This window comes from Streptomyces liliiviolaceus (assembly GCF_018070025.1).
In the GTDB taxonomy this organism is placed as follows: domain Bacteria; phylum Actinomycetota; class Actinomycetes; order Streptomycetales; family Streptomycetaceae; genus Streptomyces; species Streptomyces liliiviolaceus.
Window position 1 is genome coordinate 4,407,304 of the sequence record NZ_JAGPYQ010000001.1, and the last position, 56,550, is coordinate 4,463,853.

At 68.7% G+C, this 56,550-nt stretch carries 54 protein-coding genes, 1 pseudogene and 2 CRISPR repeat arrays (1 of these 57 only partly in view); of the genes and pseudogenes, 24 read left to right on the forward strand and 31 right to left on the reverse strand.

Annotated features, from left to right (window positions below; translation table 11 throughout):
• Window positions 1-511 carry the 5' portion of a hypothetical protein gene (locus J8N05_RS19270; RefSeq protein WP_247706343.1) on the reverse strand. It extends 47 nt beyond the left edge of the window, so 511 of the gene's 558 nt are visible here — the first part of the coding sequence; the start codon lies at window positions 509-511; the stop codon falls past the left edge of the window.
• 224 nt (window positions 512-735) lie between these two features.
• On the opposite strand from J8N05_RS19270, the gene J8N05_RS47390 reads away from it, so the two are divergent.
• Window positions 736-1,116: a DUF6193 family natural product biosynthesis protein gene (locus J8N05_RS47390; RefSeq protein WP_247706733.1), complete on the forward strand. Its 381-nt coding sequence runs from the start codon at window positions 736-738 to the stop codon at window positions 1,114-1,116.
• 220 nt (window positions 1,117-1,336) lie between these two features.
• Complete coding sequence (locus J8N05_RS19275; RefSeq protein ID WP_210884413.1) at window positions 1,337-1,840, forward strand: Erv1/Alr family FAD-linked sulfhydryl oxidase; 504 nt, start codon at window positions 1,337-1,339, stop codon at window positions 1,838-1,840.
• Window positions 1,841-3,111: 1,271 nt separating this feature from the next.
• Here the strand turns inward: J8N05_RS19275 and J8N05_RS19280 are convergent.
• Window positions 3,112-4,356: a patatin-like phospholipase family protein gene (locus J8N05_RS19280; RefSeq protein WP_210884415.1), complete on the reverse strand. Its 1,245-nt coding sequence runs from the start codon at window positions 4,354-4,356 to the stop codon at window positions 3,112-3,114.
• Window positions 4,353-6,998, reverse strand: coding sequence for a hypothetical protein (locus tag J8N05_RS19285; RefSeq protein WP_210884417.1), 2,646 nt, complete (start codon window positions 6,996-6,998; stop codon window positions 4,353-4,355). Before J8N05_RS19285 ends, J8N05_RS19280 begins: the two co-directional genes overlap by 4 nt.
• A gap of 296 nt (window positions 6,999-7,294) precedes the next feature.
• On the opposite strand from J8N05_RS19285, the gene J8N05_RS19290 reads away from it, so the two are divergent.
• Window positions 7,295-7,690, forward strand: coding sequence for an Imm7 family immunity protein (locus J8N05_RS19290; protein WP_210884418.1), 396 nt, complete (start codon window positions 7,295-7,297; stop codon window positions 7,688-7,690).
• 348 nt (window positions 7,691-8,038) lie between these two features.
• Window positions 8,039-9,353: direct repeats of the CRISPR family, unit length 28 nt; unit sequence GGAGGATCCCCGCGGGCGCGGGGTCGAC.
• An 18-nt stretch (window positions 9,354-9,371) separates the two neighbouring features.
• Here the strand turns inward: J8N05_RS19290 and cas2e are convergent.
• The 9 genes from cas2e to J8N05_RS19335 all read right to left on the reverse strand — a co-directional run bounded on the left by cas2e (window position 9,372) and on the right by J8N05_RS19335 (window position 20,271).
• On the reverse strand, window positions 9,372-9,680 hold the full coding sequence (cas2e, locus tag J8N05_RS19295) for a type I-E CRISPR-associated endoribonuclease Cas2e (RefSeq protein WP_210884419.1): 309 nt from the start codon (window positions 9,678-9,680) through the stop codon (window positions 9,372-9,374).
• On the reverse strand, window positions 9,677-10,684 hold the full coding sequence (gene cas1e, locus J8N05_RS19300; protein WP_210884421.1) for a type I-E CRISPR-associated endonuclease Cas1e: 1,008 nt from the start codon (window positions 10,682-10,684) through the stop codon (window positions 9,677-9,679). Before cas1e ends, cas2e begins: the two co-directional genes overlap by 4 nt.
• Window positions 10,685-10,688: 4 nt before the next feature.
• A complete protein-coding gene (gene cas6e / locus J8N05_RS19305; protein WP_210890259.1) occupies window positions 10,689-11,441 on the reverse strand; it encodes a type I-E CRISPR-associated protein Cas6/Cse3/CasE in 753 nt (250 codons plus the stop codon).
• 5 nt (window positions 11,442-11,446) lie between these two features.
• Window positions 11,447-12,244, reverse strand: a complete 798-nt coding sequence (gene cas5e, locus J8N05_RS19310; protein ID WP_210884423.1) for a type I-E CRISPR-associated protein Cas5/CasD — start codon at window positions 12,242-12,244, stop codon at window positions 11,447-11,449.
• Window positions 12,241-13,395 carry a type I-E CRISPR-associated protein Cas7/Cse4/CasC gene (gene cas7e, locus J8N05_RS19315; RefSeq protein ID WP_210884442.1) on the reverse strand — a complete coding sequence of 385 codons (1,155 nt, stop codon included), beginning with the start codon at window positions 13,393-13,395 and terminating at the stop codon, window positions 12,241-12,243. The genes cas5e and cas7e overlap by 4 nt, the downstream gene beginning before the upstream one ends.
• A 118-nt stretch (window positions 13,396-13,513) precedes the next feature.
• The gene (gene casB, locus J8N05_RS19320; protein WP_210884443.1) at window positions 13,514-14,119 is read right to left on the reverse strand and encodes a type I-E CRISPR-associated protein Cse2/CasB; all 606 of its coding nucleotides are present in this window, start codon (window positions 14,117-14,119) and stop codon (window positions 13,514-13,516) included.
• A 101-nt stretch (window positions 14,120-14,220) separates the two neighbouring features.
• Window positions 14,221-15,927 carry a type I-E CRISPR-associated protein Cse1/CasA gene (gene casA, locus J8N05_RS19325; RefSeq protein WP_210884444.1) on the reverse strand — a complete coding sequence of 569 codons (1,707 nt, stop codon included), beginning with the start codon at window positions 15,925-15,927 and terminating at the stop codon, window positions 14,221-14,223.
• 269 nt (window positions 15,928-16,196) lie between these two features.
• On the reverse strand, window positions 16,197-19,067 hold the full coding sequence (cas3, locus tag J8N05_RS19330) for a CRISPR-associated helicase Cas3' (RefSeq protein ID WP_247706344.1): 2,871 nt from the start codon (window positions 19,065-19,067) through the stop codon (window positions 16,197-16,199).
• Between the two features lie 964 nt (window positions 19,068-20,031).
• Window positions 20,032-20,271 (reverse strand): hypothetical protein, encoded by a 240-nt coding sequence (locus J8N05_RS19335; RefSeq protein ID WP_210884450.1) that lies wholly within the window; start codon window positions 20,269-20,271, stop codon window positions 20,032-20,034.
• A 225-nt stretch (window positions 20,272-20,496) separates the two neighbouring features.
• Window positions 20,497-21,255: a CRISPR direct-repeat array (repeat unit 28 nt; unit sequence GGAGCATCCCCGCGGGCGCGGGGTCGAC).
• Between the two features lie 220 nt (window positions 21,256-21,475).
• On the opposite strand from J8N05_RS19335, the gene J8N05_RS19340 reads away from it, so the two are divergent.
• From J8N05_RS19340 to pip, 9 genes are all read left to right on the forward strand, one after another.
• Window positions 21,476-21,832: a hypothetical protein gene (locus tag J8N05_RS19340; RefSeq protein WP_210884451.1), complete on the forward strand. Its 357-nt coding sequence runs from the start codon at window positions 21,476-21,478 to the stop codon at window positions 21,830-21,832.
• Between the two features lie 47 nt (window positions 21,833-21,879).
• Entirely contained in the window at window positions 21,880-22,059 is a 180-nt protein-coding gene (locus J8N05_RS19345) for a hypothetical protein (RefSeq protein ID WP_210884452.1), read from the forward strand.
• A 189-nt stretch (window positions 22,060-22,248) separates the two neighbouring features.
• A complete protein-coding gene (locus J8N05_RS19350; protein WP_210884454.1) occupies window positions 22,249-22,581 on the forward strand; it encodes a hypothetical protein in 333 nt (110 codons plus the stop codon).
• Between the two features lie 1,101 nt (window positions 22,582-23,682).
• Window positions 23,683-24,351 carry an HNH endonuclease family protein gene (locus J8N05_RS19355; protein WP_210884460.1) on the forward strand — a complete coding sequence of 223 codons (669 nt, stop codon included), beginning with the start codon at window positions 23,683-23,685 and terminating at the stop codon, window positions 24,349-24,351.
• A 137-nt stretch (window positions 24,352-24,488) separates the two neighbouring features.
• A complete protein-coding gene (locus J8N05_RS19360; protein ID WP_247706345.1) occupies window positions 24,489-24,767 on the forward strand; it encodes a DUF6207 family protein in 279 nt (92 codons plus the stop codon).
• Window positions 24,768-25,226: 459 nt separating this feature from the next.
• Window positions 25,227-25,688 (forward strand): hypothetical protein, encoded by a 462-nt coding sequence (locus J8N05_RS19370; RefSeq protein ID WP_210884464.1) that lies wholly within the window; start codon window positions 25,227-25,229, stop codon window positions 25,686-25,688.
• A 52-nt stretch (window positions 25,689-25,740) separates the two neighbouring features.
• A complete protein-coding gene (locus tag J8N05_RS19375; RefSeq protein ID WP_247706346.1) occupies window positions 25,741-26,526 on the forward strand; it encodes a PIG-L deacetylase family protein in 786 nt (261 codons plus the stop codon).
• 129 nt (window positions 26,527-26,655) lie between these two features.
• On the forward strand, window positions 26,656-27,219 hold the full coding sequence (locus tag J8N05_RS19380; RefSeq protein ID WP_210884468.1) for a hypothetical protein: 564 nt from the start codon (window positions 26,656-26,658) through the stop codon (window positions 27,217-27,219).
• Between the two features lie 231 nt (window positions 27,220-27,450).
• Window positions 27,451-28,422 carry a prolyl aminopeptidase gene (gene pip / locus J8N05_RS19385; protein WP_210884470.1) on the forward strand — a complete coding sequence of 324 codons (972 nt, stop codon included), beginning with the start codon at window positions 27,451-27,453 and terminating at the stop codon, window positions 28,420-28,422.
• A 215-nt stretch (window positions 28,423-28,637) separates the two neighbouring features.
• On the opposite strand, the gene J8N05_RS19390 is transcribed toward pip, so the two are convergent.
• The 11 genes from J8N05_RS19390 to J8N05_RS19440 form a co-directional block, all read right to left on the reverse strand.
• Window positions 28,638-30,017, reverse strand: a complete 1,380-nt coding sequence (locus J8N05_RS19390; protein WP_210884477.1) for a hypothetical protein — start codon at window positions 30,015-30,017, stop codon at window positions 28,638-28,640.
• 285 nt (window positions 30,018-30,302) lie between these two features.
• On the reverse strand, window positions 30,303-30,497 hold the full coding sequence (locus J8N05_RS19395; RefSeq protein WP_210884478.1) for a hypothetical protein: 195 nt from the start codon (window positions 30,495-30,497) through the stop codon (window positions 30,303-30,305).
• The gene (locus J8N05_RS19400; RefSeq protein ID WP_210884480.1) at window positions 30,494-31,546 is read right to left on the reverse strand and encodes a hypothetical protein; all 1,053 of its coding nucleotides are present in this window, start codon (window positions 31,544-31,546) and stop codon (window positions 30,494-30,496) included. The genes J8N05_RS19395 and J8N05_RS19400 overlap by 4 nt, the downstream gene beginning before the upstream one ends.
• A 39-nt stretch (window positions 31,547-31,585) precedes the next feature.
• Window positions 31,586-32,569, reverse strand: coding sequence for a GNAT family N-acetyltransferase (locus J8N05_RS19405; protein ID WP_210884482.1), 984 nt, complete (start codon window positions 32,567-32,569; stop codon window positions 31,586-31,588).
• 2 nt (window positions 32,570-32,571) lie between these two features.
• Complete coding sequence (gene trpA, locus J8N05_RS19410) at window positions 32,572-33,423, reverse strand: tryptophan synthase subunit alpha (RefSeq protein ID WP_210884483.1); 852 nt, start codon at window positions 33,421-33,423, stop codon at window positions 32,572-32,574.
• Complete coding sequence (locus J8N05_RS19415) at window positions 33,420-34,706, reverse strand: hypothetical protein (protein ID WP_210884485.1); 1,287 nt, start codon at window positions 34,704-34,706, stop codon at window positions 33,420-33,422. The genes trpA and J8N05_RS19415 overlap by 4 nt, the downstream gene beginning before the upstream one ends.
• Before the next feature lie 65 nt (window positions 34,707-34,771).
• Window positions 34,772-36,040: an ATP-grasp domain-containing protein gene (locus tag J8N05_RS19420; RefSeq protein WP_210884488.1), complete on the reverse strand. Its 1,269-nt coding sequence runs from the start codon at window positions 36,038-36,040 to the stop codon at window positions 34,772-34,774.
• 35 nt (window positions 36,041-36,075) lie between these two features.
• Window positions 36,076-37,356, reverse strand: coding sequence for an MFS transporter (locus J8N05_RS19425; protein WP_210884490.1), 1,281 nt, complete (start codon window positions 37,354-37,356; stop codon window positions 36,076-36,078).
• A gap of 1,139 nt (window positions 37,357-38,495) precedes the next feature.
• Window positions 38,496-39,293, reverse strand: a complete 798-nt coding sequence (locus J8N05_RS19430; protein WP_210884492.1) for an SAM-dependent methyltransferase — start codon at window positions 39,291-39,293, stop codon at window positions 38,496-38,498.
• A 68-nt stretch (window positions 39,294-39,361) separates the two neighbouring features.
• On the reverse strand, window positions 39,362-39,592 hold the full coding sequence (locus J8N05_RS19435; RefSeq protein ID WP_210884493.1) for a DUF397 domain-containing protein: 231 nt from the start codon (window positions 39,590-39,592) through the stop codon (window positions 39,362-39,364).
• A complete protein-coding gene (locus J8N05_RS19440) occupies window positions 39,589-40,455 on the reverse strand; it encodes a helix-turn-helix domain-containing protein (RefSeq protein ID WP_210884494.1) in 867 nt (288 codons plus the stop codon). The genes J8N05_RS19435 and J8N05_RS19440 overlap by 4 nt, the downstream gene beginning before the upstream one ends.
• Window positions 40,456-40,798: 343 nt before the next feature.
• On the opposite strand from J8N05_RS19440, the gene J8N05_RS19445 reads away from it, so the two are divergent.
• The 3 genes from J8N05_RS19445 (at window position 40,799) to J8N05_RS19455 (ending at window position 43,331) form a co-directional block, all read left to right on the forward strand.
• Window positions 40,799-41,569 carry an MmyB family transcriptional regulator gene (locus J8N05_RS19445; protein ID WP_210884495.1) on the forward strand — a complete coding sequence of 257 codons (771 nt, stop codon included), beginning with the start codon at window positions 40,799-40,801 and terminating at the stop codon, window positions 41,567-41,569.
• Between the two features lie 119 nt (window positions 41,570-41,688).
• Complete coding sequence (locus J8N05_RS19450; protein WP_210884496.1) at window positions 41,689-42,735, forward strand: beta-ketoacyl-[acyl-carrier-protein] synthase family protein; 1,047 nt, start codon at window positions 41,689-41,691, stop codon at window positions 42,733-42,735.
• 260 nt (window positions 42,736-42,995) lie between these two features.
• Window positions 42,996-43,331: a hypothetical protein gene (locus J8N05_RS19455; protein ID WP_210884497.1), complete on the forward strand. Its 336-nt coding sequence runs from the start codon at window positions 42,996-42,998 to the stop codon at window positions 43,329-43,331.
• Here J8N05_RS19455 and J8N05_RS19460 read toward each other — a convergent pair.
• Window positions 43,328-44,137, reverse strand: a pseudogene (locus tag J8N05_RS19460) (IS5 family transposase). The gene J8N05_RS19455 and the pseudogene J8N05_RS19460 sit on opposite strands and share 4 nt — an antisense overlap.
• Window positions 44,138-44,325: 188 nt before the next feature.
• Between J8N05_RS19460 and J8N05_RS19465 the strand changes: the two are divergent.
• Together J8N05_RS19465 and J8N05_RS19470 are read left to right on the forward strand one after the other, a co-directional pair.
• Window positions 44,326-45,324, forward strand: coding sequence for an STM4015 family protein (locus tag J8N05_RS19465; RefSeq protein ID WP_210884498.1), 999 nt, complete (start codon window positions 44,326-44,328; stop codon window positions 45,322-45,324).
• Between the two features lie 718 nt (window positions 45,325-46,042).
• Complete coding sequence (locus J8N05_RS19470; protein ID WP_210884499.1) at window positions 46,043-46,411, forward strand: hypothetical protein; 369 nt, start codon at window positions 46,043-46,045, stop codon at window positions 46,409-46,411.
• Here J8N05_RS19470 and J8N05_RS19475 read toward each other — a convergent pair.
• Together J8N05_RS19475 and J8N05_RS19480 are read right to left on the reverse strand one after the other, a co-directional pair.
• Window positions 46,397-47,340, reverse strand: a protein-coding gene (locus tag J8N05_RS19475) for an IS5 family transposase (RefSeq protein WP_407699973.1) whose coding sequence is annotated in 2 segments (ribosomal slippage) — window positions 46,397-46,965 and window positions 46,965-47,340 — 945 coding nt in all. Because the reading frame shifts where the segments join, the coding sequence is not laid out codon by codon here. The two genes, J8N05_RS19470 and J8N05_RS19475, sit on opposite strands and share 15 nt — an antisense overlap.
• A 660-nt stretch (window positions 47,341-48,000) precedes the next feature.
• Window positions 48,001-48,750: a GAF and ANTAR domain-containing protein gene (locus J8N05_RS19480; protein WP_210884500.1), complete on the reverse strand. Its 750-nt coding sequence runs from the start codon at window positions 48,748-48,750 to the stop codon at window positions 48,001-48,003.
• Between the two features lie 383 nt (window positions 48,751-49,133).
• Here J8N05_RS19480 and J8N05_RS19485 point away from each other — a divergent pair, with 383 nt between their 5' ends.
• Window positions 49,134-49,934, forward strand: a complete 801-nt coding sequence (locus tag J8N05_RS19485; RefSeq protein WP_210884501.1) for an alpha/beta fold hydrolase — start codon at window positions 49,134-49,136, stop codon at window positions 49,932-49,934.
• Window positions 49,934-51,217, forward strand: coding sequence for a PP2C family protein-serine/threonine phosphatase (locus J8N05_RS19490; RefSeq protein ID WP_210884502.1), 1,284 nt, complete (start codon window positions 49,934-49,936; stop codon window positions 51,215-51,217). Before J8N05_RS19485 ends, J8N05_RS19490 begins: the two co-directional genes overlap by 1 nt.
• Window positions 51,218-51,353: 136 nt before the next feature.
• Here J8N05_RS19490 and J8N05_RS19495 read toward each other — a convergent pair whose 3' ends face one another.
• Entirely contained in the window at window positions 51,354-51,680 is a 327-nt protein-coding gene (locus J8N05_RS19495) for a DUF6221 family protein (RefSeq protein WP_210884503.1), read from the reverse strand.
• Window positions 51,681-52,085: 405 nt separating this feature from the next.
• Between J8N05_RS19495 and J8N05_RS19500 the strand changes: the two genes are divergently transcribed.
• On the forward strand, window positions 52,086-52,772 hold the full coding sequence (locus J8N05_RS19500; protein ID WP_210884504.1) for a HemK2/MTQ2 family protein methyltransferase: 687 nt from the start codon (window positions 52,086-52,088) through the stop codon (window positions 52,770-52,772).
• Here J8N05_RS19500 and J8N05_RS48145 read toward each other — a convergent pair.
• Window positions 52,750-52,962, reverse strand: coding sequence for an STAS domain-containing protein (locus J8N05_RS48145; RefSeq protein ID WP_407699918.1), 213 nt, complete (start codon window positions 52,960-52,962; stop codon window positions 52,750-52,752). The genes J8N05_RS19500 and J8N05_RS48145 overlap by 23 nt on opposite strands.
• Here J8N05_RS48145 and J8N05_RS19505 point away from each other — a divergent pair.
• On the forward strand, window positions 52,878-53,303 hold the full coding sequence (locus J8N05_RS19505; protein ID WP_210884505.1) for an ATP-binding protein: 426 nt from the start codon (window positions 52,878-52,880) through the stop codon (window positions 53,301-53,303). The two genes, J8N05_RS48145 and J8N05_RS19505, sit on opposite strands and share 85 nt — an antisense overlap.
• A gap of 145 nt (window positions 53,304-53,448) precedes the next feature.
• Here the strand turns inward: J8N05_RS19505 and J8N05_RS19510 are convergent, their stop codons facing one another.
• A complete protein-coding gene (locus J8N05_RS19510) occupies window positions 53,449-53,823 on the reverse strand; it encodes an STAS domain-containing protein (RefSeq protein ID WP_308286807.1) in 375 nt (124 codons plus the stop codon).
• Between the two features lie 292 nt (window positions 53,824-54,115).
• On the opposite strand from J8N05_RS19510, the gene J8N05_RS19515 reads away from it, so the two are divergent.
• The 3 genes from J8N05_RS19515 to J8N05_RS47935 all read left to right on the forward strand — a co-directional run bounded on the left by J8N05_RS19515 (window position 54,116) and on the right by J8N05_RS47935 (window position 55,379).
• On the forward strand, window positions 54,116-54,322 hold the full coding sequence (locus J8N05_RS19515; protein ID WP_210884508.1) for a hypothetical protein: 207 nt from the start codon (window positions 54,116-54,118) through the stop codon (window positions 54,320-54,322).
• Window positions 54,323-54,581: 259 nt separating this feature from the next.
• Window positions 54,582-54,758, forward strand: a complete 177-nt coding sequence (locus tag J8N05_RS47400) for a DUF6207 family protein (RefSeq protein WP_247706734.1) — start codon at window positions 54,582-54,584, stop codon at window positions 54,756-54,758.
• A 495-nt stretch (window positions 54,759-55,253) separates the two neighbouring features.
• The gene (locus tag J8N05_RS47935; protein ID WP_282108157.1) at window positions 55,254-55,379 is read left to right on the forward strand and encodes a hypothetical protein; all 126 of its coding nucleotides are present in this window, start codon (window positions 55,254-55,256) and stop codon (window positions 55,377-55,379) included.
• 58 nt (window positions 55,380-55,437) lie between these two features.
• Here the strand turns inward: J8N05_RS47935 and J8N05_RS19520 are convergent, their stop codons facing one another.
• Window positions 55,438-55,656 (reverse strand): hypothetical protein, encoded by a 219-nt coding sequence (locus tag J8N05_RS19520; protein WP_210884509.1) that lies wholly within the window; start codon window positions 55,654-55,656, stop codon window positions 55,438-55,440.
• Between the two features lie 415 nt (window positions 55,657-56,071).
• Window positions 56,072-56,263 carry a hypothetical protein gene (locus J8N05_RS19525; protein ID WP_210884510.1) on the reverse strand — a complete coding sequence of 64 codons (192 nt, stop codon included), beginning with the start codon at window positions 56,261-56,263 and terminating at the stop codon, window positions 56,072-56,074.
• Window positions 56,264-56,550: the final 287 nt, after the last annotated feature.

Below are 56,550 nucleotides of genomic sequence, written 5' to 3' on the forward strand. Positions count from 1 at the left end.
ACACGTCTCGGTCGAACCACTTCGTCATGTTCGGCTGCATGTCGGTGATGGCGTCCATCCGGGCGTTCCAGTCGTGCCCGGCCGGGCCGCGGTCACCGCACCCGCTGCAGCCGTCCTCGCCGTGGATGTGGCCGGCCATCCAGGCGTTGACCGCCACGTTGACGATGACCGCATACAGATCGCCGCCGCTCTGCGCCAGGGAATCCGGCACGCCGGCGAGGATCAGGGCCAGCTCGGGGTTACCGACCGGCGGCATCGGGGCCTGCCCGGCGCCTTTTTCGGTGCTGCTCTCCTGGTAGGACGACAGGCTCTGCGCGAGGTGGTCGGCCGTTGTGGCGGCGTCGAAGTAGCGCCAGGCAGAGCGCACCTGGATCCCGTGCCGCTCGGAGACGGTGGTGATCTGCTGCTCGATGGTGTCCGCCACAGTCGATGGCGAGAGGGTCACTTCGCGGCGGGCCAGTGCAGCGAGCGTCTGAGCAACAGCGTCCTTGAAACCTTTGGTGTTCCGCACGAACGCATCGTAGGGCTGCTGGTCGACCGACCTGGGTGCTTCGCCCGAACTGACCAGAGCGCTCGGGTTCCCTGGCCGGCGGTCTCTGGCGTGCTGCAAGCCGACACAAGTCGCCCTTGAGCGGGGCCGTGCGCTGCTCGCACCGCACACCGCGGGCCGGGCCGACAAGAGGTGAGAAGCGGTCCCCGGTGCCCGTCCTGTTCGTGCACGATGGGGTCGTGAGCATGAGTGCGGCGGGTTCTGCCGACGTCGAAGCAGGTTGGCAGGCAGTCCGTGACGACGGACGGGTGCGGACGGAGCTGCTGGAAGCGGCCTACGCGGAACCCTGCCTGCGGCAGCTTTTCCCCTGGACCGGGATGGGTGAACTTCACTTCAGCCGCTGCACCGGCGGGCGATGGACCTGGGACATCCCCTTCATCCAGCCTGCCGCCGGAGGGACCTACTGGGTCTCGGGCCCCCTTCGAACCCAGACGGTGGGTCCGGCCCTCACCGCCCAGGACGCCATCGTCATGGTGGTCCAACGCCTCCCCGCGGGGTGCGGTCCCGCTTTCCCTGGTACTCCCGAAGAACTCGCAGCTCACGAAGCCTCAGCACGGAAGCAGTAGACGAGCGACCAGTCGAAGAACTTTCCCATTGCGGGCCGTGCGCGTGAACAGGCGGGCCTCACTGCGACCAGACGCGGTCGCCCTGCGCTCACTCGCCGGTCAGAGAGGGATGATTGCCGTCGCTTTCCGGCTGTTTGCGGTCGGCGCCGGCGCGGAGCGCGCAGGGCGGGGATGCTCAGATCGGTACGCGTGTGTTCCGTCCGACGGGAACGAGCGAGCCGTGAACCTTGTCGACCACCGCCATGAGCGTGATATCGCCCGCGAGCTGGGAGGCCCGGCCCCCTACGACCCGGCCTGGCTGAACGGCCAGGGCCGTGCCCTGACCGTGGACGGCACTGCGGTGGCCCGGCTGTACGGGGCGGCCCGCGAGGGCTGCGACCACTGCCGCGAGGACTCGCTGGAAGAGCTGGGCCGGAATCCGGCCCAGGTGGCCGCGCTGGCCCTGTGGGCCTGCACGCGCGTGACGGACCTCTTCAACGGCCTGCCCGTGGAGATGCTGGAGAACGGCGACCCGGCCTTCCGTCGGCTGGCACAGGCCTACTCCGACAGCACCTTCCAACACGGCTCCGCGGTACGCGAGCTGACTGACCTGCACGAGGTCTGTCTGCGCCTGGACCCCAGCGCCCTGCAACCCGCCGCGGAACGGGCGCCGCAGGTGCTGCTCTCAGCCTTTGACCCGGCCCTGTTTGGCTCCCCGATCGGTGCCTACGCACCCGAGGATTGATGCGGGTGGCTGCGAAGCACTCAACGAGTGTCGTTTGTCGACGAGTTCGGATGTCATTCAATGCCTGCGGGCCTGCGAATGTAGGTGACTTTCGATGTCACGGGCGTGTCTCACGGCCGGGACATGACCCGACCGCTGGCGACCCTCGGACTCACGTGATCATTACCGGCCGAGCGCGAGAACGACAGAATCCTGCCTTAGCTCAGCAGGGGTCTACTTGTTCATATTTGACCTTACTGTTCGGGTCCAGAATTACACCAGAGGGCTCATCATCGCGATAAACATAGTACTCGTCGACGCCTTCGATCGGCTCAAGTCTTTTCGACGTGCGCACCCACGCAACCCCATTGCCGTCAATAAATAGCAGAGCATTGGAGATCATTGGCGCTCCAGAAGGAATATCCCTACGCAGCGGGTTTCCATGCCTATCCCACGCCTGACCGCCCGAAAGATTGGCGCTCCGTAGCGCAAACTGCGAACAAGGCGGCACGGCTCCCAAATGCGCCAAAATATGTATCCTGGGGACAGGCGCAAACCCGTCCGGGGGCATCTCGGATGGGAGTGCCACATCGACCTGCATCCTGACGTCTGATATTGGGTCCGGAGATCGGTTCATAACGATTACAGTTTGGCTCCAAGGGCCGCCATATCCGTCCCCTAGATAAAAAGTAACCTTAGACGCCTGCTCGCGTTCTCTCGCACGTGCGTCTTCACGGGACTGGGAAAGCTGGTCCTCCGAAACCAAGGCGCCGTAGTAGGTGGCAATTCCGGTGAAAATAATACCTCCAACGGCTGCTGCTGCCGCGATGACTGTCCCAAGCTGGACCCACCAATTCAGGCTGCGCCACCCTCTGGGCTCGGGCCCTTGAGCCCTCGCTCGCGGCCGGACACTGTCCGGGCGCGAGCGTTGCCGCGCCACCCTAAGCCTCACTTGTCGCCCTGGGTCAGTCCCCACTACTCTTCCCCCTTCGATGACGGGCGCGTGGCCCGCGTCCCCTTCTCCCATGTGCACCCAGCAAGTCCCCTCTGGGGGTTTTTGATTTCAAGGGGTCACATTAACTTTTCTCAATTCCCGTCCATCACAGCCCCCTCGCGGCCCTTGTTGCCGCCATCACAGCGATTCTGGTTAGTCACACAAAACAAATGCCGATTCAGTCAGGTCCCAAACTTCCGCTACCAATTGATCAATCCAGACATAGGGGCGAGGAGGGGTGGCCGACAGGACGCGGCGGTCTATAAATGCGCGCGGGTAACGGACGGCGGGGTGAGGGTCACGGGCAGGCCCTCGACGCCTCCCGGTTCTTCTCGATGAGCAGGTCGTCCGCCAGGTCCTCGTCCTCGGGCTTCAGTTCGACACTGAAGTAGTGGTGAACGGCCCGGTAGGCCCTCCTCACCGCGCGTTCCCGCTCCGCGCGCGGGGGCGTGAAGTTCACGAGGTCGAGGCCCTCGGTCTCCAGCACGATCGTCCGGTTCGCGTAGGGGGCCAGGACCTGCGACTCACCGGTGCCGAACAGTCCCAGCTGGGTCAACCGCCCCAACAGGCCGCCGAGATCGCGGACGCGGACGGGCGGGTCGATCGACAGGCGCAGCGCCAGCGTGCGCGGACGGGGCGGTCCGGCCGGGACCGCGGCGCTGGCCATGTCCGGCGGGCTGAGCGGCTCGGGCCGGCTGTCGAACTCGCGGAACGGCAGGTTGTTCCAGAGCCCACCGTCCACGTACGTGCCGCACGGCGGCCAGTCTCGGCGCATGTCCTGCACGACGTAGGGCTTGTAGATAAACGGCAGGCTCATCGAGATCCGCACGGCGTCGGACACCGGGAAGTCCGGCGTGTACTTGGCGGAGAACAGCTCGGTGCGACCGGTCGACAGGTTGGAGCCGGTCATGAGGAGTTCCTTGCCGAAGGCCTTGCGGTGCTCCCGGAAGGTGACCGAAGCAGACTTCGGGCGGTGTCCGACGCCTCGCATCCGCGTCACCAGCAACGTCTCCCAGGCGCGTCGCGCCGCCATCCCTGAGAACAGGCCCATGTCCCGGCCGAGAAAGGCGAGGTAGACCGGCCAGTTCTCGGCGAGGATCTTGAACGGCTGTTTGTCGCGCTTGCTCTCCAGGTCGAGGAGGTCCTTGGGAGCCGCCACCGCGAGCACCGCCATCAGCAGGAGCCGCAGCGGCGTCCCGGCGGCGGAGAGCGCCGTCCGCACCGCCTTCTCCTTCGTGGTCCACTCCGGGTACACGGCCACCCCGGGTGTGTCCGCCACCGGCCGCATCCGGGGCTCAGGTGGATCGAAGAACGCGTCGAAGTCCGTGGCACCCATGTACGTGGCGATCTGCTCGCTGTCCATGCCCGTGGACAGCATGAGCGCGGTGATGGCTCCTGCCGAGGCCCCGGCGAATCCCCTGACCTGCGGCATCACGTGCAGGTCCTCCAGGGCCCGGACGGCGCCGAGATACGCGTGCCCCTTGCCGCCGCCCCCCTCCATGGCCAGGTACCGGATGTCCTCGCGGCGCAGCGCGCCCTTCACGACGTAACCGGCTTCGGTGGCGGAGGGAACGTGGCCTCCGCGTTCGTCTTCGGCAGCACCGGGTCCGGATCGAGCCACACGAGCGTGGTCGGGAGCCGCACCTCCCATACGTCGCCGACCGGCACCCCCTCGTCCGGCGCCCCGGTCTGCGCCTGGATCTCCTTGGCCACCGATACGTACTCGGAGCTTTCGGGCGCGGGCGCTGCACCGCCGCCCCACGGCTTCCCGGTCCCCAGGAAGTAGAGCACCTGACGGTCCCGCCCCGGCCGGGCCGAAAGCACCACGCGCGCCGAGCCCGCGCGCAGGAACCGGGCGTAGTCGGGATCGGGGGAGTCGATGCCGCGCAGTTCGTCCCACCGGGCCTCCGCCGCCCACAGGTACGAGTACAGGACGTACGTGAGGTTCTCCCACTCGAAGGACTGCTCGATGAACTGGATCAGTCCGGCGCTCGCCCGCGTCTTCTCGATGTCGAGCCGCGGGCGGTGGTCGGCGTCGAACTCCAGCGCGCCGAAGCCCCGGTAGCGGGCGCCCAGCATCAACTCCACGACCTGGCGCTTGAGTTCCTCACGGACGACCCGCGCGTTCTCCGTCGGGCTGCGCCCCTCGATCCGGATGCCGGCCCGCACGTCCCGCTCGTCCCGCTCCTGGCGGTGGGCGCGCAGCAGCTCGAAGTAGGCGGCCCGCAGTTTCTCGTACGTTGCGGCGCGCCACTCCATGAGCGCCGCCTCCTGTCGCCAGCACACCACCCTGACCTGGACGGAGAGCAGTCCGTAGTTGGCGGCGAGCACGGTGATCGGCAGCTTGCCGGTGCGCCGGCCGGTGAGCTGTCCACCGATCGGCTTGGAGATCCAGCTGCGCTGGCCCCACGCGATCACCCGGTTCTTGACCGGGTCCTGGTCGGCGTCCGGGGGCGCGTTCGCGCTGTCCCCGATGGTGATCACGGCGGCCGGCGGGACGATGTCGCAGGAGGAGTTTCCCTGGGAGGTGTTCCAGGCGGGCTTCACCCAGTCGTCCTGATCCCAGGCCGACACCCAGCCCGCCCAATCGGCGGCGGCCTCGTACCCCGGAGGGACCACGACAGGGGAGCCCGCGACACTGCCGGTGCTGCTGGTCGAGCCCTCCAAGGGCGTGACCCAGACATCGTGCGAGGTCTTGTCGCTGGAGGGGTCGGCCTGCGGCACGTGGAGATAGCCGTGAGCAACGAGTTCGGGGGCCGGCGGCGCCGTGATCCCCATGGTGTGCCAGCGGGCGGCCAGCTTCAGGTAGTACCCCGGATCCGCCGGGTTCTCCGAGATGTCGGTGGGCAACAGCACCGGGGCGTCCGTGTCCTCGGGATCACCGGCGCGTGTGAACGGCTCCGGCTCCGGGGTGTCGTATCCGTCGTCGCTGCCGCGCCGCTCCCACCAGCGCACGTACGCGGCGGGCTCGGGCACCTCGAACTCCAGCAGGAACCGGTGCGGATACCGGTAGGTCCGCAACCTGATCACCTTGTCCACCCACCGGTACATGCCGCACACCGCGGTTTCCGCTGCCTGCAGCTGGTGGGTGTCCTTCGACTCGACGCGGGTGAGGGAGCGGGTCGTTCGCTGCTCGCTCACCCGCTCCTCGACCCGGTGCACGGCACGGTCCACCAGCTCGGTGGCCTGGCGCACGGCCTGACGGCCCGATTCCTCGGAGGAGAAGTCGAGGCTGCCGCCGAGATGGGTGGTCACCTGTGTCGGCCCGTACTGCCCCGAGGTGTCGACCTGTCCTTCCAGGTGCACCGAGGACGATGTCAGTTGAGCGCTCTCGGAGGAGAGTTCGAACCGGGCCGTCGACTGGCTGTCCAGCTCCTGTGTCTCGGCCCGCTCGGTGCCCATGGTCAGCGTGGTCTCGGTCTCGTCGAGCCGGGACAGCACGCGTTCCTTCAGCTCGTACGGGAGGGCGTTCTCGACGTGGGCGAGTTCGCCCGCCACGTAGCGGTTCCACTCCTGACGCACCACGTACAAATCGGCGAAACCGGGCTTGCGGACGAGCGCGGCGCGCAAAGGGCGGGGAAACAGCTTGTGGGGCAGCAGCACGAGCCGGTCGCGCAGCGCCCACAGCACGTCGTCCGCGAGTCTCAGCACGCCCCCGTTAAACAGGACCAGTTCCACGAGCCCCAACACCAGAATCGCGCGCTGCACCACGTGCTGGGTGGTCGGCTGGGCGTCGACGTGGGCCAACGCGACGAGCTGCTCGCCCAGAGCGGTGGCAGTGGCGTACAGGCCGTCGCCCACGGGAAACCCTGGCGGGTCGGAGGCCTCGTCGACCGGCTGCTGGACGGGGTCCCGGTCGAAGAACCGGTGGACGGCCGCGCGCACCTCGTCCGGCGTCGCGCGGTTGTCACCGCACAGCAGCCAGGAGTCCAGCTTCTCCAGCGCGTCGGCGGCCGGTACGCCGGTGTCCGCCACCGAGGTCATGGGCGGCGCCGCGGGGTCGATCCGCGGGACGACCTGTGCCGCCAGCGCCGCCACGGCGTCGTCCGCGGCCCTCGCCAACCGGTCGGGCAACGCCGAGCCCTCCAGCCAGGCCTCCAGGCGCAGCGAGGGCCGCGCCTGACGGTCAGGGCAGTGCCGTTGCGGCGCGCGGGCCACCTGGAACCGGGTCACTTCACTGGGCATGCCGAACGCCCCTTTGCCACTGACTGCCGTACACAGAAAGGGAATTGTGGCGTGACGCAGCCGTGCGGCACATGCGCAGAACGGCGGTTGATGGACACGCGTTGTGTCTGCTTGTGAGACCTGGGACACGAGTCACCTCGGGTCTGTGGTTTCCGGGCAACTTGAAGCCGGTGTCGACCCAGCTTTCCGCGCAGTCCCGCAGTGTCGATGGTGTTGCCGGGGCCGGATTGTTCTACCGATCCGCCGGGCCGTTGCCATCGGCCGGGTGAAGCAGGTCGTCTCCCTACGATCGTGGGATGTTTGAGTACCACGGATGGATCACGGTCAGGGGAACGGCAGCGGATGAGGACGATGAGCCTCGGCTGCAACAGATCGTCGATGGTCTTCGCCTTCGCATCGCCCGGATGGACAGCCCGTACTTGCTCGATCTCAGGTGGATGAACGGCGAGCCGTTTATCCACCTCGGCGGCTCTTCCAATCACCGCTCTTCGCCTGACGTTGCCGAACTGTTCGAGCATGTGGCGGTGGTCGCCCCTGGTTCCTACGGGCTCCTCCACCTTCGCGATGACGAGGAACCGGGTCACGAGAACGAGGTGCGCGTGCTGAGACTCGCCCGAGGGATGGTCACTCAGCACACGGAGGCACTGCTGTCCCCGTGCATCCCGACGGTGGAAGATCCCTCCCCAGGCTGACGCATCAGCGGCGCCCCTGGCAACGTTCATCAGCCGGTCCAGGGAGGATCCCCGCGGGCGCGGGGTCGACCCGGCGACGGTGGACGTGACACGGACGTAGTTCGGAGGATCCCCGCGGGCGCGGGGTCGACTGGCCGGCCGTGGGGCGGATATGGCGAGGTCGCGGAGAATCCCCGCGGGCGAGGGGTCGACTCCTGCGCGAGCTTGTGGACTGCCGCGTGTGTCGGAGGATCCGCGCGGGCTCAGGGTCGACGGCAAAAGCAGGTCTGACCTGCTGTTATCTCTCGGAGGATCCCCGCGGGCGCGTGGGTCGACGAGTCGGCGTCCGTGGCGGTGTCCGCCGCCGCCGGAGGATCCCTGCGGGCGCGGGGTCGACGAGCAGGCGACAAGCGGCTGATGCTGACCGCTCGGAGGATCCCCGCGGGCGCGGGGTCGACGCCGTGATGCCGCTGGATCGCGGCCCACGTCGAGGAGGATCCCCGCGGGCGCGGGGTCGACCTGAGCGAGGCCGGGTGGCACACCACCGAGGCGGGAGGATCCCCGCGGGCGCGGGGACGACGCCCCCTCCGCATGCCCGTACAGCTGCCCCAGGAGGATCCCCGCGGGCGCGGGGTCGACTCCCCTGCGGCGACCGACAAGGCGATGTGGAACGGAGGATCCCCGCGGGGGCGGGGTCGACTGTGCCGAAGACGGCGCGTACGCCGATCTCGTCGGAGGATCCCCGCGGGCGCGGGGTCGACGTTTTGTGGTGCTTTCGGTGCCCATGTGGCTCGCGGAGGATCCCCGCGGGCGCGGGGTCGACTCGAAGGGGTGAGGGAGCGGGGCGGCCGGCCTCGGAGGATCCCCGCGGGCGCGGGGTCGACACGGGGCGCCCGGCTACCAGCACCCTCTGAACAGCAGGATCCCCGCGGGCGCGGGGTCGACGGAGCCGCCGTTGTAGGTGGGGAGGGTGCGGCCGGAGGATCCCCGCGGGCGCGGGCGCGGGGTCGACCGGTCTCAACAGGCGAGAATCCCTCGCGTCGGCGGAGGATCCCCGCGGGCGCGGGGTCGACGTGTCCCGTACCGCAGAGCATCTGAAGCTCACCGGAGGATCCCCCGCGGGCGCGGGGTCGACAGCCGGGGGTCAGGGAGTACACAGACGTTCTCCGGAGGATCCCCGCGGGCGCGGGGTCGACTTTCCCACTCGACCGGAAACCTGGAAACCTTCAGGAGGATCCCCGCGGGCGCGGGGTCGACGTAGTCGGCGACCAGCTCCAGGAGTTCCTCGGCGGAGGATCCCCGCGGGCGCGGGGTCGACCGCGCCGACGCGGCGAAAGACCCCGGACTGATCGGAGGATCCCCGCGGGCGCGGGGTCGACGCTCTCGTCCCCTACGAGAACCTCCGCTCATACGGAGGATCCCCGCGGGCGCGGGGTCGACTGTGGCTGAGGTAGCGCCGACTGATCTGCGCTCGGAGGATCCCCGCGGGCGCGGGGTCGACAACGCGGTCATCGTCATCGGACGGATCCGTGCGGGAGGATCCCCGCGGGCGCGGGGTCGACTTCGTCACCGTGCCCGTGGTCAGGGGCACGCCCGGAGGATCCCCGCGGGCGCGGGGTCGACGAGCCCTGTGAGGGGATCGGTCCGTGAGTGGCCGGAGGATCCCCGCGGGCGCGGGGTCGACACTTCCTGAGCTGGGGCTTTATCGGGCGGGGCGGCTGTTTTCGTTTAGTTGTTTTTGGGGGCGGGCCGAAAGGATCAGTCCGTCGAAGTCGACGGGTTGCCAGCGGTCGCGGCCTGCGGTGCGTACGGCCCATCCCTGTTCGTTGGCGGCGGGTTCAATAAGGATGGCTTGGCCGTCGCCGATGCGGGTCGCCAGGAGTTCCCACAGGCGGTCGCGGATGCGGCGGCTTGGGTTGCCGACGAACACGCCGGCGCTGGCCTCGACCATCCAGCGGGTGAGGTGTCCTCGCAGTCCCTCTGGGGCGGCGATGAGGATGATGACGGTCATGGTGTGGGTTCGGTGTCGTCGATTTCGGGTCCGATGACCGCGATGTGGTTGTCGGTCATCCCGTGTGCTGACAGGTCTGCGTGGTTGGCGTAGTTGGTGCCGCCCGGGACGGCGCCGAGGTTTTCGTCCCACAAAAGGTTGGCCTCAGAGTCGTCGAAGTCCGTTCCTTCGGGGGTGAGCAGGTGCTTCACCTCGGTGACGATGCGGCCGAGGAGTTTGTCGCGAGCGATGAGGTCGCGAAGTCCCAGTCGTGCGTCGCGTTCCTCTGTGAGTCCTTGTGTGACGAGGTCGAAGGCGAGCGGAATGGTGTACTCGGCCTTGTACAGGTCTGCGATGTCCATGACGAAGGATGTGGCTTTGCCGGTGTGGACGAAGCCGAGTCCGGGGCTGGCGCCGAGTCCGATGATGACGGCGTGGCAGATGCCGTAGAGGGCGGCGTTGGCTGCGGACAGGAGGCGGTTGAGGTCGTCGCCTGCTGCGAAGGCGTCGCCGGCCTTGTAGTCGCGGCCGTTCCAGGGGACGCCGGTGCGATCCGCGTGGGCTCGGTAGAGCTTTCGGATGCGGGTGCCTTCACGGCCGCGAAGTTGTTGCATGGTGTGGGCGGAGACGTCTTCGCCGGGGAAGCGCATGTTGTACATGGCGCGGGCGACGGCGAGGCGTTCCTTGGGGCGGGTGACGAGCCAGGCTTGGCGGTGCAGGAGGCCGGCGCCGCGGCTGGGGCCGAGGCCGGCTGCGTACATGCGGACGCCTTGTTCGCCGACCCAGCACACAGTCGTGCCGGAGTCGGCCAGCAGACGGATCGCTCCGTGGGTGACGCGGGTGCCGGGGCCAAGGAGCATGACGGCGACCATGGCGGCGGGGACCCGGACGGTTTGTCGTTTGTTGATGATGACGACGGCGTTCTCGTCGCGGTCGAGATGGCTGCGCTCGACGTAGACGCTGGAGACGCGGTCGACGAGGCGGTGCAGGTCCTGGGGGTCTGCTTTCCACCAGATGTCAGGCACGGGTTCATGCCCCTTCGGGGAGCGGGGCGAGGGTGAGCAGTCCGCATCCGTATGCCTTGGAGGGGCCGATGCCGGTCAGGAGGCGTTCGGTGAGCAGGGCGGGGTCGGTGATGCGCAGGTGCCCTTCGAAGGTCACTGCGTTCATGACGACCTGGGCTTCCTTCGTACTGAGGGATCCTTTGCCGAAGGCCCGGCGTTGGCGGGTGGTGATGCGCACCTCGCGGGGCGGTTCGCCGTCGCTGTTGCGGGTGTCGTCCAGGTGGGGGGCGGTGGGGATGTCGAAGCCCCAGCGGGCGGTGCGGGTGAGGAACCAGTTGAGCTGGGCTGCGGCGGTGCGGTGGCCAAGGCGGAAACTGCGGCGCTCACCGGCGTCGATGCGTTGCTGTTGGCGCGGGGTGGGTTTGTCGGGCCGGCTGGTGTTCTGGACGGGGTTGGCGGTGAGGCGGAAGGCGAAGCTGCGGCCCGTTGCCAGTTGTTGCAGGAGGGGGGTGTAGTCGCGTACGGCGTAGTGCTCGCCGTCGGCGTCGGGCCAGCCTGCCTGTTCGACGAGGTGCGTCCAGTCGGGTTTGTCGGTGGTGAGGACGAACAGGTGGGGGCGGTGGGGGTTGTCCGCGTCCAGTCGCCACAAGGTGCGCTCTTCAGCGGGCAGGCCGGGGATACCTCCTTGGACGGCGGCGTGCAGGGCGCGTGGGCCGGCGAGGAGCTTGCGGCTTTCGGCGCGCAGCGGGTTGATGCGAATGCGGGAGAGATAGGGCATGTCGGTCACCAGCCCAGGAGGGCGAAGGGGTCGTGGCCGCCGCTGGTTGGGGGCCGTGTGGGGTCGGGTGTGAGGCCGGTGGGGGCTGAGAGGTAGGTGTGTGAGGTGCGGCGGGTGGTGTAGGTGCGGCGGGTGGGCGCGAAGGAGAGGGGCACGTCGTCGCGGACGTCGTCGCCTGCCGGGTCGTCGAGGGTGGCGGGCAGGTCGATGCGGGCGGCGTTGCCGTTCTGGCGTCCCCAGCGCTTGCGCACCGTAGAGGAGGCTTGCCAGGGTTCCGCGCGCAGAACGTCGTGGAGCGGGCCGGTGCGCTGTCCCAGGAGCAGGGGTTGTGCGGGTACGCAGGACCGGCGGCCCAGGGCGAGGGGGAAGGCGGGGTGGCGGACGGCGTGTTCGAGGGTGGTGATGAGTTCTTCAGGGCCTTCCACAGCGGCGAGGAAGACGGCGTCCTGGAGGTAGAAGCGCTGCGTGATGTGGGTGTGCTTGGCAGGTGAGGTGGGTTTTTGCAGGCCCTTGGCGGATACGGCGGCGGACAGGAGCGGCCGGCCCCGATGGTCGCTGACGGTGTGGTAGTCGCGCAGGAGGCTGCCGGGCTGGTCGATGCGGATGCCCAGGGCGAGCCCGGCAAGGTCGTCCACCGCGGCGTGCCGTGAGCGGCCGGCGGCGGCTGCGAGCAGACCCACGACTCCGGATTTGGTGGGTTCGGGCCGGGTTTCGCGCCGGTTGAAGGTACTGCGGTCGCCCCAGGACTGGAGCGGGCCGGCGAGCCGCAGCAGCAGGACGGAGGTGCGGCCGGAGGGTGTCACGCCTGTTCCCCCAGGGCGGTGGTGATGCGGGTACGCAAGGTGGCGCGCAGGTCGGCGAAGGCGACGGATTCCCCGAATGCCTGGGTGAGGGTCTCGACGGTGTCCTTGGTGCGGGTTTCGCGGGTGCTGAAGGTGTGGCTGGCCGCCGCGTAGAGAGGAGTGTCGCCCCAGACCTGGGTGGCGGTGAGGTGTTCCTCGGCGAGGCGACGGGCGGAGTTCGCCTGGATGCCGGCCGCGGCCGGAACGGGCTCTTCGAAGGCGGAGACCAGGTTGACGGGCTGGTCGGTGCGCACCACAACAGCAACGAGACTGGGCCGGGTCCGGTGGGCGAAGGAATTCCGGTAGCCGGTGGGGACGGACAGGGTGAAGCTGTCGACGAACCGGTCCAGGGCGTCGAGGGCGGCTTCGGTGTTGCCGCCGAGGTTGTCGGTGAGCTGGGCGAGCCCGACGGTGGCGTAGCGGTAGAGGGTGGCGGAGTTGAAGCCGATGGTGCCGATCATCCCGGCTCCGGTCTCCTCCTTCTCGTTCTTGTCGTCGACCGCGGTGAAGTAGTCGAATTCCAGCTGCGTCTCGTGGGTGGAGAGCGCGTGGGCGACCTGGACGGCGGCATCGACGTTGAGCTTGGGGATGTCGGCGACCATCCGGCCGAACAGGGCGACGCCCACCGGGTGCCCGGTGGTGAAGGTTTCCGCGACGGGCCATTCCTTGACCGCATCCGCCAGTGCCTTGTCGTCCAGGGCTGCAAGGTCGGTGGCCTCGTTGGTCACGAGGGCGGCTACGGCATCGAGCTGGGCGTTGCCGTAGAACAGGAGATAGGCCGTGTCGCTGGCCTTCTTGCCCTGGCTCAGGCCGAGCTGGGCGAGCAAGGCCGCAGCGATCCGGCCGGCGTCCTCACGTTCCAGAGCCGTGTTCTGCGTGATCCGGGTGGTGAGCTCACCGGTGAGACGCTTGGTGCGGGTGGCGCGATCGGCCTCGGGAGCTTGGTCGTCGAAGTGCTGACGGGTCGCCCGCTTCCACGCCTGGGAGGAGACCCGGGAGCGGCGGACGCCTCCGTAGATGGCTTCTTTGGGGTTGCCCTGGTCGTCCCGGTTGAGGTTGGCGGGCGGGACGGTCTGGACGACGTGCACGTCGATGTAGAGGCGCTGGGTCATCGAATGTTGCTCCAAGTCCTGTGAGTGGGTGGTGATCCGGGGCCGGCACCGGCGCGGGTGCGCGAACGAGCGCAGAAAGTGTGCGGCCGGGCGGCAGACGTCGTGCGTGCTGCTGGTCTCAGCGGCCGGATCGCGACGGTGTAGCCGGCTGGGTCCAGCCGTAGTAGTCCAGGCCCCAGCGGCGGCGCACGCGGGACCGGGCTTCGGGCCGGTTCCAATGGTGGAGATCGCCGACCAGGCGGTCGTAGTCGAGAGGCTGCTTGATGTCCTTGAGCTGGGTGACCAGACCGCGCAGACGCAGTTGCAGTGCCTGCATCGAAGTGGCGGAGAACGCCTGCTGGAAGCGCGAGTCGACTGCCTCATCACTGGTGCGCCCGTGACGCCGCAGCTCAAGCATGGCCCGGCCGAGGCTGACTCCGTCGCGGTGCATCGGCCGCTCCTGGCTCTGCTGGTGCAGCCCGTAGAGGGCAAGCGCCACGTGTTCGGCTTCCTGCTCGGCCGAGACCTCCCCGCGGCGGGCGGCGAAGTCATCGACCGGGCAGGTGTAGAACGGGAACATCTCCAGCACGGTGCCGGCGGGACGTCCCAGCCCACGGCGCAGAACCGCGAGGTCCTCGCCGGGCGGGCGCTGCATGGCCGCCGGGCCGTCCTTGCGCCGCCAGGTGCCGTCCGCGGCGATGTAACGGTGCCAGATTCTTTGCTTCGTGAGGTCTTCTTCGGTCATGTCCGTGTCCAGACGTGATGAGGGATGCGGTGTCGCGAAGGCATGGGAGGGCTCAGGTCGGGGCGTAAGAGACGTGGGCGTCCCAAGCAGCGCTTTGGCGCTTACTGGCCGACAGGGTGAGGGCTGCTGCGCCGGGCGGCCTCTGCCCGGTGGAGAATCTCCCCACGACGTTTGAGGAAGGACGCCTCGGCCAGCGGGACGCGGTGCGTGCGCTCGGGCTTGCCCTCCCCTTGGGAGACCTTCCTTCCCACGAACGCTTCAACCGGCACCGCCTGCAGAAGACGGTCCGCGACCTCCCAGCTGCGCCGCCACGCCAGCTGCTCCCAGGCGAGCTGTCCGGCCTCGATCCGTTCCAGGTCCTGCACACCGCGCATCCCGGCCAGCAACTGCCGAACCAGCGGGTCCAGGGCGTGCAGGACGAGTTCGCCGGGGCGCTGTCCCTTGTCCCAGGGGATGGGTTCGGCGCCCAGAGCCCGCCGCAGATCAGCCGAGAGGTGATTGACGGCCGTGGCCAACTGCTCTGCCTGTTCCGCCACTTCGAGCAGGGCGGAGCGGACGTCACTGTCCGCGTCGAGTGCGGCCAGCGGAAGGGGCAGCGCGTCGAACATCACGTCGTCGATGACGGCCGACTGGTTGCCGTACGCCATCCCGACAAGTTCCACGCGCAACGGGTACGCCTCCCCGAGATCGGGCGCCAGGGCACCGGCCTGGTCCAAGAGCCTGCTGGTGGCGAACCCGCTCGTTTTCTCTCCTGCTTCTCGAAACTGCCGTTCGGGCGCGAGGAGCGCGTCCAGCCCGCGCCACGCAGCCTTGCCTGGCTGAAGGCGCAACGGGCGGCGCGGCGCCGCGGCGGCGCCCTTGTTCTTGCTCGTGCTGCGGCTACCGGTGGGCTCCAGGCGCCACATGGTGTGCGGTTCGATCTCCGGCGCGTGCGGCATCCGGTCTCCCGCGGCGACCAGTACGCGCGCCACCCGCAGCCCTTCACCGCTGTTTTTCGGGACGAGCCGGATACGGCGGGATTGCCAGGTCCACAGGTCCAAGAGCCCATCGGGGACCCGCTCCTGCCACCGGGGAGTGCCTGCCGATCGAGGATCTGTGGGCTCACGCCTCCTCCACTGCGGCAGGTCGGCGGAGGTGGGCGGCGCTCCGACCGGAAGGTTCAGCAACAGCGTCTCGAACAGCGTCGCCCCGGCCAGCAGGGTGACACCCATCTGCCCGAGCGGGCCGGTCGGGTTGCCTGTGGTCTTGCCCGCTTTTGCCTTCGGGTCGCCCACGGCACCCGTTTTGATCGCCGCAGTGTCCCAGCACTGTGTATGCAACAGCCAGTGCGCCGCCTGCGCCGGAGTCAGCGAAAAGAGATCGCCTTCCGTGCGCGACGCGAACAGCGGCACATTGTTGCCGGTGGCGGCAGTCGCGACAATCAGGGCGGCGTTCTTCGTCTCGTCCTTCGCGCTACGCAGGCCACCGACCTGACCGAAGGGCTGCACCGGATCGAAAAGGTCGAACCGTTCACGGTGCGTGTCCAGATACGCCTCCAGCCTCGAACGCTGCTCCGGTGACCAGCGTCCGGTGGAGAACCAGCTCACCCACTCACGCTCGTCGGCCGGCCTGCCCAGAGCGTCGAGGATCACCGGCAGCAGAACCTGCCGCAACACGGCCGGCCTCTGGGTGGGGAGTTGCACCACGAGGTCGCCGAACTCGTGTGCCTCCAGCAACGCGGTACGCAGCGAGCGCTCTTGCGCTACTCCCCCTGCGGCCGGCGGTAAGAGCAGCCATGGATCGTCTGTCAGAAAAAAGCCATCAGTCATCGGTCCCCCCTTTGATGAAGCTTCTATGTTTAAGCTAGCAGCAGTGCCGAGGGGGGCACATGCTTTCTCCTCAAACAGGTGCGACAATCCGGCCGTTGACCCCAACCCTCGGGCCGTGACGGCCTGAGGCCCGGGGATGATCCCCTTCTGTGTTTGCACAGCGGATCGGGACCCGCCTCGACCCCGCGCCACGCGGGGCACCGGGCCGCCGGGCGCCAGCCCGGCGGCCCACCGCACCCACGCAAACCGCGCGACAGGCCCCGGAGTGTCTACTCCTGCCGGAGCCCGAACTCGTCGTCGTAGGACACCGTGAGGTCACCCAGCCGGGCCCTGCGTGAGGCGTCCAGCACCAGAGCACGGCTGTGACGCAACCACGGATGCCCGTGCCAGCCGGGCAGTGGCTGCAACTGCGCGGCCGCTTGCGTCAACTTCGGCGGCAGACGCACCACCGAGCCCAGCACCTCCTCCAGCACCTCCGGCGCCACCTCACCATTGACGCTCAAGGCCCGTCCCGCCAGCGTCCTGAAGACCGCATCGTCCTCCTCCCGGACCACCAGGACGACCTCGACGGATTCGTCACCATCACGCACCGCGGCCTGCAGTGAGTCCTCGTTGCTGCCCGCGGTGGAGCCGCCGTAGTGCAGACCTGCCAGCGTCCGCTTCTCGTGCTCACCGGGCGCGGTCAGCAAGAACTGCCGTGCGTTCTCGGCACGCGTTCGGTCCCTGCTCTCCTGCTCCCGGCATGCCTCTTCGCCGGCCTCCCGCCACATCTGGGGCAGCAGCGACGCATCCGCCCCATACACCCTGGCCACCACCTCAGGCACGTCGCCTGGAACCGACCACACCTCACCCGCGCCGGGCAGCACCGCCGCGGTGCGCAGCAGCAGATGGCGCCCGTAGATCATCTCGCTGGCGAACGCGAACGCCGGCTCACGGCCTTCACGCGGCTCGAACCCGGTGAGGAACACCTGCGGCACGCGCAGCCTGTCCGGACGCCAGGTGTCCTCGTGCCGGTGCAACCGGCCGATGCGCTGCAACAGCAGGTCGACGGGCGCCAGATCCGTGACGAGCAGGTCGGCATCGACGTCGAAGGACTGCTCGGCAAGCTGAGTCGCCACCAGGATCAACCGGCCATCCCTGGGCCGCGGTGTGCGCGGACCCAGCAGGCGCAGGCTCTCCTCCGTCAGATCGGCGCGCCGGGCCACGGTGAAGCGAGCGTGCAGAAGCCGCACTTCGTCCCTGCCGAACCGCCCGCGCAACTCCTCATAGAGGCTCTGTGCCCGCGCAACGGAGTTACGGATGACCAGCGCGGTTCCCCCGTCGGCGAGCTCGCTCGCCAGCAGGTCCCCTACCCGCGCATCCGCCTCGCCCTGCAGCCGTTCGCGCTCCTGACGCGAACGATGTGCACCGGGCACCGCCTCGGGCACGATCCGCACCCGCACGCCGAGGTCCTCGCGCCAACTGCCGGTCGCATCCATATGGATCTGCGGCTCCCCCGAGGCCGGCAGCCATGCGGCCGTGACGCTCGGGTACCCCGACGGCACAGGCACCTGGACCCGGAGCTCCTCCCGTGAGGCCGCACCGGCCAGGTACGCCTCGACCAGCGCCTGGCGCTGCGCGGGTGCCAGCGTCGCCGACAGGACGAGCACCGGCACCCCGGCCTGACCCAGCCAGCGCAGCGCCTCTTGCAGAAACTGGCTCATGTACACGTCGCACGCGTGCACCTCGTCCAGGATCACGACCTTGCCGGCCAGGCCCGCCATGCGCAGCATCACATGCCGTGTACGGGTAGCCGCGTACAGAAGCTGATCGATCGTGCCGACCACGAACGGGGCCAGCAGCCCGCGCTTCGATCCCAGAAACCACTCCGCGGGCGCCCGCCGCTCCGGCACATCACGCGCCTCGGACTCGACTCCGTACGGGTCGTCCTCCAGCCCGAACTCGTCCACCCCGCAAAATGCCTCGTCCGCATACGCGCCGGCGTCCTCAAGCAGAGCTTTCCACTCCCGGTTGAACGCCCTCTTGCCGTGCAGCAGCACCACCCGGGACGCCAGGTGCTCGTCGACCGCCTCCAGCCACCGACGTGTACGGGTGAACATGGGATCACTGGTTGCCTGGGTCGGCATTCCCACGAACACGCCATCCGCGCCGAACCTGGCAGCCAGGACTTCCGCCGCAGACTGAGCAGCCTCCGTCTTGCCCTCACCCATCGGCGCTTCGACCACCACGATCCCCGGACTGCCCATGCGGCGAACCGCCTCGCCTACCATGGCCTGCGAGGGCCGCGGCGCATACCCGAACCGGTCCCGGAACGCCTCCGGCCCCGGCACGGCCAAAGCACCCCAACCGCCCTGCAACCCCAGAGCCTGCCACGCCGACGCCGCCCGCTCACGGGAAGCATCCAGACTCACCAGCCGCAGATCGTCCACACCCACGAAGAACCGCTCATCACTGGCAATCCAGTCCGCCATCACCACCAAGCCGCTGAGCTGCAACTGAAGCGCCCTGGACGGAACCACCACGGGCTCCACTTCGCCGAGGCCCCCGAACCCGATCTCCTGGGTGAACACATCAAGCACAGCCTGCTGGACCTGACGCCACGTTCCCCTCCCCCGCAACTGCCCCTTCGCGTGACGCGGTTCCTGCACATCCCGCAGCGAAGGGAACGCACCATGGTGTCCAGCCACCAGCGGCCACACCCAGTCCAGTTGCCTCACATCCCAACCGGCCCCGGCCAGCACCTCCCGCGTTATCAACCCACCCGCCCAGTCGTGACGCCACCGCCTCTGCTGCTTGGCTCCCGCCACAGCAGCCGACTCCACCCATGTCAGCCCCGACCTGCGCACAGCCTCCGCTCCCTCGGGCCACAGACGCTGATGCGCCGGCGTCACCTTCCCGCAGTCGTGAGCTCCGCACAACCAGACGAACAACCGCCGCCCGCGCCCCGGCCCGCCCGCGACCTCATCCAGCGCCAAGCACGTCGAACGCGCAAGGAAGCCGTCCCACAACAGCTCCGCAACCGCCGCAGTATCCACAAGATGCGCAAGCAGAAGATTCGTTGCACCCCCTGCCCGCTCCCGCGACTTCCCCCACAGCGTCTCCAGAGCCCGCACCACAACCGGCCCGTAACGCTCGCTCAACTCCCGAACATCCACCGTGCCCCCGCCTGCTTTCAGAATTGGGCTCCAAACCCTAGAAACCGCCACTGACAAGACGACATGACCTGCGGAAACAATCAGAGAGCTGCGCGTGATGCGACGGAGTACCACTGCGGGCGTGGGGGCGACTCGTAGCGGAACCATCCGAACGACGTGGTGAGCGGAGCATCCCCGCAAGCGCGGGGTCGACCGCATGTACGACGGACGCCACTGGGACGCGTCCGGAGCATCCCCATAGGCGCGGGGTCGACGTGTGGTCGTGCAGGTACAGGTGCATGGGTCGCGGAGCATCCCCGCAAGCGCGGGGTCGACTTGACGAAGCTCGTCTGGCTCGGCTCCAACGTTGCCTGACACCACGCTTGAGGACCACATCAGCGATCGGCTGCACGCCAGTCCACGTGCGCGAATCAGCCGTCTGTTCCCTTCCGCCATTCATCGCGCACACGCCGCAGGGAACGGATCGCCCGTACTGTGCGGTTCGCCAAGTCGGGAATTTGATTCAGGGCGTAGCGGACGCCCATCACCGCACCGCCGAGTACGGCCATCACCGTCGTGAAGTGACCCACTGCATCCATCCGGAAAGACTCACCCTTCGCCCAAGGTGATCGTCCGGTGGCTAGGCATGCTCGGATCGACCACCAAAAATGATGATCAAGCCGAGATTGAGCCCGTACGCCGCTTCTCGCGGTATTCGATTGTGGCGAACTACGCCTTCCCGGGGCTGATCCCCTTGGGGGGCCCTCTCCGCAGGCAATACGGCAAGTCGTCGAGAGAGTCCCAATCCGGTAGCGTTCACCACCCCACCGCCCAGCACACCCAAAACACTTGTACCGTTATCAATCTGTGACTTACTGTTGGAGCCATCTCCGGCGTGCCCGGACACAGACCACAACGCCCCGCAGCCCCACCGCCTGCGGGGCGTTTCCTCGTTATGAGGTTCCGTCACCTAGGCGGCCGTGTCCTCGGTGTGCTCAGAGTCGGCCGTCTTGGGCAACGCGTAGACTTCAAGCGCCACGAATCGAGCGCTCTCGACGAAATCTCGCACAGCGGCGGGCGTCACTGCATCGAAACCGTGTATCGCCCGATTGCGTAGCTGGCGCAGATCCTGAGAGACCGAGAGCGCGCCTGAGGAAAGCCCCAGGTCGGTCAATCTTGCGATGCGCCTCTCGATGATCGGTGGCCGCATCACTCCTCTTACAGACTGAGGCACACCTCCGCGCTCCGCGAACGCCTTGTCGCAAATCGACTCCAGCACAATCCAAGCCGTGAGAAACGCCCTAATCGGTGAAGCGTCGGCCACATCCCACGCTTCTTGGAAGATGCCGAACCGAGACTGTCGCTCTCCCCCGGGGCCTGCCGCCGTCGGCTCGGCCGATCCGGATGCAGCCGCCAACTCCTCCGCCTTCGCACCGGAGCATCCCCGCGGGCGCGGGGTCGACTGCGGACACCCCGTCACCCCGCTGGTTGACCAGGGAGCATCCCCGCGGGTGCGGGGTCGACCGGATGGTGTGCATGCCGATCGTCCACACGCCCGGAGCATCCCCGCGGGTGCGGGGTCGACGTCCGGTCAGGGGTCCCGGAGGGCCGGCCCGGCGGAGCATCCCCGCGGGTGCGGGGTCGACGGAGTCCTCGAACAGCTCACCACAGTTGCCGGAGGAGCATCCCCGCGGGTGTGGGGTCGACAACTCGTGCTCCGGCATGTTCAGCGCGTTACCCGGAGCATCCCCGCGGGTGCAGGGTCGACGCCTTCTGTGTTTCGGCCGGCATCGCGGACAGCGGAGCATCCCCGCGGGCGCGGGGTCGACCTGGGCCTGCGCGATCTGCCGGGCCCCGTTACGGGAGCATCCCCGCGGGTGCGGGGTCGACCGCTTGCCGGAGTCGAACGCGGCTTGAGCCCCGGAGCATCCCCGCGGGCGCGGGGTCGACTAGCCCTCGCCACTGAGTGCGGCGTAGAACCGCGGAGCATCCCCGCGGGCGCGGGGTCGACTGGCTGGCCCTCGCGCAGTGGACCTCCATCGACGGAGCATCCCCGCGGGCGCGGGGTCGACGGACGTGATCGGCAGGTCCGTCTCGGGCAGGCTGGAGCATCCCCGCGGGCGCGGGGTCGACATCTTCTCCACCATCCGCGGGAAGATCAGCGACGGAGCATCCCCGCGGGCGCGGGGTCGACACTTGCTGAGCTGGGACTTTACCGGGCCGGGTAGCTGTTTTCATTCAGTTGCTTTCTCTCGGCATGAAGGAGCAACTCCCGGCGACAGCGATGACGAGCAGCGGGGGCCCTGGGACTTCAGCCCGCATCGACAAGCACAAGCGTGGAACAACGGAAAGGTTATTCACACAAGTCAGCAGGTTGAACGGGTTTATCGCAGGAGGCCTGCTGCAGTGAAGTCATGGCGGACGAGGTCGTCGTGCACCGGTGGGCCGGCCGTCTTGCCCTTGCCGCGCTTCGTGCCGAATACGCTCCACCAAAGGTTCTCCCCGCAGATGCGCCAGGCATCCCGGTCCGCCATCACGGCCCCGGCATCGTGTTCTTCGTCGGCAAGGAAGCGCTAGCCGAACTCCGGGTCGTTACGGTGCGCATCGAACAGCGCGTTCGCGCGGTAGGCCTCCCCCGGCATGGCATCGGCGCTTCACGGCGTGGCGGCGCGGCACTTGGTACCAGGACAGTGCGGCTGACGCTGAAAAACAACACGACATTTCCCTGCGCGTTCAGAGAGGATGGACAGAGGTATCGGCGGCCTGGCTAGGGTTCCGCCGCAATTCTCGCGTAAGGGGGAAGGAAATGCGTAAACATATGATCACCATCCTCATCACCACTGCGGCCGTGGTGATGAGCGTGGCTCCGGCGGCGTCGGCGCTTGCGCTGCCATGGGACAGCCACCGAGTTCAGCCCGCTGGTCATTGGGAAGGCGGCGTCGCACCCACCGGCCACCACGAGGGCAATCTCACGCCTGCCGGTCAGCACGACAACTGATGTTCTGTCGGGGATACCCGTCAGCAGCCAGGGCGTGGCCGTCGCGTAGCACGTAGCAGTCGCCGTCGTCGACACACTGGCTTACGGCGAGCGATCTCCGCCCGCGGCATCCGGCGAGCAGTTCCCGAACCTGGTTGCGCCCGCCCATTTTCCTTGTTCGGCTCGGACCGGGCCACGTAGCATGCAGCCATGGGGTCAAGTCTGGGCGAGGGTGATGGTTGCGAACTGCCCGCCACCGCTGTCTGCTGGCTCACCGACGATCCACAACCGGGTCTGGTCCTGGTGGAGTTCGCCGACGCTTACGACCGCCCTCACCAATTGGTCGGCAAAACCGCCTACTTCAACGGGGACCTACTGTCGACGTCGGATTACCCATGCCCGACCAGCATCCAATGCACAATCGAAGACGTCACTGACGACATCGCCACAGTGAGCACGTGGTGGCTGGAGGGCGGCCCCAACAACACACGTTTCATCTTCGACGTCTGGCTGGACACGCTCAAGCCGACCGCCGACATCTGACAGGCACCTTCGTCCAGAACTTCCGGTACTGGGTCAAGCACCGGAGCCCAACCGGCTGGCTCCACAGCCAGCTACCGCGGTCACACACACCGAAGGAATTCGTGGCACGAGGACGGGACCTCGCTAACGCGTCTGGCTCCAGCGATCGAATGCACGGAGGCATTGCCCTTCGTGGACGGCGGCGAGTGGGGCAGCGACATCCGCTTCTTCGGTTGGCCCGTGGACGCACCCGTCAGGGGCGCCGCCCGGGTGGATCTGCCCCGGACCGCGCCCCCTCCCCCGCCCCCCGAACCGGGTGGCAGGACCCGCTCGACGGTCAGGTCAACGGATTACTGCACCCCGACGACCACTGATGAGAGCTGATCTTGTTGTTCGCGTTGATCCTGCTGCCACCGTCCTCGACGAGGGTGTTGTCCCTCAGGTCGTCCACGTACAGCTCACCGCGGCGCAGACAGCCGATGTGGCCGTCGGCGCCCTTGTTCTCCCAGAACTACACGTTGTTGACACCGCCGGAGTAGGTGCCGGTGTTCAGCAACGAGGTCGCCTTGTCGTTGGACTGACTACGGAAGGGGCCGGTGGTGTCGTTCCAGTGAACGATACGGAGCTGGGCACTCCGGTGGTGCTCGCCCGCCCCCTGGAGGGCTTTCGCCTACTGTCGTCGGTAATCAGCGCCGGGCAGCTGGCCGGTGCCAAGAGCACCCCGGTCAACGCGACCTTCACACGCTCGCCCGGCGGCGGCCGCGGGGCAGTGGGCGGTGCTGCCCGGCGGCGGCCGCGGGGCAGTGGGCGGTGCTGCCCGGCGGCCCGCGCCCGGACGCCGACCGGCGCGACGTCGCGATGGCGGCCCGCCGCCTGGAGCGGCTGACCAAGGTCTGTGTCTGGTTTGTGGTGCATCGTGTGCGTGCGGGATCCGCCACCCCCAGGTGAAGGCCCCCGTTCGGGTCACGTCTTGAGCTTTGGCTCGGCGGGGCCCGCCGCTCCTCCCGGCTCCCCACAGGAGGCAACGCGGCTGCGCGGAGCCGGTATGACTGTTCCCCTCGCTTGGGTGACGCCGGCCCCCTTTCGCGTCGCAGTCGGATGTGAGGCCGGTATCAACGCAGCATGCTCACCTTCGCGTTGCGCAGCCTGACGGCTGCCGCTTTCCTCGCCCTGCCTCTGACTGCCCCGGCCGCCGCGGAGTCCGCCCGGCACGGTGCCCCGCTGCCCCTGGCGGCCGCGGTCGAATTGCTGCCGTCGGCCGTCGAGTCCCGTGAGGGGTACCAGCGCAACTCCTTCAAGCACTGGAACGTGGGCCAGAATCCGTCCGACGGCTGCAATACCCGCGCCGAGGTACTGATCGCCGAATCACGGGTAGAACCGATCGTCGAGGCAGGCTGCAAGATCGTGGCAGGCGAGTGGTACTCGTATTACGACGGGGTCACCCTCACCGCTCCCGGCGGTCTGGACATCGACCATATGGTTCCGCTCGCCGAAGCCTGGGACTCCGGCGCCTCCACCTGGACAGCCCAGCGCCGCGAGGCCTACGCCAACGACCAAGGCGCCGAGCACAGTCTGGAGGCGGTCTCCGCCCGCAGCAACCGCGCCAAGAGCGACAAGGACCCCGCCGACTGGCAACCGCCGCTCGCCGACGCCCGCTGCACCTACACCGCGCACTGGGTCGCCACCAAGCTGCGCTGGCAACTGACCGTCGACGACCGCGAACGCGCTGCCCTGTCCGAGCTCGCGGCAGGCTGCGGGCAGGAGACGGTCGACTACGAGACCGCGCCGTAGCAACTCCCCCAGTCCGCCCCGTGCACGCCTGCTCCCCCGCCGAGGCGGGCGTCCACCGGGCTCGGCCTGCCCACTCGGTCGGGTGAATCCGGCTCAGGCAGAGAATCCCGCCCGGGCCCGCACACGTCGTGGCAGGCGTGGATGCCATCCAGGAAACCCATCTGTCCGAGCCCGGTCTGCTCGTCCTCGACGTGGCCGGCCTCGACGACACCACCGTCTACGCGTTCCAGGACGCGATCGCCCGCACCTGGGCCGCGACCGTGGACCGCACGACCCGCGACCCGGGCCAGCCCGGGGTGCGCGTGCGCATGTACGTCGACCTCCGGCAGCCCCTCCCGTCGCCGGAGCAGGCGCTCACCAGTGGAAGGCAGGAGGCCTGGCCCGCCGCCACGGGGGGAGCGGCGGACCAGGCCTGAACTCCACTGTTCCACACCGGCCTTTGATGCCTCGTTGGTTCCGCAGCGGCCGGGGCTGGCTCTGAACGGCTTCGGGTGTGGATCCTCTGCCTACGCTGACATTGAGGCAAACCAGCCCCGTAAGAGCAGGTTGATCCTGATCAGCAGGGACTTGAGATGTTGTTGTGGCTGCCTGCGGGTCAGAGCACGGATCTTCGCCCTCGATGAGAATTCCGGATGTCAACGCCTGGCCCGGGGCCAGGACGTGATGGTCCTGCATCTGGGCGCGCGTGATCTGTCAGGGCCGAGTGATCGATCCGTCGAAACGTTTCGATGTCCGGGTCCAGTACCCGGCGGTACGGCCAGGTTCGCTGCTTCTCGTCCCCGTGATCCTCCTTCTCCTCTCCCCTGTCCGCGCCCTGCGAGACATACCGTTCCACCCGCATGTACCACCGTGCCGCCCGCCCGTGAAGGAGCCTGATGACGCCGACCTCGACCGTCGCGGACTGGGAGCCGCTGTGGGCAGGCGGCCGTCGCGACCGGCGACTCGACGGCCGTGAGAACCGGCTGATGGACGAATCCCTCGGCCCTAGCCGCGGACGCCCAGCCCTCGACATCGGCTGCGGCGACGGCGCTCTGGCCCGACGCCTCCACCACGAGCTCCGCGAGGAAGCCGGCCTCGACGACGTACAGGTGCTGGGCACGCTTCTGGACCGGGTGGGCGACGTCGCACGGCTGATGGCGTCCGTCCTGATCACCCGCTGGCCCGGCATTCCCCAGCAACGGGAGGGGACCCTCGGATCCTGGCGGTTCTGGTCTTTTTCCGCGCTGTCCCAGCCGCTGTTCGTGCCCAGCGCGCAGTGCCTGACCGTCTGGAACCCCGTCCTCCCGCTCGATCACCCCCGCGCCCTTTTCCAGCCGTATGCCTCCCCCGGCCGGTAGCCCGGCGCCGACCATCTCCGGCGACCGCGTTCATCAGAAAGGGTCTTTACCCGTGCCTGCATCCACTTCTGCGTCCCGGCCGTCCTTGCTGGGCGTCTTCGGCCATCCGGACGACGAGTCCCTCCTGGCCGGCGGCGTCCTCGCGCTGCGCGCCGCCGCAGGCGCCGCGACCGCCGTGGTCACCGCCACTTGGGCGCCCGACAGCCACCGGGCCGGTGAACTCGCCGACGCTCTGGATATCCTGGGGGCGGGCAGGCCGCGCATGCTGGGATTTGCCGACGCCCGCATCCCCGACTCCGCGCCCGGCCGCGCCCGGCTCTGCGACGCCCCGCTGGAGGAGGTGGCGGGGCTGATCGTCGAACACATCCGCGCCGTACGGCCGCAGGTCGTCGTCACCCACGACGCCTACGGCCAGTTGACCGGCCATCCGGACCACCGCCGCACTCACCAGGCGACCCTGCTGGCGTTCCACGCCGCGGGCCTGGAACACCTCTACCCGCAGGCCGGGGCTCCGTGGCAGCCCGATGCGTTGTACGCCGCGACGCATCCGCATTCGGGGGTGGACGAATTGGGAGCGCTGTTGACGCGGGTCGGCAAGAAGGTGCTCAGCGTGCCGGACGGACACGTCACCGAGACGGTTGACGTGAGCGGCTGCGTGGACCAGAAGCTGGCCGCGATCTTGGCGCACCGCAGCGAAGCCGCGCGGGAGCGGTCCCTTCCTGGAATTCTCTCCCGGCTTCCCGCAGCGGAGCGGGAGTCGATCATCGCGGCGGAGAACTTCGCCCTCCTCGGCAGGAGGCCGGCGCCGGGCGGGGCGGTCCTCCAGCCGTCGCGGTGAGCTGCTGCTGGGCTTGGTCGTGGCCCGGTTGACTTGGGGGTCGCGTCTGGCGATGCAGGAGGGGCGAGCAGGTAGCCGGCCCGGTGGTAGAGCGCGAGGGCGGCGGTGTTGCGCCGTCCGGTCTCCAGCATGATGCGGCGCGCCTGGCGAGGCGACTACACCACCGCGGCGGGCATCCTGCACCACGCCCTGACCCGCGCCCACAACCCCGCCGCCCGCTGCCTGCTCCAACTGCGCCTCGCCCGTACCCTCGCCGCGCGCGGCGACCGCAGCGAACGACGCAATGTGCTGCGTGCCCTGACCGCGGCCGAGAAACACCTCGCCGACGCGGGCGCCGACCGGCCCGCCTGGTGCGCCTGGGTGTCCGAGGCAGACCTCGCCGTCGACTCCGGGCAGGCCCTCCTGGACCTCGGCGACACCGGCCGCGCCCACCGCCTCATCACCGAAGGCGAACACCTGCTGCCTGCAGCCCGGGACAAAACCCGCGGGGTGTTCCTCACCTACCGGGCCGCGAGCCACCTCGACCTGAAGGAGCCCGAGGCCGCCGCAGCCGCAGCGGCCGAGGCCCTGGTGCTGGCCCGCCGCATCGGCGCACCCCGCTGCATCAGCCTCGTCAATGGCCTGCTCCCCCGCTTCCAGGCCTACGGGAAGGCTCCCGGCGTTCCGGAGTTCCTGCAACTCGCTGCCGCATAGCCACGATCAGAGCAGACCGGATCGATGACGCTCTCTTGCATACGCATCAGAGCCTGATGCTGTCGGGAGTCCTGTGGCCGGTGATGTAGGTGAGCACCACTGAATCCCTGGCCGTGGCCCAGGTCCTCAGCGTCAGGATCCGGGCCTGTCGGCGGTGCCCCCTGGCGATCTTGTGTGTAAGCGGAGCGGTTGTAGGGTGCCGGAGTCGTGATGCAGGGTGGAGGGTGCCGGATGAACGAGCACGGGCTGTATCCCCCGATCGAGCCCTACGAGAAGGGCCTTCTCGACGTCGGTGACGGCAACCACGTGTACTGGGAGGTGTGCGGCAATCCCCGTGGCAAGCCGGCGCTCGTCGTGCACGGAGGTCCGGGATCGGGTTGCGGCACGGGCGTGCGCCGGTATTTCGACCCGGAGCAGTACCGGATCGTGCTGTTCGACCAGCGAGGTTGCGGCCGTAGCGTCCCGCACGCCAGTGACCCGGCGACCGACATGCGGTCCAATACCACCTGGCATCTGGTCGATGACATGGAGCGGCTGCGGAAGCATCTGGGGATCGGCAGCTGGCTGCTTCACGGCGGCTCTTGGGGTTCCACGCTCATCCTGGCCTACGCGGAACGCCACCCCGAGCGCGTATCGGAGATCGTCATCTCCAGTGTGACCACCACCCGGCGCTCGGAGATCGACTGGCTCTACCGGGGCGTGGGACGGTTCTTCCCCGAGCAGTGGGAACGCTTCATCGCCGGTGCCGGCCTGTCTCCCGACGGCGACCTGGTCGGGGCTTACGCCCGCCTGATGGAGCATTCCGATGCCGCTGTCCGGGACAAGGCCACAGCTGACTGGTGTGCGTGGGAGGACACCGTCCTGTCCGGGGAGACCAAAGGCGCCTTCAGCGTGTACGGAGATCGCCCTCCGGCCTCACGGCTGGGCTTCGTGCGGATCTGCTCCCGTTACTTCTCCCACGGCGCGTGGCTGGAGGAGGGTGTTCTCCTTCGCGAAGCCGGACGGCTGGCCGGCATCCCTGGTGTGCTGGTGCACGGCCGGCTCGACATGGGCGGGCCTCCTGACACCGCGTGGGCGCTTCACCGGGCTTGGCCCGGTGTCGAGTTGATCGTGGTCGAGGACGCCGGGCATCTGGGCACCGTCACGACGCGCGGTCATGTGCTTCGCGCCCTCGACCACTTCGCCGAGGGACGTGTCACATAAGTCCGCGGTGGTGATGCGGCACTTGGCCGGCTTGAGACCTGGCGATCTCCTGGAGAGACTGACCACGGTCAGGACCGAGATGATCAGTCGCGTTGGACTTCGCGGGAGGTTGGCTGTCCGCTTCTGCGGGAGCTCCGGCGGGCAATTCGCCTTGTCATGATGATGATTGCATCCCACTTTACTCACATGCTCTGGAGCAAGTTGATGCCGGCTGTCTACGGCATGGTGGATGGAGCGTCCGTACCGCCAAAACCGGAGCTCTCAAGAGCGATGCGCAGGGCCTCGCAGGCGCGCATGGCCTCGGCCTCGTCGTGTAACCGCCGCTGCCAGTCGGGTGCAGATTCGCGCGTGCGCCGACCGCGGGCGGGTGGGTGTCGGTAGGCGCGGGCCGCGTAGATCTGCCGCGGGGTGGGGGTGTCACTCCACGTCTGTACCGGCAGCGAGGCGAGGAAGTCCTCCTCGTCCTCGCGCAGCACCGGCCGGTACACCGGTGCTGTCGCCGCCTGCTGGCGGCGGTCCTTCCGGGCTGCGGCGAGCTGTGCGTGCAGGGCGGGGCGCAGGTGTCGGGTGTAGTGCTGCCAGGCGGGATCGTGGCGGTGGAACCGTTCGCGGAGCATGGCCTGGTGGCGCTGTCCGTCGTCGTCGACGGGCGGGGCGGCCGCAGCCGGTTGCCCGGCGGGCGGGAGTTCACCGAGGCGTCGGCGGCGGGCGATCTCGTGGTGGAGGTAGGCGACCGGATCGCGCAGCTGCGGGGGAACGCCCCAGCAGGCCAGTTCGTCTGCGAGGTCCTGCCACGTCCAGCCGAGGCGGATCAGGGGGCGCAGGGCGTAGGCAGCACGCCGGGAGCAGGTTCCGTGCAGCCACCACACCTCGCGCTGCAGGCGTTCGGTGAGCGTGATCGCGTCGGCGCACTGGCTCGCGGTGAAGGATGCACGCTGTCGCGCGGGGCGCGCGCGGCACGTGTAGTCAAGATCTCTCTTACCCCCCTGCAGACGAGTGGAGCGTGAGGTGGGAGCAACAGAAGGGGTGCAACGCTCCCGGCCTCGACGGCGCCTCCGGGAGGCGCAGGTGGCGCGGCGGGCTGCGGCGATCGCGCGGGTGCGGCCTGCTGGGGTGTAGCCGATCAGACGGGCCCGGTAGCCGCGGCCGTGGATGCGGTGCCCCTGGGCGCGGTCCCAGTGGGGTGGGGCCAGGAGGGCGTAGAGGGTGGCGGTGCCGCGGTAGCCGTGGCCGGGCTGCCAGGCGGTGCCATGCCGGGCGCGGAGTGCGTTGCGGTTCGAGCCGTGCTCGACCCAGGCGATCAGGCCGAGTTCGCGCAGGTAGCGGGCGTGGTTGAGGACGGTGCGGCGGCTGACGCCGAGCTCGGCGGTGGTCGCCGTGATGTTGAACGCGATATGGCCGTCGCGGTTGCGGTGGGTGCGGGCGGCGAACGCGGCCGCCAGGCGCAGTGTGGTGGCTCCCGCCTGAGGGTGGAAGCGGACCATGTAGTGGGCGGCGGCGAGGAAGTCGTCGGCGCGGCGCAGCCGCCGGGAGCCGGTGGCCCGCACTTCCTGCTCGCCGCGGTTGACGATCAAAGCGAAGCGGGGCGCTGACATCGACGACTGCGAGCGGCAGTTGGGGGCGCGCGAGTTTGGTTGCGGCTCGGTGTGGCGGGTGGGAAGGGGGTCGGGCATCATGGCTCCTGTCACGGGTACGCCCGTGGCAGCACAAGACCGGTGACGGTCTGATGGTTTGTCAGAAATGTGTTCGGTTGGATCTAGGGGTTGCAGCCCCGGTCCAGCAGATGAAGTCCTGGCCACAGGCCCGGTGGGACCCGGGCGGGTGGCGTGAGGGGCGGAGCAGACGGCCGGCACGCCGTCGCCTCCGCCCCTGTCTGCTGTCTAGGTGTCGTCCGCCTCGGCAGGCGCCACCTCGTGGCGGAGCGGACCAGGCGCCGGGAAAGCCGTCTCACCGAGGACGGCGGGGACGTGCGGCAGCAGTACAGGGCCGCGCAGCCAGGCGGGTACCGGGTACAGCGCTGTGAAGCCGCGGTCGCTGTCGCCGTCACACGTGGTGTCACGCCGCGTCGGAGTCACTGCGAGTCCACCATCCGGAACTCGTGCGAGAGGATCCTCGGTTTGCCGCCGGTGGGCAGGTGGGCCAGGAGCATGCCCTGGAACTCATCGATCACGGCAATACGTCTGGCCGGGTTGAAGACGGCCTCTTCCTTGTTCGGGACGATCTTCGCACGGAGGAAGAACTCCTCCTTGAGCACATAGTGCTGGTCGTGCGCGGAGGGCACGACGGCCAGGGTGGAGCCGTCGCGCAACTTCAGCGCGTAGATCTGCTGGTGGCGGGCGTCGCGCTGTTTGAAGGACTTCGTCGCCACCCGGGCGTCCTTGTTCTGGTTGCGTTCCTTGTAGATCTTCAGAGCGGCCCTGGTGGAGGCGCTGGAGGCCAGGACCTGTCCGGCGCCGGTGCCGCCGGTGACGAAGTGGTCCTCGAAGGCGTCGGCGACCTGGTTGGGGGCCAGTTTTCCGCTGCGTGTCGTGGGGTTGACGGCCGTGGCCAGTCCCGCACGGTCGGTCGCGACCGGTGCGGGCAGCCGGGCGCTTTTCTTGTCGCCGAGCGCGACCGTGGCGACGTTGCGCCATCCCTTGTCGCCCGCTTGGTCGAAGATGAGCAGGCCCTTCCAGCCGGTGCGGTCGACCTTCACCTCGATGGCGAACCATCGCTCCCCCGCCGGGACGTAGACGACGGGCTCCACGTAGTAGAAGGGGGCGGCGTACTTCTTGCGCTCGGCAACGGTGCGGGTGCGCCAGGTCTTGTAGTCGGCGACCGACTGCTCCAGCAACTGGCCGCCCTCGACCGCGGCGAGCAGCCGTCTGGCCTGTGCAGAGGGTGATGTGCTGCGTCCTTGCATGGCGTTGGACCAGTTGTTGACGGAGACGTACCGGGCGAGGATCTCCTTGGCCTCGTCCCGGGTCACGGCGCCTTTCCGGGCGGGGGCGGGGGCCGTTGTGGTGGTGCGGGGTGTGTTGTGCGGATCATCGCGGTTGTCCGGCGGGCTGCAGCCGGCGGGCAGGGTGAGTGCCGCGGCGGTGGCGAGGGCGCAGGTGATGTGGTGGCGGGGCGGGGTTCTCATCAGGAATCCTCCGAACAGTGTGTGGTGCGGCGGTGGTTGTCAGGCGGCGAGCCGGATGGGCGGACCGGGTGCGGCCGATGCCGCTGGGCCGCAGCCGGGGTGCAGGGTGTGGAAGCCCTCCTGCGTGAGGTCGTCGAGCAGGTGGCGCAGCAGGGCGTGGCCGGGGGCGACATGCCGGTAGCCGGGGTGGGTGACCTGCTCGACGCTGTAGCAGGCGTGGCCGCGGGTCAGGCACAGCTGTGCGGCGACGGGAGTGGCGTCGATGTGCAGGTCGGCCACGAAGGCGCCGGCCGCGCCGATGGCGGGCACGACGCGGTGCCACGGCACGGCGGTGCCCGGGCCCCGGGGGCGGGCCTGTCCCGCCTGGTGCAGGGCGGTGAGGACCTTGAGCCCGGCGCGCAGGGCGCGTTGATGGTGGGAGCGCCGGTAGGTGATCGTGTGGGTGGTGGCCAGTTGGGTCCAGTGCCGGCAGCGGCGGGCATGGGCGCGCTGCTGGCTCGGGGCGAGGGCTTCAAAGGAGAAAGGCAGTGCCAGCGCAGCTGGTGGGGATGCTTGGGTGGTGAGGCTGTCGGGGCAGATGGCCTGTACGGCACGGCCGAACGCGGTGTCGGCGCGCAGGCCGGGCAGCATGACGTCGGCGCCGGTTTCCTGTAGGAGCAGCAGATGCAGGGCGAACGCCTCCGCGACGGCGTCGCGTTCGGCGTGCGGGCCGATCAGGTGCGTGTGCGTGGCGGGACGCGTGGACAGCGGCTCGACCCGTATGCGGCCCCGGTTGCGGTAGCGCGCGAGGGCGAGGGCGGCGATGATCCGGCTCGCGGCGGTCATGGCCGCGAGGACCATCGGGGTGGCGGTGGCGGGCAGCAGTCGCGCGGTGCCGCCCAGCCATCCCGGGGACTGGAACGGCGGCGCCTGACGATCGTGTGCATACAGGGCAGGCCAGTGCCGGGTGAGGATCGTCAGGGCGTCGGCGCCGAGGTGGGTGTGGACGGTGTGCGGCACCGTCCGGTCCGATCGGCCGGTCATGGTCACGGGGCTTTGGGGTACAGGGCGGCGGCGAAGTCCCGCGCGGCGGCTGCGGCTGCGGCGAGTGGTGTCTGCGGTTCGGCCTGGATGCGGCGCATGATGGCGGAGCCGACGACGACGGCGTCCACCCAGGCGGCGGCGGTGCGTACCTGGTCGGGGGTGGACAGGCCCGTTGCGGCCGCGACCGACAGCGAGGTCAGGGCGCGGACCTGGCTGGTGAGGTCCGGCAGGTGCGGGCCGACGGGCTCGGCGTTGCCGGTCAGCCCTGTGGTGGCGGGGGCGTAGATGAGGCCGGTGGCGTGGCCGACGATGCGTGCCAGCCGGTCGGGGGTGGTGGTCGGGGCCAGTAAAGGGATGGTGCCCAGACCGGTTGTGCGGGCGATGGCCCGCCAGGGGCCGGCATGGTCCAGGGGCAGATCGCGGATGAGGACGGCGTCGACGCCGACGTCCGCGGCGTGCTGGGCGAACCGGGCGGCGCCGTAGTCGTGGACGGGCTGCCAGTGCGAGCTGATCAGCACGGCCGCGCGGGTGCCCCTGCCGAGCTCCCGGGCGGCGGCGAACACGTCCGGCATCCGGAAACCGGCTTGCAGGGCGGTGCGTGCCGCCTGCCGTACGGCCAGCCCGTCGCGCACCATGTCCAGGTGCGGGATGCGCAGTTGGACGATGTCCGCGCTCTGCGCCAGCAGATGCAGCACCGAGCGGCAGGTCAGCCGGTCCGGGAAGCCCACCACCGCACTGAGGATGAGCGCGCACCGGTCCAGGCGCCGGGCGCCGCTCAGGGCCCGCTGCAGCCGTGAGGAACTGCTGCCGACGACCGGGCCGAAGCCGTCTACGCGGGCGGCGGGCACGTTCATCGGCTGCCACCCGACGTGTAGAGGCCGCCTGCTTCCAGGCGGCGGATATGCTGGTAGTCGGCCTCAACTGCCTGCGCACGCGGGCTGCTGAGGACCACCTCGCCCACCGCGGACCGGCTGCAGGTCGTCTGATTGACCGGCGCCCCGGGCGTCACCGTGTCGGTGAGATGCACCACGGTGGGCAGGGCACGCAGGGCGGCGAGACGGTCCGGATCCAGAGTGCCGCCGCGGCGGGCGTTGAGACGGACCCGCACCACATGCCCCCGGGCAGCGGCGTACACGGGTCCAGCCGCTGCAGGGGGCAGGACGGTGTCCAGCGCGCCGCCGAGCCGGTCGATGCCAGTCGCCGCCTGCAGCGCCTGGTCGGCGGGCGACGTTTCCGCGACCGCGGCCGCCGACAGCAGCAGCGGCCCCCGCTCGGGCTCATAGATCAGGTGACAGCGCGCCGGCCCGATGCGCACGCCGAGGACCTGCAGGACGCGCAGCGTGTACAGGGACAGAGCGCGGGCGAGCATGCCGTGCCGCGGCAGCAGATCAACGCGGGCCAGGATGCCGGCAGCGGTGTGCACGTGCGCCCACACATCGGTGACCGTGTGCACCGGCTCCTTGCCGGGGGCCGCCGCGGGACGGGTGAGACTGTGCACCGTGTACCGGCGGCCGGGCAGGTGATGACGCACAATCAGATGCCGGCTGCCGCTGTACAAGTGGGCGGAGCGCCGCATCTGCCGCCACGCGGCCGTGATCTCACCGCTGCTGCGGCACACCACCGGCACAGCCGGCACCCCGACAGCGGCCGGCAGCAACAGCACCGCGGACAGGGTACTGATCCGCCACCAGGCCAGCGCCGTGGACAGCTCCTCGGTGCGCCACGTGCAGGGCACGTTGATCTGCGCCTGCGCCAGGACGCGGGCCTGTTCACCGCGGTCGCAGCGGCGCAGCACGGTCGCGGGATCGGCAGGTAAGTGCAGCTCGGCCGCGAGGCGTTCGGCCAGGATGATGCCCCGCGGACTGCCCGCCAGGACCGCGCGCACGCCGAGCGCGCGCAGCCGGCGGCTGGTGCGGGCCAGGCCCCCGCAGTGCACGACCGTGTGTCTGTAGCCGGTCGTATCGGCCGCCAGACGTATCCCGGTGGGGCTGCTGGGGGTGGTGACAGCGATGGCGAGGGTGTCGCGGCGCGACAGCGCACGCCCGTAGTCGACGCTTGGGCAGGGATCGACGATGGCCACGGCCGCGGGCAGGCCGCGGTGGCGGGCCGGGCGGACGAGCACAGTGGAAACAGACATGACGGCCGACTCCAGAACGTGAGAGGCAGGGGCAGGGACACAGGTGCAGGGGGCAGGGGATGGGGTCAGGTGGTGCAGGCGGGCGTGTACGCGTGCTGGCTGATGTGGACCTCCAACAGGTCGGCAGCCTGGGCAAGGCGGGTCCGGCATTCATCCGCGCCGAGGCCCAGGACGACCCAGTGCGCAAGCCGGTCCGCGAGCGTGGCGTGCGGCGGCGCGGATACGCGCGCGCCGGGCGTGTGGGTGAGCACCATGCGTTCCAGGCCGGTCAGTTGCTCCCGGCCGGGCCGCACGGACAGCCGGTGGAGCATGCCGGAGGTGTTCGGGTAGGCGAATTCGATGGCGGCGGCCCGCTGCAGGACCGGCCGCAGCCGCGGCACCACACCGGTGGCCAGATCGGCAGCGATCTGTGGGAGCTCGATGCCCAGGGCCCGCTTCACCAGCAGGGGAAGCAGGTCTCCGCCCAGGCGGCCGTTGACCTCGACGATGCGCGGCCCGGCGTCGGGGGTGAGTTTCACCTCGATGCACAGCACGCCGAGGGTGATGCCGTGCGCGGCGACAGCGCCCTCGATGACCTGGATCAGACCCGGGTCGCTGAGCAGAGGATCGCGGGCGTCGACGAGGTGCCCGTACTCCTGCGTGGTGCCCGCCGGGGCGGGCAGTTTCCGGGTCACGGCCAGGATCCGCACCCGGTCCAAACCGAGTACGGCCGTCTCCACGCTGATCTCCGGACCGTCGAGGTATTCCTCGACCAGGACGCCGGCGGGCCCGTAGTGGTGCAGGCCCATCACCGACGCACGGCCGGCCTCGTCGAAGGCCTCCCGGACGGCGGCCGCACTGTCGGCGCGGATGACACCGGCGCTGCCCGCCATCGACCGCGGCTTGACGATCACCGGATAGCCCATCAGATCCGCGAACGCGGCAGCCGACTCGGGCGTGCTGGCCTGCATCGAGCGGGCGGAGGGCACCTGGTGCTCGGCCATCAAACGGCGCGAGACGGCTTTGTCACGGCAGGCGGCCATGGACTGCGGGCTGCTGCCCGGCAGACCCAGCTGCTGCGCGAGCACGGCGGCCGTCTGCACGTGGTGCTCCATGTAGGTCAGCACCCCGCCCAGCGGATGGTCGATGGCGTACCTGCCGACGGCGGCCGTCACCGCCGCGGTGTCGGTCAGGTCGGCGCGGATGATGCGGGTCAGGTACGGGCGGGCCCAGGCGGGCACGGTCCGGTCGACGGCGATGACCGGGTGCCTGGCGGCGATGGAACCAAGAGTGTCCTTGCGGTAGGCAGCACTGTCGCCGACGCCGATCAGAACGAGCGGAGCATCGATGGGCACAGCAAACCTCCAGGTGAGAGCAGGAAGCGAGAGGCTCAGCCGATCTTCTGCGCGGCGGCGACCAGCTGCGGGAGCGGCGGGGCCGTGGCGGGCGGTCGTGGACGGTGCACCAGGACGGACAGCGGCAGGCAGATGACAGCGCCGGTCAGACCGCACGCCATGAGGACCAGCGCAACGAACGGATGGGCCCCGGTGCTGAGCGCCCAACTCGCCAGGAGCGGTGCGCCGATCACGGCGACGGCCAGCGTCGAGCTCCAGACGCCCGCGTACAGGCCGCGGGAGTGGGCGGGCGCAATCAGGTTGACGACGTTGGAGGCCGCGACGAAAGCGACGATCTCGCCCGGGACAGCGGCTATCACGGCCGCGGCGTAGCCGGCGGGGTGGGAGGTGAGTCCCGCCGAGCCCATGCCGGCGCCCAGGATGACGGCGCTGACGGCCAGGAGGCCGACCATGGGCCGGTTGCCGGTGGCGCGGCGAGCCAGGTACGGGTTCAGCAGCGGGGAGAGGATCAGCACGGCGATCGCGCCGGCGACCTGGGAGAAGCCGTAGGCGCTGGCGGGAAGGTGGTCCTGGGCCATCATCACCGGCAGCACCGAGTACAAGGCGGCGACGGGGATGAGCGCGCACACGCTGACCAGCCACAGCAGCATCAGGCGCACGTCGGTGAACGCGGCCCGGTAGGTCCCGCTGACGGGTGGCGGGGTGCTGGTGCGGGCGGGCAGGAAACGCCAGGCGGCGGCCGCGAACAGGGCGCAGGCGGCGGCGTTGGTCAAAAACAGCGGAGTGGTGCCGACCGCCTCGGTCAGCAGGCCGCCGACGGCGCCGGTGCAGGCGGCGCCCAGGTTCACGGCGAAATACCTCCAGCCGGCGATTCTCGCGCGGGTGGGTTCGTCCGGCACGCTGTCCGCGATCAGCGCGGACACGATCGGGCGCGGCGCGTCGTAGCAGACGCCGGCAAGGAACGCGGACACCGCGAGCGCAGCCAGGCCGTGAGTCTGAGCGAGGACCGCGAAAACCCCGGTCGCGCCGGTCATGGCGCCTACGAGGGTGGCGCGGCGGCCGAGACGGTCGGCGGCGGCCCCGCACACGACCTGTCCGGTCAGCCAGCCGGCGCCGAAGAGCGCGAGCACGATGCTGGCCCAGGTGCCTTCGACGCCGCGGTCGGCGAGGTGGTAGGCGAGGAAGGGGTAGATGAAACCGGCGCTGCGGATCAGGAACGTGCCGATGAGCAGCACCCAGATCAAGGTCGGCCAGGGGGTGCGGGCGGCGGCCACCGCTGCAGGTGGTGGTGCGGTGTGGGCAGGGGAAGGCGTCACGACGGCTCCGGATGAGGCGCTTGGTCAGGGGGTGAGGGTGCCGCCGGGGGGCGGCGGCACCCTCAATGACCGAAGGGGCCTGCAGGGCATCAGATAGCAGCAGGCTCACGCCGGAAGGTGCACAGCGCGCTTCGGTCCCGGCCCGGCCGGTGTCAGGCTGTCCGGCCGGAAACCTGGAAGCTAGCTGGCCTGTTCAGGCTGCTCCACTGGACCGGTCGAAGGGGACCGGGGCCTCATGAGGGTTTCGGCGTGAAGGGCTGACGTAAGTGCCGGTGGGGCGGTCCTGCGGGGAATGCTGGCAGTGAGTGCGAGTGCAGTGCGCATGGCAACGACTCTCTGTGGGAGCGGAGAGCTCCGAGGCACAGAATTTGGCCGGATGACACGGGGCCTCTCGATCCCATGCGCGAACCGGTCTATCCTGAGCGCGGCGGCGTGCCGTTAACACGCCGACCGGAGCACCTCAGTGATGGATGGGTCCGTTCCTGGTGTGCGTGACTCGCAGGAGTCCTCAGATGGCCGTTCCCCAGCGGAACGGCCATCGCTCATTGGCATCGGCCGGGGGTGCCTGGCGGCCCAGGGGCGTGAGGTTCTGACTGTCGATCACTGGTTTCTTCTCCCCTTGCATGTGCCTGTGTTCGGTGGTGCCGCGACCGGTGCCTCATGGTCGTGCATGTGAGCACGCTGGCCACGGCAGGCGTCAGGCTGTCTGGACGCGACCGGTTCTTGACTTCCGAGTTGATCGGGTGACGTGTCGTCAGGGCGTCATCCTTACGGAAGAGAAACCTCTTATCAACGGGAAGCTAATCACCGGTAATAAACTTCCTACTGTTTGCAAATTATTTACGTGAAGTGGGCGCGCGCCGGCTGGAAACCGGTTATCTGCCCGGTTTTTTGTCGGCTTCGCTCACACTCTTTACTTAAAGGGCAGGGAAATGGTGACGAGTACACACTTTGGGCTACTAAGCGAAAGGCCGGAGCGGCGGATGCCTCGTTTCCAACTGCGCCTGGCGTAATCAGAGGCAGGCGCCTCGCTGTGCACGCGGTCGCGTCTCGTCCGGCGTACCTCGGCCGCTGCGGGCCCGTGCCTATGCCGTGGTCGCAGCCGTGCAGTGGTGGGACGGCTGCGACCACGGCCTGAACTACGCCTTGCGCGCTACACCCGCGTACACCGCTACCGGTTCGGTGATGCGCATGTCGGAGTCCGGCCGCCACTGGGTGACCAGGGTGAGTCCGGGGTCGCACAGGTCGAGTCCGTCGAAGAACGGCAGGATCTCCTCGCGATGCCTGGCCCTAACCGGCGTTCCGCCCGCCCGGTAGATCGCATCGATGCGGTCCCAGATGGCCGGGTCGAACTCCGAGGTGACGTGCGAAAGCATGAGATAGCTTCCTGCGACCATGGGTTCCAGGAGTTGCGCGACGAGGCCGTAGGGGTCTTCTTCGTCGAGGATGAAAGGCATGAGGGCGATCACGGAGAGGGCGATCGGCTGGTCGAAGTCCAGGTAGTCGCGGGCGAAAGAGAGGATCTTGCCCGGTTCCTTGACGTCCGCCTGGGCGTAGGCGGTTCGTCCCTCCGGGGCTCCGGCGAGCAGGGCTTCGGCATGCCGCAGGACGATGGGGTCGTTGTCGGCATAGACCACCCGAGCCCCGGGGATGACTGCCTGGACGACCTGGTGAAGGTTGGGTTCGGTGGGGATTCCTGTACCCACGTCCAGGAACTGTGCGACGCCGTGGCTGGCCAGGAAGCGGGAAGCCCGGTGCATGAACTCCCGATTGGCCCGGGCCGTCTCCTTGACCTGAGGCATTAACACCTGGATTTTTTCGGCAGCCTCCCAGTCGACTCGGTAATTGTCTTTTCCTCCGAGAAAAAAGTCGTACATGCGGGCCGAATGCGGCGCGCTAGTATCGATCTCGCTGGCGTCGAAGTTCAGTTCAGTCATGGTCCCCCCCTGACAGTGGTCGTTCTGCGTCAACGTGTGCGCGGTCCAGCCGCTGCGCAAAAAGGGTGTCATGTGAGGAGGAAGTCGGCAGAGCTGGCCTTGGCACCCGTGACGAACTCGACCACCGCTCGGGCTGACCAGACGACGGACGCCCCGTTCTCACCGTCGGACTGCTGCACTGCGACGCGCTGCTCGTCGAGCAGTTTCACGTCGCCGCGGGCACTCCCGCTGCTTCCGGTCCAGGGCGAAGGCCAGCCTCCTGGTCCCAGGTCGGTAGGGGCTTGGCGGGTGTGCCTCACGAGTAGAGCTCCTTGCGGGTGTCGGCCAGCAGTTGACGCGTGCTCTTCTTGGGCAGCGCCTGGGCACACATGCGGTCCAAGGTCTCCCGGTACAGTGCGACTTCGTCCCGGTCCTCGCTGTAGGCCGCGCGGCTGAGGGCGTCGGTGCAAACGATGTCGGGGAAGTCCGCCAGGGAGAAGCGGAAGAGAGTGAAGGGCCCGAACGCGCCCGGGTGCAGGCCTGCCGCGAACGGCAGCACCTGCAGGGTCACATTGGGGAGGTAGGAGACCTCCAGGAGTCGGTCCAGCTGGTTGCGCATCACCTCAAGCGCTGGGCTGGCCGGGCGCCGCAGCACCGTTTCGTCCATGACCACCCACAGGTGCGGTGGGCTCTCCCGGGTGAGCAGTGTTTGGCGTTCCATCCGCAGCTCGACGCGCCGCTCCAGCTCGTCCGGTGTCGGGCGCGGGCGGTTCAGACGCAGCACACTGCGCGCGTAGTCGCGTGTCTGAAGGAGTCCCGGGACCACGCTGGGTTCGTAGCCGCGGATCCGGCGGGCTGAGAACTCCAGGCTGACGTACACACCGAACCAGGTGGGCAAGACATCGCGGAAGTTCTGCCACCAGCCTGGTGCGTTGGCCTGATCAGCCAGGACGAGGAACTGCTCCGCCTCGGCCCGGGCTACTCCGTAGATCTCCAGCAGTGCTTTGACTGATGCCCATTTCAGGGTGACCTTGGCCTGTTCCATCCTCGTGACCGTGGTGTGCGCGATGCGCAGTCGCTTACCCGCCTCCTGAGCAGTCAGGCCAGCGGCCAGTCGCAGTTCCTGCAGGCGCCGGCCCAAGACCATCTGCAGCACTGTCGGAGCAGATCGCGGCTCACTCACGCTACCCGCCCCCTCCGTGACGCCCAGTAGTTCCGCAGTCTGCCACGAGTCCTCCGCCAGAAACAGACTGCAGATCCAGACTCTGCACAGTGCAAAGTGGGGGCTTGTCATATGCACGCGGGACGCGCATAGTTGCCTCCTAAACCGAGCCTGCGAACGTATGTCCCAGGCGCCGGAACGAATCGGCTGCGGCCCACCGCTCACGTTCTTACGCCGCCCGGAGGATGTGCGCACCACGGCTGCCGATTGAAGCCTCGCAATACGGCCCCTGACAGCCACCACCTGGACGACACCGCACTGATAACGGGTTGGAGGCCCCCAAGTGCCAGTCGCAAGACCGGATGTGCAGCAGATCCTCAGAGCACGACGGTACGCACTGGAACCGGACTCCGTCGGCCTGCCCTCCCGGGGATCACGACCGGGACCACGTGTGCAGGGGCTCACGCAAAACGAGGTCGATCAACTGACCAATGCCAGCAGCGGCTACTACTCGAAGGTCGAGGCGGGCCGCATACCGCTGACCGCCGACTACCTGCTCACCCTGGCCCGCGTGCTGCGCTTCAGCGAAGACGAATACACCTACAGCTATACGCAGACGTTCGGGGCCGAGCCCGGCCTGCCCCTGAACCCGGACGCCGGCCGCAGCGTTCCGCCAGTGTGGCAGCGAGCCCTCGACACCCAGGCGGAGATGGCTTACGTCAACGACCGCGCCTACAACCTCCGTATGCACAACAGCGCCTTCACCGCCATGTTCCCCAGCGGGCACCCGCCGGCCAACACCATGGAATGGATGCTGCTCTCCGACGAAGCCCGCGACTTCTGCCTGGAGAACTGGGAAACCGAATGGGGCCCCTACGTGATGCCCCAGTTCCGCACCGCGCTGGCCCTCCATCCGGACGACCCCGATCTTCAGCGGATCAACGAGCGGATCCTCCACGACAAACGAGCACTGCGTCTGCACGAGAAAGCCGGTCTGCCCTACACACACCCTGACGGTGACGAGCGCCCGTTGCGCCATGCCCGAAAAGGCCTGGGACGCGCAACAATGATCCTTTCTCAGCCGTTCAGCTCTCCCGGATCCCGCCTGATGATCGTCCTCTTCGATCCTGCCTGAAACCACCAGCCGGTTGAGACCACTCGAAGGACCGCCCTACATAGCGCCGCCCGCTGCACATCCTTGCGACACCGAGAACGTCTGTAGATGTACTCCGAGCAGCTTGTGGAGGGAGCACCGTGGCCTTCGTCAACCGGCCCGGCACAGCCGACGCGGCCCATCAGATCACCACGGCGCAGATCGTGGACGACATCATCACCCGCCACCCTGGCCACCCCCGGACCGCGGCCATCACGCGGATCGCGGGCACCGTCGGCGTGGACACTCGACGATTCACTCGGCCCCTCGCCGATATCGCGCGTACCGAGCCGTTCCAACGCCGCAACGAGCGCGCCTACGCCGACGTCTGCGAACTCGCAGAACGCGCTGCCCGCCGCGCGCTCACCTTCGCCGGTGTCCCCGTAGAGAGCATCGCCACCCTGATCACCAGCCATGCCACTGGCCTGGCCATCCCCGGCCTCGACATCCATCTCGTCAACGCGCTTGGTCTGCGGCAGACGATCACCCGCATCCCGCTCACCCAACTGGCCTGCGCCGGCGGCGCCTACATGCTCGGCCTCGCCGCCACTCTGGCAAGCCCCGGCCGTCATGTCCTGGTCGTTGGCGCCGAAGCACTCAGCTCCGTCTACCAACACACCGACACCGACCTGCCCGCAATGATCTACAAAATGCTGTTCGGTGACGGCGGAGCAGCCACCGTCGTCAGCACCGAACCACTGCAGCAGCCCGGCCTCGTCGTCGAAGACTCCTGGAACTACGTCCACAAAGACGGCCACCAGGACAGCAGCGACTACTACCGACTACGCGCCGACGAACACGGCTACCATTTCGACTCCAGCAAAGCAGCCGTCAGCGCCGTCTCGCAGGTCGTCCCACTGCTCCCCTGGCACTCGGGCGGATGGAAACCCGACTTCGCCGTCATCCACCCGGGAAGCTCGGCCATCCTCCAACGCGTCGCCGACGCCGGCGCATGTTCCCACGCCGCCCTCGACTACTCCCGCGCCTGCCTGCACCACCACGGCAACACCGGCGGAACCGCCGTTCTGCGCACTCTCGCCCGCGTCCATGACGATCCCCCGTCTGCGAACACAGCAGGTCTCCTGTTCGGCGTCGGCCCCGGCTTCTGCGCGGCAGCTCTACAGGTCTCCTGGCAGGGCAGTACGTGAGCACCAGGGACTCAGCTTTTACGTCCCCCTCTTACTGAGCATTGCAAAATGGGCTTGGCTGTCGACTGAGCCAACGGCAGACTTCTGCGGGTGTCGGATGATCTTGCGCCTCATAACCTGTTGGACCGCGTGGCCCCGTTGCTCCCTCCTCGTCCGCCGCGTCGGCGCCGATATCCGGGACGGCTGCTAGTACTCCAGTGGTACTTCACCATTCCCGCTAGTCAGAGGCCGTGAACGAACGCGGTTGCTACCCTCCGGACGTGACCCTGACCGACCTCAACAACGGCTTTCGTGACGATGAGCAGCGGCGACGCGTCCAGAGGGTCGTTCACGATCGCCTCGCAGACGACCGTGACCCGCAGGAATGCCGCTTCGTCATGCGGTTCTGGTGGCAGCTGGTCATGTCGTACCAAGAGGTGTCGATGGACCAGCTCAGCCTGAACGTCGGTAAGCCGAAACTGGACGTGATCGAGGCCCTGATCAGCGCCATCAGGTCGTCCCATGCCGACATCGACGCCTGGATCACCACCACACAGCAAGCCTTCCCAGTGATCCAAGACCGCGGCTTCGAGGCTGTTCAGAACAACAAACGTTAACGCGGCCGGATCTTTTTCAGCCGTCGCCAGCAGATGATGCTGCAAGCGAGGCTGAGGAAGGCTTCGTGGATGTCATCGCGTATCTCCCAGCGGATGCGTAGGCGGCGGAACCAGTGCAGGTGGGCGAACGCTCGCTCGACGACCCAGCGTTGGGTGCCCAGACCGGAGCCGTGCTCGGTGCCGCGGCGGGCGATCTGCGGCTTCACGCCGAGGTCCCAGACCAGGCGGCGGTACTTGTCATGGTCGTAGCCGCGGTCGGCCAGCACCACCTCAGGGCGGCGTCGGGGCCGGGCCGCGCTTGCCCCGCACGGGCGGTACGGCCCAGGAGCAGGATCAGCTGGGTGACGTCATTGCGATTGCCGCCGGTCAGGGTCGCAGCAAGCGGAATGCCCATGGCGTCGGCGATCAGATGATGCTTGCCGCCCGCCCTGCCCGGGTCGACGGGGCTTCGTCCCGTCTTGGCTCCCCCTTCAACGCCCGGATGTGGGAGCCGTCGACCGCCGCCCGGGAGAAGTCCAGGGCGTTCGCGCCGCGGAACTCGGCGAGGAGGACCTCGTGCAACCGGGGCCACACTGCGGCCTCGGTCCACTCGGACAGGCGGCGCCAGCAGGTCATGCCCGAGCCGAAGCCGAGTTCCTGCGGCAGGTGCTCCCAGTGTGCAGGACGAACAGGATGCCCTGGAACACGAGCCGGTCCGGATGCCGCTTGCGCCCCGGATGCCGGAGCCGACGCTCAACCTTCGGCAGCAAGGGCACGATCATCGCCCACAGCTCGTCATCGACTTCCCACTGCTTCGACCGAGCCACCCGCACCCCCAGATCACCAGTCTCAGAGTGATCCAACCACTTCGAAGATCATTTAGTTAGGAGTTCTACGCACTCGCGCCAACCACCGCTCTCACTGCCTGACAGACCGCATAACGAGTCAGTGGGTACTGCTAGAACTACTGCTGCGTGCGGTATCCCTGCCCCATCATCTGCAAGGAGCGATCCGGATGAAGTGTTTCGACAACCACCTGGAAGAGCTGTTCGGTCTTCCCGCTCTGCTCTTTCCCCAAACCGGTGAAGCTGCCGGGCCCGTGGAGCCCGGCGCCGTGGCCTGGCGGATCGGCTACCCGCGGTGGGAGGTCGACGAAGAGCTGTGGAACGAGACCTTCGACCGCTTCTGCGCCGAAATTGACGTCACGCAGGTCCGGGCCCTGATCGCCGGCAACTGGGAGGACATGGAGGACACCGACTCCTCGGAAGTCGTCGCAGCTCTGCTGGCGGCACGTGAGCAGTTACCCGCGCTGCGGGCGCTGTTCCTCGGCGACATCACTGAGGAAGAGTGCAAGTTCAGCCGGATCCACCAGAGCGATGTCTCTCCCCTGCTGGCCGCCTTTCCCGCGCTGGAGGAGTTCGGCATGCGCGCCGGGGTGCGCGACGATCAGGGGCAGACCGGCGGGACGCTGCAGTTTCCCGCCCTGCGCCACGACGCGCTGCGCAGGCTCGTCGTGCAGAGCTGCGAACTCCCAGTCGACATCGTCCGCGGCGTGGCAGCCAGTGACCTGCCCGCGCTGGAGCATCTCGAACTGTGGCTGGGCAGCGAGGAATACGGATTTCGCTGCGAGGTCACCGACCTGGAAGACATCCTCTCCGGCACCCGGCTGCCCCGGCTGCGACACCTGGCCCTGACCAACAGCGACCTGCAGGACGACATCGCCACCGCAGTCGCCTCCGCCCCGGTGATCGCCCAACTTGAGGTCCTCGACCTGTCCAAAGGCACCCTGGGCGACGAAGGCGCCGCAGCCCTCCTCTCCGGCCAGCCCCTCACCCACCTCAAACAACTCGACCTGCACCACAACTTCATCAGCAAACCATTCCGGCAACGCCTGCGCGAAACACTCGAACCCGCAGGCGTCCACGTGAACCTCGGAACCGAAAAATCCGACAAAGACGAAAGAAACATCCACGAAGACCGCTACATCTGCCTGGGCGCCCTCACCCACTGGTGACAACCCAGAACCACCCATCGATCAGCCTTCGAACGGCGCCACACTGCAGGCTTCCCCTGTGATGTGTCTTCACATGTCCGCCGACACCCCCACCCGTGAGAAACGATTTTGAGGTGTTCGAAAAGCACCGAACACGCCCCCCATGAGGCGGACAACTCCACACCCCCGACAGCAAAAGGCCCCAACAAAACCGTTGAACAACGCGGTGGAGGACCAGGCAGACGACGATACCGACGAATACTCCGTGGATGCGCGTCACGCCCAGAAGATGCACACCAGGTGATGGTCCCCCAACGACAAAATGAAAGCCTCCAAGGCCGGTGCCGCAGAGCCGGCCTCGCACCGCAACGACCGAGCGGAACCCACACCCCCAGCACAGACAACAACACCCGCCACCGCCACAACCACAGTCACCCCCGAACCCGGGATCGAACAGGGGCGAGCGGCGCAGAGACGCACCGGGCGCGGCCCGGGCAGGGTCGGCTAACTGAAGTCTGCGGGCTCACAGCAGAGGCCAACAGGGTCCCGCCGTTTGAACAGCGGAGCCCTCAGCGTTTCTACGGAAGCCGTACGGGCTCGGAACCGCCCCCGTTCCACCGGGTCTGCCCGACCCGAGCGACCCGGGCCCGTCAAGACGTCATCAACTAGCGTGCAGCACTCGATGCGTCTTTCGATGGCCCGGAGACGTCGTAGGTGTTGGCGATGCACGATGTCCGGTATGAGCGATGCATGGGCAGCCGTCATAGCCGCCGTCGCAGCAGGCGTCTTCGGTATCGCAGGCGCCTTCGCTGGCCTCTTCGTCGGACACCGCCAGACCGCAGGCGAGGCCCACGTCGAACACCGCCAATGGCTGCGCGACCAACGCCAGCAGGCGTACCTCCAGCTGTACAACGCTTGGGACGCGGCCATCAAGGACCTGCGTGCCTACCAGTTCGAGTGGCCCGACAGGGCGGACCGGGTGTTGGAGGAGCAGTCGCGATTCGGCGGCGGAAAGGAGTTACGGCTGATCGCGCAGGAGGAGTGCGACGAGGTGTGGGCGCGGCTGCTGCCCGCGGTAGACCGTACCGAGCTTCTAGGGCGTTTCTGACGGCTCTTGGACGGTGTCTCGGAGCCAGATGACGATCGCGGTGATGGTGAGGGTGCCGTTGAAGATGTAGTCGCGTTTGTCGTAGCGGCTGGCCACGGCCCGGAACTGTTTCCACTTGCTCACGCACCGCTCGACTGCGCTGCGCCGTCGGTACTGGGCCTTGTCGAGGGCGGGTGGGCGGCCACCGGCCCGGCCACGGTTGCGGCGGTTGGCCTGCTGGTCGTTCGGTTCGGCGATGGTCGCCTTGATGCCCCGACGGCGAAGGTAGGCACGGTTGCCGCGGCTGGAGTAAGCCTTGTCGCCGCGCACCCGGTCCGGGCGGCGGCGCGGGCGGCCCGGACCGCGCCGCCGGATGTGCACTGTCTCCAGCACGGGGACGAGCATGGGGCTGTCGCCCCGCTGGCCCGGTGAGGTGAGCCAGGTCAGCGGGCGGGCCCGGTCGTCAGCCAGCAGATGGACCTTGGTGGTCACCCCGCCCCGTGAGCGTCCCAGCGCCTCCCGCCCATCAGCCTCCACACGGGCTCCGCCCCCTTTTCGGGGAAGTCGCGCGGCGGCCGGTGCCGGGCCCCGGCCGCGTGCTGGTGAGCCCGGCAGGAGGTGGAGTCGATGTTCACCGCCCACTCCCGCTCCGCATCGAGGCGGCGGGCCAGGGCGCCGTCGGGATCACCGGCGTCCGCCTCGATCTGCAGCTCGGTCAGGATCCGCTGCCAAGTGCCGTCCGCCGACCAGCGGCGATGTCGTTCATAGACGGTCTGCCAGGGCCCGTACCGCTCCGGCAGGTCCGGCCAGGGCACCCCCGTACGGGCCCGGAACAGCACCCCGTTGACCACGGTCCGGTGATCGGACCACTGCCCGCCCGGCCGGCCGTTGTCCGGCAGCAAGGGCTCGATCATCCGCCACTGCGCATCGGTCAGTTCATGTCGCCGCACCATGCCCGGCACCTGCCCACCCCAGGACTTGGTCCACCGCATCCGACAAGAGCCATCAGAAACGACCTAGGCCCACCGGGCGTTGACGGGGCGGTGTCCGAGTTGCGGACAGCGTTCCTGGCTATGCAGAGCGCATTGGTGGGGCAGGGGCGGAGGGAGACGTCGACAGTGGAGTGGGCCGAGTGGGAGGCGCTCGTTTCGAAAGCGCAAGCGGCACGCTTCCTCCTCACGGCCGCGGCGGCGTCAGCGCTGCGGACACCTCCCACGCCGAAGGAGGAGAAGGGAACTGTTCTGAGAGGCCGTCGGGCGCGGCGATCGTCGAACTGAGCGCCTTAGCAGACCTCGATCAGCGGTCCCGTCACTGTGTTGTCCGTCAGCCCGGCCGAGGCGCGCTTGCCTGGATCACCCGAACGAGCTACTGACTGCCCCATGAACGCTGAACTCACGCTGGTGATCGGCGGCATCGTCACCTTCCTCGACTTCCACCAGCTCGCGCCCAGGACACAGCCCCATCCAGTTTCCCCAACCAGGTTCCCACGCTGTGGCCGCACTGACCAATCTGCTGCGCGACGGGCCATCAGGCCCCATCTGGCGCCCCGCCCAGACTTGAGTCCCCTCGGGTAGAAAGTGAGAACCTCCACCGCCTCTCGACGGCGGCCACTACGGGGTGTCCGGTGCGCGCGTCTGACTCCGGGAGGGTGCGGGGCCGGGAACGGGTTGGTGCTCGATGACGTCCCGGGCGACGCTACTCAACAGCAGTCGGCGGGAACGGGCGTAGTGACGCAGCAGGGCGAAGGCATCGTCCAGGCTGATGCCGTGGCGGGCGGAGAGAAGGCCCTTGGCCTGCTCGACGACGACGCGGCTGTCCAGGGCCCCGCGGAGCTGTTCGGTTACGGTGCGCGATTGATGGTGGGTGCGGGCGTGGAGCAGGCCGATGGTGGCCGCACGGGCCAGAGCCTGTGCGAGGTCGAGTTCGCCGTCGTTCAGCCGCCGGCCGGCGGTGTGCAGCAGGAGCAGGCTACCGACGGTGTCGTCGCGCAGCCGCAGAGGCACCGCCGTCGCACCGGTGCAGTCGGCGGCGTGCAGTTGCCGCAGGAACTGCGGCCAGCGGGCGGCCGCAGCATCCAAGTCCTCGGTGGTGACCGTCCGGCCGGTGCGGCAGGCGTCCCGGGTCGGGCCCTGTCCGCAGGCACCGTGCAGCACCTCCAGAAGACGGGGGCCACGATCATGCGGGGCGACGGCGTGCAGGCCGGAGTCGGAGGGCTCCAGGAAGACCGCGGCGCCAGCCACGTCGAGGAGTTCGGTGCAGCGCACCGTCATCTGCTGCAGAAAATCTGCGACGTCGAAGTCCTCCACGAGCGTGTCGGCCAGGTAGACGAACGTGCGGGCGATGTGCTGTTCCCGGCTCATAGGCAGCCTCCTTGTCCGCCGCGCCTCAGCGCGGCTGATGCCACCGGCCCCACCGGCCGATGCCATCACACGGTTTCCCCCCAATCCGCCCGGCAGATGACGGCACGAGCGGTATCCGCCAAAAACACGCCCCGGAGTGTAGACACCGGCAGCCGGTCCACCCCATTCCTGCGTGTTGCTGCCGTCTGTTCCTCTGCTTCAGGACGTGCCGGTCCTCCCCGTCGGCGACCAGCCGGCCTCCCGCCTGCCGGGCCAGGCACACCGGACGAGCACCGGCAGCGGGGCGGACGGCATCTCGCCGCGTGGCGTGGTCGTAGCCCTGGGGGGTGTCGGGGCGTCAAGCCTCTGCCTTGGGTGGGGTGGTGGTGGAAAACTGGTGAGTTATGGATATCCGTCGCAGGAACTGTGTCACCGTCACCGGCTGTGCGGACGGGCCGGTACTCCTGCTGGCGCACGGGTTCGGCTGCGATCAGAACATGTGGCGCCTGGTGGTTCCGGTCCTTGCCGAGAGCTGCCGGGTGGTGCTCTTCGACTACGTAGGCTCGGGCCGGGCGGACCCGTCGGCCTGGGACGAACGGCGTTACAGCTCGCTGGAGGGCTACGCGCAGGATGCGCTGGAGGTCTGCAAGGAACTCGACCTGCGGGAGGTGACGTTCGTGGGGCACTCGGTCAGCGCGATGGTGGGAGTGCTCGTGGCGGCGAGGGTCCCGCAGCGTCTGTCCCGGCTGGTGATGGTCACGCCCTCGCCCCGCTACATCGACGACGACGGCTACCGGGGCGGGTTCAGCGCCGAGGACATCGACGAGTTGCTGGAGTCGCTGGAGTCGAACTATCTGGGCTGGTCGGCGGCGATGGCCCCGGTCATCATGGGCAACGCGGACCGGCCGGAGCTCGGCGAGGAGCTGACGGCCTCGTTCTGCGCGACCGACCCGGACATGGCCCGCGTCTTCGCCCGCACGACGTTCTTGTCCGACAGCCGCAAGGATCTGGAGACGGTCGCGGTGCCGACGCTGATTCTGGAGTGCCGGCAGGACGTGATCGCTCCGCGGGAGGTCGGCGCCTACGTCCGCGATGCCATCCCGGGCAGCCGGCTGGTGACGCTGGAGGCGACGGGGCACTGTCCGCAGCTGAGCGCGCCGCAGGTCACGGCCGGGGCGATCACCGCGTTCATCGGGACTTGTTGATGATGTGCCGTACCGACCCTGCTCCCGAGCCGGGTCAGACACAAAACCCAGACGGCGCAGACACGGTGGTCACGTCCCTGCTGGAGGACAGTGCCGAGGAACTGTACGAGCAGGCTCCGTGCGGGTATCTGTCGACGCTGATGGACGGCACCATCGTAAAGATCAACACCACCCTGCTGGACTGGCTGGGCCTGGACCGCTCCCGGGTGGTGGGGCGGATGCGGTTCACCGATCTGCTCACGGTGGGCGGCAAGCTCTACCACGAGACGCACTTCGCGCCGCTGCTGCAGATGAAGGGCGAGATCAGCGGCATCGCCCTGGACATCAAAGCCGCTGGCGGGCGGATGCCGGTGCTGGTCACCTCGAAGGTCAAGACAGGCAAGGACGGCGAGCCACTACTGATCCGCACCACCGTCTTCGACGCCCGCGACCGCCGCGCCTATGAGAGGGAGCTGCTGCGCGGCCGCAAAGCGGCGGAGGAGGCGCGGCGTCGGTCCGACGCCGACCGCATCAGGCTCCAGGAGGCCCTCGCCGTCCTGCAGCAGAGTCTGCTCCCCGCCGAACTGCCCGCCGTGCCGGGCCTGGAAGCAGGCTCCTACTACCACACGGCCTCCCCCGATCTGCTGGGCGGAGACTTCTACGACCTGTTCCCCCTGAGGGCCGGCCGGTGGGCGTTCTTCCTCGGTGACGTGTGCGGCAAGGGCCCCCAGGCCGCCACGGTCACCTCGCTGGCCCGCTACACCCTGCGTGCCGCCGCCCTGCACGACCCCGACCCCATCACCGTGCTCACCACGTTGAACACGGTGCTGCACGAGCGATACCGAACCGGCGAGGGCCGCTACTGCACCGCCATATTCGGCGTCCTGGAACCCGCCGGCAGCCACGTCGGCGTGCACCTGGCGGCCGGCGGACACCCCGCCGCGCTCATCCAGCGCGCCAACGGCAGCGCCGACTGCCTCCGCACCCCGGGCGGACTGCTCATCGGCGCCGTGCCCCGGGCCCCGTTCACCACCGCCCGCACCCGCCTGCGGCCCGGCGACACGCTGCTGTTGTACACCGACGGACTGACCGAGGCCCGTACAGGACCAGGCCGCGAGCTCTACGGCGAGGACGCCCTGCGCGCCTTCATCACAGCCCAGCCGCCGACCGGCCCACAGGCACTGATCACCGCTCTGAAAGGGCTGCTCGCCTCCTTCGACAACGGACCCGACGACGACACCGCGCTGCTCGCCCTCGGCGTGCCGGCCCTGCCTCCCACGACTCCGGGCGACGAACCCGCGTGAGCGCACTGACGGTCAAAACCCGTGACGCCGCTACCGGTCCCGTGCGCGATCGGCGCTCTGCTGATGGCGGGCATGGGATCAGGGCAGGGGTGAGTGGTTCGCAGCACGGCGGTTGCGCGTCGCGTCACCGGTGCTGTCAGGGATACCAGGTGTCCCGCCATCCGGGGTGCAGTTCGTAGGGCAGGGCGAAGGCTTTCATGATCTGAAAGGCGCGGATTGAATCCACCGACCAGTGCGCGCCGCTGCTCTGTTCTCGTCTGATGCGCTGTTCGCAGTCCCGCACGATCCGACGGTGATCGGCGAGGCGGTCACAAATCTGGGCAGGGCAGGGGCATCCGCAGCAGCTGACGCGTCCGGCCCGTGGAGGGTCGGGGCAGTCGAGTTCGTGGAAGAGCGCGGTATCGCGCTGCTCTTCGTCCCACCGGTCCTGGAGGAATAGCATCAGACTGGCGACGACAGGCACGAGTTCACCTCCCCCTCATCGCACGGACATTCCGATGCTCCCACCACACGGCCGTGAGGATGCCCGGTCAAGGCCCGGGTACGTACGGTGTATGAGCCCGTCCTCACGCCCCGGACCCCGGCGTGGCGATACCGCACAACAGCCTGCGGATCACGCGTCACGAAGTCCCGCTCCCGCCCGCCCGGCCACGGTGTGGTGAGCGCTGACTCGGCCGACGCGGCCCTGGAGCGGATCGCCGAACTGCTGGGCTCTCACCGTGTCTGGGACCGTTTCACTCAGCCCGTCTGATCCCACACACTCCCCCGCTCGCGGGCAAGGAGCCGCAAGGCTCTGCACAATCTCTGCTCCCTTTGATGCCCCGTCTGCCCGAGCACGTACTCGAACATCCAACTCCGCGGAGGCGCGGTGCCCTGCACAGCTGTAACCCGAGGACTCCTCCCTGCCGGACTGCTGGCCCTGCCGGGCGTATACCGGCCGCAGGCGGACACCCATCTGCTCGCCACCGCCCTCGCCGCAGAAGACATCCACGCGGCGACGAAAGTCCTGGAAATCGGCACCGGCACCGGCGCCCTAGCACTCAGCGCCGCACGCAGAAAAGCACAGGTCACCGCAGTGGACGTCTCCAGGCGGGCGGTGGCCACCGCCCGCCTCAACGCCCTGCGCCACCGTCTGCCCCTGCAGATCCTGCACGGGGACTTCACCCACCGCACCATCGGGCGCCGGTTCGACCTCGTCCTCGCCAACCCGCCCTACGTCCCCTCGCCGAACAGCAGCCCGCCCTCCAGCGGGCCAGCACGCGCCTGGGACGCCGGCCGCGACGGCCGGCTCGTCATCGACAAAATCTGCGCAAGCGCCCCGGCCCTGCTACACCCCGGCGGCATCCTCCTGATCGTGCACTCCGTGATGAGCGGGCCCGAAACGACACTGAAGCGACTGGCGGAAGCAGGCCTGACCGCAGAGGCCACCACGACCGCATCCGTGCCCTGGGGGCCGATCCTGCGCTCGCGTCGCTCCTGGCTCCAACAGCAAGGTCTCGCCACCAACGGCGAACAGCAGGAAAAACTCGTGATCATCCGCGCCCGAGCGCACTGACCACAGCGTTCCGGTAGGCGGTGATGAGTATGTTGATGCCGCTGGAGTCCATGAAGGTCACACCGGACAGGTCGGCCACGGTCCGGGCCGGCGTGACATCGGCCAATGGTTTCAGCACATTCTCGATGTGCTCACGCGCAGCGTGGTCCAGGTCGCCTGCGCGGCGACACCTCCTGCATCGCCGAAACACGCCACCTCGCGGCCGACTTCCTCGCCCGGGCCCGCGCAAGACTCAACGTGCCCGTCACGGCCCGCGCCATCAACCTTATCCAACTGGTCGTGAGCGAACTCGTCACCAACGCCTGCGCGCACGCCCCCGGCCCCGCCGTCTTGGAACTGCGCGTCACCGACACCGCGGTCGAGGTGAGCGCGCAGGACAGCGTCCCCGTACCGCCCACTGCCCATGCGGTCGACCCGCGATGGGTGGGCCGGCACGGCGTGGAGATCGTCCAGGCCCTCGCCGAGCACTTCCACGTCCATCTCCGACCGTCCGGCAAACGCGTCACGGCCCGCATCGCCCTGACCGACTAGCCTGCCGACGACCGCCGCATCGCCGATCACTCCCGCACCCCGGATTGTGCGGGACGCCGCAGAGCGTGCCCGGGCGGCCATAACCAGAACCCATCGCTGAACCCGTACAAAGATGTGCTCTCGGCGCGCATCGCTCTCGCGCGATTCAGGTGTTCAAGCCGGCTTGCGCATCGGTGACGGTGTCGTAGACCCGCAGGACCTGGTCCGCCCCCGTGATCTGAAGAATCCGCCGCAGCCGGTCGGGCACACACGCCAGCACCACCACGGACGCGACGGCATTCGCCTGCCGCCAGACTCCGAGCAACATGTTCAGCCCGGACGAGTCACAGAACGAGACACGGGACAGATCCAGCACGATGAAGCGGTTCCCCTGCACGATCAACTGCCGCAACTGCGCCCGCAACGCCGGATCACTGGCATGATCCATCCCGCCACTGACCCTCGCAACCAGACAACGGCCCGAAACAGCCGTCTCAACCGAAGGATCAGCCACCACGTCCTCCCCCTTGCCTCTGCGCACCTACGCGATCACCCACGACCGCCCGCCCGCAGAAGTGGGCCACGCCATCACCACCCGACAGCTGCCCCCCGGTAAGGAGGTCGCAACGGCGGGGCACGCACTCGCGCACAGGCACTCGTACTCACACTGATACACGAACCGACCGGGTGACAGATCACGGCGGTCCGGCACGCCAGCACACCGGGCCCGCCGCACCAGCGACGATCACGAGGCCAGAGGCCACCAGCGCCTCTACTCCCCCAAAGGGCAGTTCATGCCCGTCCTCGCGCGCGCTTCACTCACCATCCTTCGCGTGACAGGAGCCGTCTTCGTGACCGTTCCCACCGCCCAGGCCGTCACCGCTCCGGCCGCCGACTGCCGCCTCGCCTCCACCCTCCACCACCTGGGCGACCTGGAACACTGCTGCAAGGACAGCCGCTCGGACACCTCCGACGACCGCGACCGCACCGGGAACGTCGGCGGCCTCGTCGGCGTCGTCCTCGACATCCTCTTCGACTGACCCGCCGCAGCGGACCTCCGGCGGACCCGTGCCGCCGCAGGCGAGCGCTCTGCCCGGCCACCGGGAGCCGGGCAGAGCGCTCAGCCGTCAGAGCAGACCCCGATCCGCCGGCAGCGGGACACGGGGTGCGAAGAAGACAGTGGCGAGGCCGAACCGAAGCTCGTGAACGGGCTAGTCAGAGGTGTATCCGGTCGAGTGAATGCCCGCCCGACCGGAGAACCTTCGCGTCCACAGATCCGCATTGTTGGGCATGAGGCCGATGAATGACGCGCACGTAGCGGAACCCGGGCTGGCCGTGGTGGAGATTGCAGCCTCGGACGACGCCACAGCCTTCGCGATCCAGAACCTGCTCGCCACACGGTGGGCGACGGCCGCGGCAGAGCGCACGACCCGAGCCCCCGGCGAACCCCGGCGTACGGCTGCGCTGCTTCCTTGATCTGCGCCAGGAACCCAATCCGCGCAGCGGCGACCACGGGCAGGACGGTGACGCCGCGACCATGCCCTGCCCCTGTGCGGACGGGGACAGAGTCGGCTGGCAGCAGTGACGTACAGCCGAGAAAGGCCGGCACTCCCCGCTCGCGGTGGCCGCGCGCGACCGGGCGATTACTGCCGTGCAGGCCGCCCCACTCAGCACCGCCGACCGATGCCTGGCGGTGGGAATCCTCGACCTGCGCGGCATGACCCTCGCCGGACGCCTGCACGAGAAGAAGGAGGGGAAGCGGGAGGCGGGGCAGCACATCCGGTCCGCCTGGCACGTGGCCGACTCCTTCACCCGCGATGTGGCCGCGCACGGGCTGACCTTCGGGCCGCAGAACACGTTCTCCCACGTCTTCGCCACACTGGTGGACTTGGGCCGGCCGCGCATCGCGCTGTCGCTCACCGACAACCTGGACGACGCGCTCGCAGGCCTGCCCCGACCCGGATCAACTACGTGCGCGCTCAACTCGACATCGGCGAGCGCGACGGCGCACTGGAGAACCTGTCCCCCGCGTTCGGCACGGCGCCGCAGATGGCCCGGATCCATCCCATGGGCCGGGAGGTCTTCCGCGTCCTGTAGTCCCTGGACCGCCGCAGCCCCCCGCTCGAACGGATCTCTCGGATCTCCGCAAGCAGCGTCAGCCCCCACAGCTTGTTCCCGTCGCGCGCACTGCTCCTGAGACGGTCAGCCCGTGCCGCGACAGATCCAGCAGAACGTTGCGGAACACCTTGTTGTCCTTGTGCCCGGGAACGGTCAGCCGGTGGATCTGCTCGGCCGTCGCGACCTTCAACACCCCGAGCGCGACGAGGACGTGGCCGCGCACCGCCGCCGTCGACCCGTACGGGTACGCCTTCATACCACCCGCCCCAGCCTCGCCCCTTCCCTCTGTCTGTCCGCGTTCCGTGACACGACGGCGCCTCGCCGCCGCGTGCGAGCGGACCGGCCGCGCCGGGCTGGGCCGGGCCGCCACGGCAGACCCCCGCCGGCCAGACCCTCTGATCACTACGCGTCCCGCCCACCCGCCACAGACAGCCCATCCCCATCAGCAGGTGCAGGCAAGGAGGGAAAAGAGAGGCGTCGCGAGTCGTGGTCGGAGCTGCACAAGGGGTCTGAGCTGCGTGAACCGTGTGCGGTCTGCCGAGGCTGCCGGTAGGGGAGTTGGTAAGGGGAACGGTAGGGGGATCGGAGACTTGTTTCCTCTCAGGGCCGGGGCCAGAGAGCTGTTGAACCTCCGCGTCCGGTAGACCTTTCCAGGGCCCCGCCGCGACTGCCTACTGGTAGCAGGGGTTTCCGCACAGCACGGTGAGCGTGCCGCTGCCGTTGGCTGCCGTGGCGGGAACGTGGTGGGTGGGGGTCTTGCTGGTCTCCCAGGGCATGGGGGCAGCCATAGCCTGAGGGGCGAGGGCGGTGAAGGCTGCGGTGGTCACGAACACGGCGGCTACCGCGCGCTTACGCAGACGCATGTGGACTCCTCGATCGATGATCCGCCAGTGAGGTGCAGCGGCCTGCATCGTGCTTGGTCAGGCCGTCACGACTGGCTGCCAGTCTCTCCGCGGTTCCGACAGACCCACAACACATTTCAGTGAGACCCAAATCCTTTGGCACCGATCACCCGCACCGCCGGTTTCTCCTCGCGACGCGATCGGCGAGCACAGGGTCGCCCATTGCCCCGGCCCAACCGCCCACGAACCACGGCCAGAGGGTCCCACGGTGTGCCCGCGGTACGACCATGGCCCCCGCCCGGGCGAGG

Bases quoted from the DNA above. Each gene is read 5' to 3' on its own strand.
- J8N05_RS19430 (WP_210884492.1), bottom strand. From the start codon at position 39,293: ATGACTGAACTGAACTTCGACGCCAGCGAGATCGATACTAGCGCGCCG.
- J8N05_RS19520 (WP_210884509.1), bottom strand. From the start codon at position 55,656: ATGAAGGCGTACCCGTACGGGTCGACGGCGGCGGTGCGCGGCCACGTC.
- casB (WP_210884443.1), bottom strand. From the start codon at position 14,119: ATGACCGAAGAAGACCTCACGAAGCAAAGAATCTGGCACCGTTACATC.
- J8N05_RS19370 (WP_210884464.1), top strand. From the start codon at position 25,227: ATGACGCCGACCTCGACCGTCGCGGACTGGGAGCCGCTGTGGGCAGGC.
- cas2e (WP_210884419.1), bottom strand. From the start codon at position 9,680: ATGACCGTCATCATCCTCATCGCCGCCCCAGAGGGACTGCGAGGACAC.
- J8N05_RS47390 (WP_247706733.1), top strand. From the start codon at position 736: ATGAGTGCGGCGGGTTCTGCCGACGTCGAAGCAGGTTGGCAGGCAGTC.
- J8N05_RS19355 (WP_210884460.1), top strand. From the start codon at position 23,683: ATGCTCACCTTCGCGTTGCGCAGCCTGACGGCTGCCGCTTTCCTCGCC.
- J8N05_RS19380 (WP_210884468.1), top strand. From the start codon at position 26,656: ATGATGCGGCGCGCCTGGCGAGGCGACTACACCACCGCGGCGGGCATC.
- J8N05_RS19400 (WP_210884480.1), bottom strand. From the start codon at position 31,546: ATGAGAACCCCGCCCCGCCACCACATCACCTGCGCCCTCGCCACCGCC.
- trpA (WP_210884483.1), bottom strand. From the start codon at position 33,423: ATGAACGTGCCCGCCGCCCGCGTAGACGGCTTCGGCCCGGTCGTCGGC.
- J8N05_RS19345 (WP_210884452.1), top strand. From the start codon at position 21,880: ATGATCACCATCCTCATCACCACTGCGGCCGTGGTGATGAGCGTGGCT.
- J8N05_RS19465 (WP_210884498.1), top strand. From the start codon at position 44,326: ATGAAGTGTTTCGACAACCACCTGGAAGAGCTGTTCGGTCTTCCCGCT.
- J8N05_RS19335 (WP_210884450.1), bottom strand. From the start codon at position 20,271: ATGCGGCCACCGATCATCGAGAGGCGCATCGCAAGATTGACCGACCTG.
- casA (WP_210884444.1), bottom strand. From the start codon at position 15,927: ATGACTGATGGCTTTTTTCTGACAGACGATCCATGGCTGCTCTTACCG.
- J8N05_RS19525 (WP_210884510.1), bottom strand. From the start codon at position 56,263: ATGCGTCTGCGTAAGCGCGCGGTAGCCGCCGTGTTCGTGACCACCGCA.
- J8N05_RS19405 (WP_210884482.1), bottom strand. From the start codon at position 32,569: ATGACCGGCCGATCGGACCGGACGGTGCCGCACACCGTCCACACCCAC.
- cas6e (WP_210890259.1), bottom strand. From the start codon at position 11,441: ATGCCCTATCTCTCCCGCATTCGCATCAACCCGCTGCGCGCCGAAAGC.
- J8N05_RS19290 (WP_210884418.1), top strand. From the start codon at position 7,295: ATGTTTGAGTACCACGGATGGATCACGGTCAGGGGAACGGCAGCGGAT.
- J8N05_RS19285 (WP_210884417.1), bottom strand. From the start codon at position 6,998: ATGCCCAGTGAAGTGACCCGGTTCCAGGTGGCCCGCGCGCCGCAACGG.
- J8N05_RS19505 (WP_210884505.1), top strand. From the start codon at position 52,878: ATGGTTTCAGCACATTCTCGATGTGCTCACGCGCAGCGTGGTCCAGGT.
- J8N05_RS19490 (WP_210884502.1), top strand. From the start codon at position 49,934: ATGATGTGCCGTACCGACCCTGCTCCCGAGCCGGGTCAGACACAAAAC.
- J8N05_RS19485 (WP_210884501.1), top strand. From the start codon at position 49,134: ATGGATATCCGTCGCAGGAACTGTGTCACCGTCACCGGCTGTGCGGAC.
- J8N05_RS19480 (WP_210884500.1), bottom strand. From the start codon at position 48,750: ATGAGCCGGGAACAGCACATCGCCCGCACGTTCGTCTACCTGGCCGAC.
- pip (WP_210884470.1), top strand. From the start codon at position 27,451: ATGAACGAGCACGGGCTGTATCCCCCGATCGAGCCCTACGAGAAGGGC.
- J8N05_RS19415 (WP_210884485.1), bottom strand. From the start codon at position 34,706: ATGTCTGTTTCCACTGTGCTCGTCCGCCCGGCCCGCCACCGCGGCCTG.
- J8N05_RS19350 (WP_210884454.1), top strand. From the start codon at position 22,249: ATGGGGTCAAGTCTGGGCGAGGGTGATGGTTGCGAACTGCCCGCCACC.
- J8N05_RS19470 (WP_210884499.1), top strand. From the start codon at position 46,043: ATGAGCGATGCATGGGCAGCCGTCATAGCCGCCGTCGCAGCAGGCGTC.
- J8N05_RS47400 (WP_247706734.1), top strand. From the start codon at position 54,582: ATGAATGACGCGCACGTAGCGGAACCCGGGCTGGCCGTGGTGGAGATT.
- cas7e (WP_210884442.1), bottom strand. From the start codon at position 13,395: ATGACCCAGCGCCTCTACATCGACGTGCACGTCGTCCAGACCGTCCCG.
- J8N05_RS19390 (WP_210884477.1), bottom strand. From the start codon at position 30,017: ATGTCAGCGCCCCGCTTCGCTTTGATCGTCAACCGCGGCGAGCAGGAA.
- J8N05_RS19340 (WP_210884451.1), top strand. From the start codon at position 21,476: ATGGCGGACGAGGTCGTCGTGCACCGGTGGGCCGGCCGTCTTGCCCTT.